Here is a 57,671-nt window from a genome sequence, read left to right on the forward strand (position 1 = left end):
CTGCAAGGCTTGACCCCGCACATCAGGATTGACTTTGCCATTGGCAAATACTACTTGACCACCAACAATCGTTGTTACTGCCCATCCTGTAAGCTCCCAGCCTGCAAAGGAACTCCAACCACATTTAGTCAACAAATCTTCATTTCTTACAGGTTTATAGTTATTCAAATCGACTAACACTAAGTCAGCATCCCAACCGATGCGAATCTCGCCTTTATTGGCAATTTTGTATGCTTTGGCAACATTGCGACTCATCCATTGGCTCACCTGATGGACAGTGCAACGTCCTTTCATCGCTTCTGTCAGCATCAATGGTAGCGAGGTTTCTACCCCCGGCATTCCCGATGGTACATTGGCTGGTTCTAGAAATACCGTGTCTTTTGAGGATTTTTCAGTCTGATTGATTTGGGCATCTTCACTTCCTGCCAGTCCTTTTTCCGCCAGAGTGTGGGGGGCATGGTCAGTGGCGATAAAGTCAATCACACCATCAAGCAAAGCTTGCCAAAGGATTTCTTGATCACGAGGTGATCGCAAAGGTGGGTTCATTTGCGCGAGGGAACCAATTTTGTCGTAAGCACTAATATTCATCAATAAATGCTGTGGGGTTACTTCGGCTGTCACCCATGCAGGTTTGTCTTGACGTAAAAATTCTGCTTCTTCCCCTGTAGACATATGGAGAATATGCAAACGTCGTTGATATTTCTTAGAAAGTTTGACGGCAAGTTGCGTGGCATTGAGCGCTGCTTGATTGTCTTGAATTAATGAATGCTTAGCAGGAATTTTGCTATCGGCAAATTCGATGCGTCGTTGAGCAATTCTTGCTTGATCTTCTGCATGAACGGCAATGAGGCGATCGCCTTGCGAAAAAATCCGATCCAATATTTCCTCTTGATCAACCAATAAAGCCCCATGCATCGATCCCATAAATATCTTGATGCCGCAGGTGGGATTCGCTGTTAATAAATCAGGCAAAATCTCTGCCGTTGCCCCAATAAAAAAGCCGTAATTCACTACACATTTACTAGCCGCCCGACTGAGTTTGTCATCTAGAGCAGCTTGGGTAATCGTGAGGGGACGAGTATTGGGCATTTCTAGGAAGCTAGTCACGCCCCCCTTCGCACAAGCATGACTCGCCGATCGCAAATCCTCTTTATGCTCTAGTCCCGGTTCCCGAAAATGCACTTGCGGATCAATCACGCCCGCCATTAGGGTTAAGCCTGTTGCTTCGATAATTTCTAATGGTTGATCATCAGCACTTAGATCATCGGGATTGAGGGTTGGGGCGATCGCTGCAATTTTGCCATACTGGACGTAAACATCCCCTAATAAGGTCTCACCATCAGGCAAAATAATCTGGCTTTGTCGAATTAATATGCTCAAAATAAAATCTCTATTCGGTAGTTATACAGTTAAGTGATATTTGAAAAAAAGAAGTCATTAAGACTAAACCCTGTAAGAACTACCTCTTTCATTAGCTCTTTGCAAAGGTTTATTTTTAGCTTTGCTTTCAATTAATTCCCAATCGGCATTTTCTAGCACAGCATCCAATACATCAGATAGATTACAACGCTGCTCATAGGCAATGCGCCTTAAAATATCGTGATGTTCTGGCAAAACATATACAGGCTTCCTCTGTGTTTGCGCCATTTTTAACTTAGCAATAAATTAATTATCTTCATCGTATCACGGCTAAGTATATAATTTAACAATTGGCTAATTAGCTATTCTTGAAGATATAAATATGAAAAAAACGTTTATAGATTTATTCTCTGGTGCAGGTGGGATGTCTTGCGGGTTGGAAATGGCTGGTTGGCATTGCTTACTAGGAATTGACCATGATCGCGCTGCCATTGAAACTTTTCAACATAATCATCCACAAGCGAAAGCGATCGCTGGCGATATTTGCGAGATATCTAACCAGCAAATTCAAGAAATAATCCATCATCAAAAAGTTGATTTAATTTGCGGTGGGCCACCTTGTCAAGGCTTTTCTACAATTGGACAAAATGATCATCTAGACGAACGTAACTTTCTATTTCTTGAGTTTCTCCGAATAGTAGAAGCCTTAGAACCTGATTACATTATTGTTGAAAATGTGACAGGTCTTTTATCCAAAAGAAATGAAAGTGTTTTAAAAGTAATAATTAAAAGCTTTACAGATTTGGGCTATACCATTGATGTCAAAGTTTTATCAGCACATCATTATGGAGTCCCAGAAAAAAGAAGACGGACAATATTTTTAGGCAATCGCTTTGGCGTAAAAAATATTTATCCAGATAAAATTTTTAAGGATTCAGATCAAGATCTTCAAGATTTACCTTTGCCTCGAACTGTTGGATGGGCTTTTGATAATTTATTAGAATCAAATGGTGAAATCTTGAATCATGATATCAAGCGATCGCAAATAGCCAATGATTTAGAAAGAGAAAGAATTAGCCATATACCTGAAGGAAAAAGCGTCAGATATGAAAAAGATCAGTTAGCATATTTACCTAAAAATCTATGGTTTGATGTTGACTGGTCAAGTATTCATGAAGAGCGCTTTAGGGAAGCTAAATTAAATCGTTTAGATCGCGATGATTGTGCGAATACAATTAACACTAGTCGCACCACTTACTATCATCCAGCTGAAAATCGCTATTTAACGGCTAGGGAAGCTGCCGCAATTCAATCCTTTCCAGCTAATTATTTTTTTTGTGGCACACTAACTCAACAATGGCGACAAATTGGCAATGCTGTCCCACCACTTCTTGCAAAAGCGATCGGTGAGTCCATACTTATGTTGGATTCCACTAAAAATAATATGGAAAAAACTACCTCAATTGCAGATATTCAATCAATTAGAGCCAAAGCATTTTCTTATAAAGAAAATGCTTTTAATAAATCTAAACAACTTGACAAAATAAAATCTACTCAGCTTGCATTATTTTGAATTGTAGAACACATTAAATTTAAATAATTGGGGGGAATATACGCCCATCTTTTTGTTCGAGATCATAATAAGACTTCTGTGGCTTGTCTTTTTTATCTACTTTCAAAACTGCATAGAATCCATATTTGTAAACTGGAATGCTATAGATAGTTTTAGCTCTTAATCTCAACTTCATTTTACAAGCAAACTGAGGTGTACCTAATGAGAGAATATCTTGTTTGAGATGATAAAATCCGTACCCACCAATCTGAATATAGTAACAATTCTTATCACCATAAAAATCGTACAAACTATTAATATCGATTTCTAGCTTGTCTTCAAAAGCTTTTTGATCTTGATTTTTCTGCTGCATAGTAATTTTATCTCTGGGTATGGAATATCGATTAGGAATGAAGTTTTTAGCATTAACGATATCCAAAACCCCAACAGATGTATAAAACGTAGTCACAGCATCATCAACACACCAACCCCAAATCCCATCATCCCATCGCAGCATTTTCTGTCCGTAATCAGCCTCAAGATCGAGTTTAACTTCTAGATTGTATTCCTGAGAATTGTATAGAAACTTGATATCCGTCGCATTTCCAGCCCCACCTCTAGTTGAGCCAGTGGCAATTAATCCTTTTGAAGACAATAAATCAAAAATATTTTGCTCATAGTTATCACCTTTGTTATATCCCATGATCCTTCTCGCAATAAATTAAGTTATGGCAAGATTACATGAGAGTGACGAAATAAATATCAAATGCGACTAAATCAATTTAGTTAAGTCATCGATTTCAAAATATTGATGAAACTTGGCAGTGACTTGCAAAATTGACGATCGCCCGCCATCTGCCTGTCTTTTCTTTTTCACAAATCCTTGCTCAACAAGTTCCTGCACATGCTGATAGGCTCCTGCCCCACGCAAATCGATCAATTCTGACTGCACAATATTTTTCTTTAGGGCAATCGCTGCCAAAGTCCTTAAAGCCCCACGTCCGATATCCACAGGAATGAGCTTATGAACTAAATCCTCAAACTCCGATCGCAATCGTAACGAAAAGCCGACATCGGTTTCCACAAGTTCTAACGCACTATCGCGATGGGCATATTCTGTAATCAGGTCGATTAGCCCCATTTCCGCATCCTCGACTTCGCAACCCAAAGCCGCCGCGATCGCTGCCAAATTCATCGGTTGTCCCTTGAGATATAAAACGGCTTCTACCTGTTGTTTGAGCGATCGGGCGATCGGCAATTCTGGTTGCTCATCTAGTTGAGCCAGATGCACCATTGATAAAGACAATGGTGCATCTGGCTCAATAGGCTCATCACTAGCAACTGCCCCTTCCATCTCAACATCTTCTTCCGTCTCTAATGCAGGCTCAGTTGGCTCTATGGGTTGTTCAAAAGGCACTTCATTCATCATGCTAAAATTTTAACCGAGTAAAGGCAGTGCGTTGCATTCCCTTGATTCAGTTAAACAAAAAGTTTTATGAGCTGAGAAACGATATGCCAAGCAGCATGATGTACTACGAAGACACTTATGTGGTGCTGCCTCCAGATATGCAGGAAAAGTTTGTCACTCAACCTGAATTAGAACAACTTTTGCATGATTTGCTTGTCGATATTCAAGACGCATTACCCCGTGATTTGGAAAATATCAAAACTATTCCTGAACAAGTACAGCGTTTAATTAAGACTGCCTGCGATTTAGATTGTGGCGATCGCGGTGTATGGCAATGGTACGTTGTCCGTCTTGACAAATAAAAAAGGGGTCGTGCAAAGCACGACCCCTTTTTTATTTGTCCGCTAGGCGTTTTCCGAGACTGCGGTAATAGATTGTGCCAACGATCGCGAAAAAGGCAACATAAGCGATCGCCTGTACTAAATAAAGCTTATCGGTGTAGCCAAATAGCGAATTTAAAATTACCCCCGGAAATTTTTCTGCGGGTAATACTTTGCTGGTGTTCCAAACCATATTGCCGAGGATGCAGGAATGCTCGCGGGCAAAATGCTCATAAAAGAAGCAGATAGACTCGGACTTGCGATCGCTTTGAGAAAGAATTCGTAACGCCGTATCGAAATGTCCAAGTGCGGAAATGACTAAACCTGAGACGATCGCTAGGAGCATAAAGCCCATAATTTTGAAGAAGGCACGGATATTAATTTGGATACCAAATTTAAATAGTCCGATCGCGATCGCGGTAGCTGCACCGATTCCACTAACGGCTCCGAGGGCGGGCATAAATCCTTCTTGGAATTTTGCCGAGATAAATAAAACTACTTCAAAACCTTCGCGCAAAATAGCAAATAGGATTAGCCCAAAAATTCCTAATCCTGCTTTCTTCCCTTTGCCTAAAACATTATTTAAAGAGCCTTCGATTTCTCCCTTCATGGCACGACTCTGTTTAGTCATCCAGATCAACATCCATGTCAACATAGCGATCGCTGCCACACTAAATAAACCTTCGAGTAATGGCTCAAATACTGCGGATAGTTCGGGATTACTAGTTCCGACAACTTGCATGAACCAATTAAAGACAATGCCAACTATCGCACTGATGACTAAGCCTGTACCAATCCCTGCAAATACCCAACGGTTTAGATGCGATCGCTTGGCACGTTTGAGGTATGCCATGACAATGCCAATTACTAGGGCGGCTTCGACCCCTTCGCGCAAAGTAATCACAAAAGTTGGGAGCGTTAAACTGAAGTCCATAAAAATCTTTAGGTGTTAAAAAGTTTTCTTATTTCCCTCTTTCCTATTGAGAGAGGGGCTAGGGGCTAAGACTTTGCGTAAACTTTAGTAGCAGCTTGTTCGTTGCCTTTAATGAGTTCAGACATATCCGCAACAGAAAGTACAGGTTGTTCTGGGGCGATCGCACTAGGATAAGCTGATTTGAGTTTTGCTAAACTTGCCGTGAATTGCTTGTGAACATCGGGATATTCCTTTTCCATAACTGGTGTGATGCTCTTATACAACTGCTCTACATAAATGGTGAAACCACGGGAGTCTTGATATTCAATGATTTCTTTAATCTTGTTATTCGCGATCGCTGCGCGATATTCTGTACCAGCCGTATCGAGAATGGTATTAATCACTTGCAACGCAAACTTTGGTGACTGACGTTGGGTTTCGGGAATTGCTGTGATTGCCGCATCGATACCTGCGATCGCATCATTATATTTCGCAGTAATACTGGGGTCGTTGGGCTTAGATTTCACCAACTGCTGCAAATCCATCAGCACTTGTTTAAATTCTTTGACATTACGCTCCTTTAGTTGACCTTCCACATCAGCATAAATTTCTTCAACGGGATGCTCGATATGGGGAAGTGCTTGGTCAGGTTTCTGAACATCAAGTAATTCCTTTGCCACAATCATATGCCCCTTCATCAGACCCAACTTAGTTAAATAGTCAACATCTTTGGCTTCACCCTTCAGCTCAACAGTTTCCGTGCCGACCATATCTTTAACTTGATCAAACTGTGCTGCTGTGATCACTTTCTTCGTAACTAAATCTTCAGCCTTAGTATAGGGACGTGCTGCCTGAATCTTATTTGATAGTCCTGCAATTCCTAGCTTCGCCTCAATCTTATCTAGCTCCGATAGGATCGCTTCGTTGATATTGATCTTATTTTTAGTATGACCGCTCATACCGTCTTTGTGAGACTCAGATTTAGACTCTACTTTGGACTCACTAGTCGCACTGCTGACAGATGGATTTGGGCTAGTTGCCGTTGGCGTATTCGTACATGCTGAGATGGTGATCGCGCCAACTAAGGACAGGATGAATAGCGTCAAAAATGTTTTTATCTTAGTTAAAGACTTAACTAACTTAGTGATGATTGCGAGCATGAAGATAAATACAGGGATGAATGGATAAATAATTGCTAGGTAATGCAATTAATTTGCAATAATTGATTTAAACCTATTAGAACATAAACTTGCTAGTAATTGTCAATAAAATATTTAGCTAACTAGCAATAACATCAAATAAGCCCATACATCCAGCCTCCGCGATCGTATCTTGATGGGGGTGAAACATATACTTACCCGTAAATCGATAGGTTAGTTCCAGAATGTGACGCTCGGCTGTCCCCATTGTGATTACATCGGTTTCTTCGCTAGGACTCATGCCACGTCCTGTGCGGTAAACCTGAAACATATTGGCATGGACATGAAATGTCGCTACAGGGTCAAACTCGATCATATTAAGAACATATAAACGCAATAACTGATTTTGCTGCACAGCGATCGGTTGCTGCATATAGAAATGTGGTAATCCGTTAAAGGCATACATCTCATTACGTCCATCCCCATCGATGTCATAGCCGCCCATGATTAGCACCAGCTCATCCGCAGGAGGTCGCGGCTTAGGTGGGTCGATAATAAACATGCCGTACAAGCCTTTGCCAATATGGCGTGCCACAGGTGCGACATGGCAATGATATAAATGCACCCCATAGGGCATGGCATCAAATTCATAAATTGTTGCAGCCCCATTCCGTATGGGTTTTACGCCATCCATTTCTGAAGGATGTTCACCATGAAAATGCAGTGAGTGGGCATGTCCGCCCTGATTGGCAAAGGCAATTCTGATGCGATCGCCTTCTGTTGCTCTCAAGGTTGGTCCTGGCACGCGATCATTTACGTTCCAAGTAATAAAGTCAGTTGAGGCATTGAGTTTAACTGTTTTACTTTGTGCCGTTAGCTGAAACTCGCGCACTGTCCGCCCATTTTCTTGAGTTACCTTGCCATAATCAAATTCTCGCAATGCAGAGATCGGATCGAGTCCACTAGTTTTAATGCGTTCCTGTGAGGCAGCACTGATATCTATCGGCGGAATCACAACTTTTTTGGGTGGATTGCCAGATTTATCGGATTCACTATTTCGATTTGTAGCGATCGGACTACAGGCGATCGCGCTACCAATTAACCCAATACCACCAAGACCCAATTCTAATATTTTTCTACGTTGCCGATCCATTAACTCTACTTGCAAATAGTTCCTATTTACCTTAACAAATTTCACTTAACTTTGAATATTTGTCATAAAGCGATCGCGCCATCCAAACAAGAACTCTAAAACCAGAATTTAACGATTTATTGCAAGCCTTATTTCAAGAATTCAAGACTAGATATTAGACTTAATATTAGACTTACTTGAATCATAGTTAGATTAAATATTTAGAAGAGAAATTGATGTCAATTTCTCTTCTAAATGCTTCTTAGATATTAAGAGTCATGCTGAGCTTATTGAGTGGAGTAGAAACTTTCTAGCAAATAACAAGAAAGGCGATCGCTAAATTAGCGATCGCCTTTATCTTTGGTTTAGTTGTACTCTCCGGGAATATCAGTTTTTCTAACAGTAATCTTGCCAACTTTTTTACCTGACATTCTCAATAATTCATCACCTGAAAATTCAAAACCAAGCTTTAGGGCTATTCGCGCCACATCATCTGCGGTTGATGCTGCGAGTACTTCGTTTTTAAGTTCGGGTTCAGACTGCATTTTCTTTAAAAATGCTTCAATTTGCTCAAAAGCCATATTTTAAATTCCTAATTTATTGATCGCCTTTCTTTTTTGGTCTATCAATCAATCCATTTAATAAAAAGGTCAGCGATTCTAGATTTTCTTTCATCTTTCATAGCTAATACCACTAGCTTACTTTATTATTTCTGACTAGTTGACCTTACCACTAGTATGATTCATGTTTAATTCACTGGTCAAAAATCAGCTATGGACATTCACCAGATACTCGACCCTGACCGACAAAGCTTACGAATTTGTGGAACCCCAGATATCGTAGCCTATGACACGCTCCGCTTACGATAATGGTTATTTACGTAAGCTTAAATAAATTCATAAGCAAAGCTATTTTGTAAATGTTTTAGCACTTATTTGTGTAAACTCTTTTAAAAGATTAAAGAATACTGTACAATATTCAAAGCTCGTAAAATTTCAATATCAGATAAATCGCGTTATATGATTAAAGCTAAATACTTCTAACGCTTGTTTTAATTAATAACTTGAATCAAAACACGAAGATTTTACGTGTAGCTGATAACCAGCTTGTCACTGCACTATTAACAAAAATCAACCAAAAACATCTGGATGATTTTGAAACATTTTGGAGATCTCGCATACAGTCCACTCAGGAGGAAGAAAATTATTGGAATTGGGATATACAGCCTATTGAGGGAAAGAGTAGTACAAGATAAGCTAGGATAGCAAAACCCAAAAGAGAGTAAAAAATGGCACCTTACTCACTAGATCTCAGAGAAAAGATCGTAGCAAACTACGAAGCAGGAAATACATCGATTCGGGAAGTAGCGAAGCAATTTCAAGTCGCGACGAAAACAGTGCAAAAACTACTGAATCAATACCGAGAGACAGGAGAACTAAACCACAAACCATTAGGTAGTCCAATCAAAAGTCCCCTCGAAGCGCATCAGGAGAAAATCCTCGAAATTGTCTCAGAGCATCCAGATTGGACACTATGGCAGTACTGTGAAGAAGTAGCAGAACAAACAGGAGTATCAGTGACCACAGGCAGCATGTGCCGATTTTTCCAGAGGCATAACATCACTCTAAAAAAAAGACCTATCGCCATGAAAAGGTAAAAAGTGAGGCAGTACAACAGCAAAGATGTGAATTTTGGGAAGCATTGAATGAAGTGAAAGCTGAAGATCTGATTTGTATTGATGAAACGGGAGTATGGCAGGGGATGGAACGCTCTGTGGCAAGAAGTGAATGTGGCAAAAGAGTATTCAGTCTTCGTCCCTTTTACAAAGGTCAGAAATACACAATAATTGGCGCTATTTCAGTTGATGGGATTGTTTGCCTGAAAACGATTCAGGGTTCTATGAAAGGAGCAGATTTTCTCACCTTTGTCCAAGATGACCTAGTACCTAAATTACGTCCTGAGCATAGGATCATCATGGATAACCTCAACTGCCATAAAGTTGAGGGGGTCGCAAAAGCAATTACAGCGACAGGTGCTAAGATTTTGTACTTACCCACCTATTCTCCTGATTTTAATCCAATTGAGATGATGTGGTCGGTTCTCAAATATTTTATTAGATTGCTTAGACCTCATTCTCAAAAACTACTTCAGCATTTAATCAACGTTTTCCCTTACTTGTTAGAAAAAGATTTCTTCAAAAATTGGTTTACTAAGTGTTGTTACTGTACTACTTAATCCCTCAATGGACTGTAAAAAACCGAATTTATCTATCAAGGGATAACTACGAAGGCTATGCAATTGAATGCGAGCAAATAACTCAAGGGCTAATACTTCTTGAAACACAAAATCATCGTTCGTGGTTTAAACGAGAAAATAAGCTTGTATACGTTCAGATACTTGAAACAGCACCTTGGAATCGGCGAAGTTTTCAGCCAGTCCCAACATATAAGTTAGTTGGTACAGTTTTATTAAAGTTTGCACAGTTACGAAGCGAGGAGTTGGGTTATAGAGGATTAGTTGGGCTACACTCATTGCCAAAATCAGAAAACTTTTATCGGCAGATGAAAATGATTGATTGTGGTAGAGATGAGGAAAAAGAGCAATTAACTTATTTTGAGTGGTATAAAACGGAGACTAGCTATGAACCTAGAAATTGATGATGCAGAGCTATTAAGACTTGCTCAAATTGAAGATGAAGCTGATTGTGATATCAGTGCAGGTTTTGATCACGGTGAAAATTTAGGTATCTATTTATCTCAATCACTCAACAGCATTAGCTATAACCAGTTGAGTGAAATATTGCATAATAGTTTTGGTAACGCTTTATCAGCAGAGGAAATTGATAAAGTCGTTTTAGGTATTCAGCAGGCATCAAAATCTCATCTAGTTCATAAATCAGCTAAGTCAGCCTAAATATAATATGTCTTCGTCGTTGGAACCAGAACAAGATAAGACCATTCCCCTAAGTCACGCTTATTCTAAGCGTAGAGAAATACGCATTGAAACTTCGCCTACTGAGTTAGAACAAATACTTACTAGAGTCGTTAACAAAGAAGTTACTAAAAAGATTGTGAGACTTGAAAAAAGTATTGACCGTATGGTATCTCAGTTTCAAGCTATTCAAAGTGGCGAATCTGAAGATGCAGCATTGAGAGTAACAACTGACCTAGAATCGGCAGATATTGCATTAGCTAGTGTTCAGATTAAATCAGAGGACTATTACACTCATACTTGTGGCATGATAGCTGAAAAATTTAGTATCAGTAAAAATCAGGTACTTAATTTGATTAAAAAACTAGAGCTTCGTGGGAATAGCTCTTATCACAAGCAATTTCAAACAGGAGCCAAAAGTTTTGTACACAAGTATTCTGAAGAAGCTTTAGCAAAGATTAAGAAAGAAATAGATTGCTAAAATCTTCCTAGAAATGTGGATTGTGTATAGTACTAGTTGGCTTAAGAAGTTTTAGTTATGCTTGCTTGTCCGGGAACGAGCTTATCAATAATTGTTTGAGTTGGTAGAGGAGTCTTAAAGCTGCGGAGTAATGTACTTGTTTTAGAAATTTCTTTCCACTCTTTGAGATCTAAGCGACGGACAACTGGTGGAGTTGGAGAATTTGGTTTTACAATGATTTCTTCGCCTGTTAGCAAAATAATCTCTTTAGGCTGATTGGGTAACTTAACCGCTACCGTTCCTTCCCAAGAGAAAAATCTAACGCCTTGATTGATATCCTTAGGAATTTCCACAAAAGCAGTTGTGCCACGAATAGCGGCAGTTCCATAATCAGTAGAGATTTCTGTTGGGACTTTTAATCCCGGTTTCACCCAAGTAATCATCTTGCCTGATTTGAGATGTAGCCGATTTTGGGGTTGAATCTGTAAGACAGCATTACCACCAATCCGAAAACCTACACCATTATTAAACTCAACCTGAGTTTTGCCATTTGCCTCTGTACGAACTGTGTCTGATACATATAAATCCATCCCGACTTGAGCATCTATTTCTTTGGGTTGTGGATTTTGTTGCGGTGTGACAAATACAGGCTTGTCTTCAATCATTGATACTTTGGCGATCGCTTGATTGATAGGTTGACTGACAGGAGCACTGCTTGCAGTGGTGCTAGAAGCAGATGGATTAGGGGGTGGACTAGAAGACTCACAGCCAAATAGGGCGATCGCAATAGTTGCTGTAAATAGTGCCGTAAACAGAGAACTTTTCATTACGGTATCTCAATGAAAGGCTAGACGAATAGTTTTGATGTTGGCATACCCCATAATCAGCAATCAAGAGATTTTATGCTTAATTTATGTTTTTATCGGTTTCTATTTCGATTTTCCCAGTGCCATTACAAAAAGAACAATTTTCTTCTCTCTGTATTTCCCCAGAACAGTCTCGCAATTCTAAATAGCCTTTACCTTCACAATGATGACAAGATTTAGTTGTTGGAATGGAATCTAAGTCTAAATTGCGATCACAATTGCGATCGCCTATTAATTTTTCTGGCATATTTTTAAAGTCTTGTTCTAAAAAGGTGTGTGTATATTAACCAATTTACCAAGGGTGAATTATTAAATGACTGAACCATTCTAAGACTCCCCAAATCAATTGCCAAAGAATGGTAGCCACTAGAATCACTTCTAATGCGAGGGCTAATACTGTTATGGTGAAGGCGAGTATAGCAATCGCTACATTCTGCTGCTTCCTAATTCCTTGCCATCCTAAAAACAATGCCATCGTAGCGATCGCACCACGAAATGCCCACAGAGTAACGATAACGGATTCTTCTACTTTGCCTTGAATCTTTACAGTGGTAATTGCGATTGCTATATCAACAATTGCTAAGGCTAAAGCAAGGAAGCTATAGCTATTACGGTTCAGAAATATAGCTAATCTATACATTGTCCAACACCGAATGTAAAAGTGTAGAAGTACAGTACTTATCGCCTGTAGTCATACTCTTCGGGCAATGGACGGATAAATATCTTATCTCTCCATTTTGATGGGGGAGTTTTATCGAGATCGCCACAGATTGCCCAATATAGGGTATGAATTTCTAGACTATTTGCTCCATCACTTACCCAAGTTTGGAATAATGCGCCATCAAGGTATTCATTGGAGAGGTGCGATCGCAATATTTCACAGGCTTCAGGATCGCATATTGGCAAATAAGAATCATCGTAGTAACTGTAAAGACGTGCTTCATGCTCATCTAGCCATAACAATCCATACACAAAAAATACTTCATTGGTCTTTATGTTTGCCTTAACCCGATTATTAAAATCTCTTACAGTTAAAGTGATTGTCATCGCAATCGCAACTAAATTATTCCAAATCAACCAAACTCAATCTTGAAGTTTGCTCCTTCATGCCGAGAGAGATATCTAACTTTTTCAAAAGTTCTGCGGATACTTCTGCGAAAGCCTTTGCACCACCTGAGTTGGGGTTAGATAATGACACAGGAACAAAATCATCCACAGCTTTGGCAATACTTACATCATTGGGAATTTTAGTTTTAAAAATCTTGGCACTACTAAAATCATTACTTACCCGATCCATGACTTTATTGTAATATCGGCTCAGGGTAAAGCCTGCGGACATACTAAATATGATGCCTAATAGTTGAATATTTACAGACTTGTCATCTCTATAGACTTCGCGGAGTTTCTCAATGCGTCTTTCTAATAGTTGAATCCCGACTACAGAAAGGGGTTCAGGTCTTGCAGGCATGAGGTAATAATCGCTTGCCACAATACTACTGCGCGTGATTAGGTTATATCCGGGGGCGCAGTCAAGAATGATGAAATCATAGTTTTTAATTGCAGGAGCGAGAATACCTCTGATTAAACCCTGCTCAAATTTGCTCCATGTCTGTTGGAAGGTTTGCTTTTCTTCGTAGAGGAGAGAACGGTTATAGAGCATCTCTGAGACTAGGAACTCATCGTATAGGTCAATATCGCCCACTAGAAGGTCTAAGCCTTGGACTTTACAAACATGGGGAATGACAATATCTCTAACTTGGTATATTTTCTCTTCAGGATCTTCAACATGCACACCATAACGAGTGATTGCTTGACTTACAAGATGTCTAAGTGTGCGATTTTCTTTGCGGCATTTGGCAAATTCGGCGGGTGAAATCATGCTCAGAGTTGCACTGATTTGAGTATCTAAATCAACAACTAAAACCTTTTTGCGGTGGATTTTGGCTAGGCATGTGGCAATATTTACGGTTAAGGTGGTTTTACCTACTCCACCTTTCATATTGACTGTTGCGATTACTTGACCCATATTTTTATACCCAGTTTAATATCCACCAAGATCCAATCTTTTAAATCAGACATTTTCAGACACTTTGCGCCGTTTATCCTAAATCACTTTGAGTGAGTTAACAATACATCAAAAGATAAAAGTGGCAGTATTAAGTTAAGTAGCTAGAACCAAAACCTGTGGCGCACGCACAGCGTGCGCCACAGGTTTTGGTTCTAGCTACGCGGAAAGTGGTAAAAATCGCTTACCACTTTCCGCCATTTGCGCTTCGCGCCGCGCAAATGGCGTTATCGAACTCACGTTTAGTTAAGGTTGGGATTAACAACATGACCTCTGGTGGGGTTGGGGATAAACAAGCCAAGACGTAGCGATCGCAGCATGGCTTCCCAAACTTCACGCATTTGTTCTTCGCCTTCTGTCCAATAGTCAAAGGTAAATAGGACTTGGACATTGCCACCGATACCAACCAAAATGCGGGAGGTGGCTTCTCTTTTTTCGGTAGCATCGATATAACGGATATCTGCCCAAACGAGTCTCATCCCATCGCGATTGGTGCTAGTAACCTTGCTTCTATGGAGGATTTCGCGATCGTCGTCATCGAGGATTTGTTGAAGAGTCTGTTTGAGAGGGAATGTACTCCAATCGTTTGGGGGGAGCCGATTGAAGGACATTTCTAATGCGCCTGTATCATCGGTTGGCTCAAAATCATGGAAGCTGACGGACTTTTCCTTAAATTTCACGATCCAATCTTTGGGGAAATCAAAGCGTACTGCGCCGCGATCGGCAACAAATATTTTGTATCCTTCTTCGGATTCCCAACTATGATCGTTGCGTAGAGTTAAGTCTTTCTTTCTCATGTTTCTATACAGGGGGAGCAACTAAAGCCCATTTTAATGGATTGCTCTCAGAGATTGAGCAATGTCTATCCTACTTGAGGTGCTGGAAATATGGCTGGCAAGATAAAGGCGATCGCAATACCACCAATAACCAATACTTCAAAAATGAAGAGAAATGTCGTGGAAGGCTTAATTTTAAACCCTCGCAACCAAAATTTAGGCATGTCCTCTGGGCGAATCTTCCAGTTGTAAATTGAGAGCAATAGGGGTAAGCCTCCAACCTTGGCACTCATTAATAGATGGATGGCTATGCTAACAATCATTAATAGCCATCCTATTAAATGCCCAATATACCAAACGTGATTAAGTTCTCCAGTGGGTAGCCATTCTTCCTGCATCATTCGTCCTGTAATAACGGCAAATGTTGCAGATAGTAGGAGCAAACTATTGGCAAATCGCTGTAATGAGATCCACCAAATCGGTTTTCCTACTTCTTGGAGTTGTTTGAGAGATTCCTTTTGGATCAGACGGCGATCGCCTATATGAAAGCAGTAAATGGCAAAGATCGGTAAAAGACATAAAAAGGCTAAAGCGATCGTGCCATGAATACCTTGGGTATCACGGATAATTGGTAAATTAAGCGTCCCAAATCTTTTGTCGTATCGGTCATAAACCATAAAGCCTGTAATCAATGAGCCAAATACTAATAGAGCGATCGCGCTATGTAGCAATCGTAAAAGGACAGGCTGGTACGGGGCAGTACGCGACATAGTCTTTTTGTTATGATTGTGGATGAATTACAGATAAAACAGGAATGAATAAAAACCTAATAAGCAAGGTTTTAGCCATTAGTCTTACCCATCTTGTATTTAATATTATGATGCGTTTTACTGAAAGTCCTGCTGGCAGTGGCGCATCCATCGCTCAATCTCTAAAATGGTTGAGCTTTGGTAATGGTGAGCAATATGGAGTAATCACACTGATCTGTATTGCATTTGGAATGGACTCATTTTTAAAGAGAATTCTCTAGGAAAGAAGAAAATGACAAAGATAGTGATGTATTTTGTAATGTTTGTTGGGGCTTTGGTAATCGCGGCATGGGTTTCCCGTGAAGCTAGTTACTTTTTTAATAATTTGCTTTATTGGATTCGCTATAACTGGTTGCCCTTCTTTGGTTTAGTGATTTTAGGGGCGATCGCTTACAAAGTTTTTAGCAGTAAATCATGATGTGTAATGACTAATGACCTTACAGAGCGACTTATCAGAGCGACTTCTGAGGGCTTGCGATCGCGATACATTGGCAGGTCAGCGTGATTATGCAATTTTGCGATTACTCATCGAGAATTCTCTAAAGCGCCAGCAGGTTGCCGCGATTAATATTAATGATGTCGATTGTGAGGGGCGATCGCTACAGGTTGATAAATGCTACAAGCGGCAAGGGCAATCACACCAGAAGGAAATTATTAGTCTCAGTTTAGACACAGCCGCCGCATTACAGGACTGGCTCAATTTAACGCATCTTCCTAGCGAGGATGAGGATACTCCAACACCGCTATTTATATCCCTAGATCGCGCTAAATATGGGCATAGGCTGACGGGAACCGCAATCTATAGCATTGTCAAACGGGCGGCGACTAATGCGGGGATTAACGATGCGATCGCTCCTGAACAGTTGCGATTTAGCCAAGAGAAATATGCCTTAAATCAAGATTTTGAGACACTTAATAAGACTATAATTGGGACTAGTGAGACTCAATCGAGACCAATAGCTGTATCTAAATTAGAAGCTGAGAATCAAAATAGGACTTATCTAGATACAGATGAGACTCAAATGAGCGCTGTTTCTAGTGGAATTCCCTATGCTTTGACGGGATTTAATCCAGACATTCTCACTTCTCTCCTCGCAGACAAACGGAGTCTCAATACTAGACGCGCCTATGAGAAGGATTTACGTTACTTTTTTCTGGCTGCCTATGGACAAAAGCCAACGGAGACAGTGATTGCCCAATTTTTGCAGTTAAATCGTTTTGAGGCGATCGCGATCGCGCTGCGTTACAAGTCAGATCTGATTACTCAAGGTTTAAAAGAATCGACAATTAACCGTCGTCTATCGGCTCTCAAATCCTTAGTAAATTTCGCTGCCAAACTAGGCAAATGCAATTGGAATCTCAATGATGTCCAAACTGAGATAGTCCAAACCTATCGCGATACAACAGGCATTAAGCCCGATGGTATCCGCACAATGCTTTTAAAAATAGATCGAACTACCATCAAGGGAAAACGTGATTTCGCAATTTTGAGACTACTGTGGGACAATGCCCTGCGTCGCAATGAAGTAGTTAGCGCGAATATCGGTGATTTTGACTATGAAGCGCGATCGCTACAAATCTTGGGCAAGGGACGTGGCTCTCAAAAGAGTCTCATTAGTCTTAGTATGGGAACTGCTAACGCAATTCAAGACTGGTTATCTCAACTTAAGACGAAAAATAGTGATCGCCCATTATTTCAATCCCTCGATCCCGTCAATCACGGACATAGACTGACTGGCACGGCAATTTACCAAATTGTCGATCAACTTGCGCGAGACTCAGGCATTACCAAAAAAATGTCTCCCCACCGTATTCGCCACTCTGCGATTACAGCCGCCCTTGATGCCACCAATGGTAATGTCCGCAAGGTGCAAAAACTCTCGCGTCATAAAAAGCTAGATACATTAATGCTCTACGACGATAACCGCACTAATATGCAAGGTGAAGTATCGAGTTTATTAGGTGATCTGATTTAGAAGATGCTTATAGTTCACATGTTTTTGAACCCAGATGCTTCAGTACTTGTAATACGCTGTAAAGTTCATTTTCGCGATTGGAAGCCTGCACTTAATCGCTTTGCCATCCTCTTTGAGGATCGTCTCCATATCTAGCTTCTAGACTTTACACAATTTACTTGACAGTCTCTGACAGTCTCCATTTCCAAGTTATTCGAGTCACCCATCCCCATTGCTCTGGTTTGTGGTTAGCTTGGGTGGGTGAGCAAATGCCATCTTTAGAACAGATTTGGCACTTGTACTTACGCCGTTTTGCTATCGACCACTGGAATCGGTTTGCCAAACAACGTTTACATTGGACTCTGCCCCATTTGTTGACTCCTCAGCAAGCTTTGCGTTGGAGTGACCTCATGCCTCTACTTTCTTGGCAATTGTGGCTAGCTCGGCAACTAGTTATTGATACTCCTTTACCTTGGCAGAAACCTCAAGCCAATCTCACCTTTGGTCGGGTCGCTCAGGGCTTTGCCGCACTTTTAGTCAGGATTGGCTCTCCTGCTTGTTCTCCTAAACCTCGCGGTAAGTCTCTTGGTTGGAAATCTGGACGTAAGCGTTCTCTTCATCTTCGGTTTCCCATCATCAAAAAACGGGCTTCTCGTCCAAAAAAGGACAACAAAGACAACCCTAATTCCTAGTCCTGAATATTCTCCTTTGCATTCTCTTGGATTTGCTCAGTTCTTTATTCTCTGAGTTACTTATGTCTAGCTACTTAGCTACCACCAAAAGTATATCAGGACATAAAATCCCAAAGAGAATTGCGGTGCAGAGCACCGCAACTCTCTTTGGGCAATTAGAAAATGCCTGCGGATTCATAGAGGCGGCGGATGAGGGCGAGGATTTTGCGATCATAGAGAGGATCGATCGCCCAGCGTCCTGTGAGTTGATTTAAGACTAGGGCAACGCCTCGCGCTACCAAATGGAATCTCGGCGCAACGACAGGTTGAAATAGAGGGGCATTACTGGCATAGGCTTTAAGATGTTGGATATGCGCTCTCACACCTGTACGTTGATCGACAAAACTCGCTCCTGACACTTTAGCCATTGCACTTGCCGAAGGTGCAGCACCAAGACTGGCAAAGTTATTTTGTTCAGGTTCAATACCTCTGCCAAATCTGAGAAATCCTGTTTCAATGCACATTTGACAAAAGGCAATATCATGATTTACGCCTTCGATTTCTGCTTCCTCACGATATATATGTGGTAAATCGCCATAGTTGGTGAGGGCAGTCTCATTATTATTTTTGAGGAACATCAATAATTGCACTTCTGAGGCATTACCCACACCCATGATCTGATCAATTTGCCCCGTGAATACCTTAAAAATCGTTTTTAGATAGAGGGTGCGGGTGGTGCTATCCCAAGATACAGAAGTATTCAGTTCACGTAGAGCGATCGCCTGTACATAGACAATACTTTGATAGCGCAGACGACAGGTTAAAGGAATTTGATTCAGATCGAAGCCGAGGCGATCAACCAAATCGGCTGGGACTAAGACATTCCCTGCGACTAAAATTCCCTTTTCTTCATAACTCTGCCCATTGAGATTGATATTAATTTCTGGATAGGTAACAGGCCTGGTGACGGGGATACGGTTCGCGGGAGTGAATACAGGAATCGTAGTTGCTGTTTCATTAATCCATGCCTGTACGCCATCGGCAATACCGATCGCATAGTCCCGCCGCCTTGTTTGCATCAGTAGGCGATCCTGTGAAGTATTTGCAAAAACTAATTCCAACAAAATTGAAGGAATGACAATTTGGCGACAAAAGCTCAAATTGCCAATACTAGCGATCGTGTCCGCTTTCGCGCCTCGATTAGTAATTTCAGGAACACGCTTTGTTAAGGCATTGGTAATAATTTCCGCTTGACGTTTGCGAATCGTATTATTGGCGATGTAATAGGTTGTAGCTCCTCGTAATTCTGGTGAAGTAACTGTATCGAGATTAAGTGATAGAGCCACATCTTGACTAGTTGCCCTTGAATTAATCCATGCGATCGTCTCTTCTAAGGTCAGGTCATCACTAGGTACAGCGATCGCAATCCCCCGCGATCGTAATTCAGCAATTACTAGATCTCTAGTGGCTACCAATTCAGCCATTTCGATTATTCCACCAACTCCTTCACTGAGATCGCGGAACGAACCTTCAAAAACGCTATGACCTGCGGAAATAAATATTTTGCCCATATCCCTATCTGCTAGTCCATTTCAGCAAGCAAAAAAGTCTCCGTGAGTTTATCAGCTTTTGTCCTGTTTGACTATTTATTTATCAAATAGAGAGGCGGCGCTTTGCGCCGTCTCTCTATTTGATAAATCATGAACAAGGGGCTTAAGCCCCTTGCCTGTCATCGAAAGTATTTGTTTCTCGACGAAGATCGAGAAACAAATACTTTCGATGATAAAAATCTCTGTATTAGTTTCATAATGAGTATTGCTGATTGATTAGGGCGGGTAATACCCCAAAAATACCAACTATGAAAAAAAGAGTTAATCTCACCTTCCCTAAACGGGCGATCAACATTCCCCTCACCTATCGGCTTGCCAAAGATTTTAATATTGCCGCAAATATCATCCGTGCTCAAGTTGCCCCCAATAAAGTCGGCAAGATGGTACTAGAGCTATCAGGGGATATCGACCAACTCGAAGAAGCCGTCGAATGGATGCGATCGCAAGATATCGAGGTTTCATTACATGGGCGCGAAATTGTAATTGACGATACTGCCTGTGTTGACTGTGGCTTATGCACTGGTGTATGCCCCACTGAAGCTCTAACCCTCGATCCTAAGAGCTTTCAACTCACCTTTACGCGATCGCGATGTGTAGTTTGCGAACAATGTATAGCGGCTTGTCCTGTAAACGCCATCTCGATTAATCTATAGTTAGTAGTATCTTTACCCGCGCTAGCTGAAAATCCAGTCTAAGGGCTGACTTATAGGTCTGTTTTTTGACGGACAAGCGCCTATAATGATACAAAAAGTAACAATTTTTTATATACAAATTTAGCCCACTAGACTTTGAGTTACAACTCATGCATTTTGAGTTTTTTTCGCTAGAAATTATTCAAGAATGGACGCAACAGTATGGATACTGGATCGTTTTCTTGGGCATTATGCTTGAGAATGCTGGCATCCCATTACCGGGGGAAACGATTACGCTGGTAGGCGGCTTCCTAGCTGGAAATGGTGAATTGCGCTATCCATTAGTTTTGCTATGTACCGTAGCAGGAGCAATCCTTGGAGATAGTGCAGGCTATTGGTTAGGTCGTTGGGGTGGTTTACCTGTCCTAGAAAAAATTGGTAAATTATTTCGGATGCCCACCGATGAAATTGCGATCGCCCGTGAGAAATTCCGTGGTAGTGCCGATCGCGCAGTTTTTTTTGGAAGGTTTATCGCCATCTTGCGAATTTTTGCAGGACCAATGGCAGGGCTATCGGGGATGTCCTACTCAAGGTTCCTCTTTTTTAACGCTACAGGTGCTTTGGTTTGGGGTGTAGTTACTACAGGTGTTGCCTACTATGCAGGCACGCTAATTCCTCTTGAAACCTTGGTATCTGGAGTTGTGAAAATCAGCTCAATCATTTTAAGTGCAGTTGTCCTATGGTTTGGCGCACCACCTACATTTCGGTTCCTAAAAGCCAAGTTCATTGATTGGCGCACTTCCCGTAAGCCTCAAAATGCTAATCCTAGTCATCCACATCTACAAGCGGGGCAAGAGTCACCTGTATTATTACCGATCGCTGAAGATAAGGTAATGGTTAAACAGGCGATCGAAAATGACTAAAACAAAAGGACATTCCTAGCAATACTTCATTACAAAGAAAGCTACCTGACGGTAGCTTTCTTTGTTTATTTACGGAGAGAGAGGGATTCGAACCCTCGGTTGCTTTCACAACATTCGATTTCAAGTCGAACGCATTCGACCACTCTGCCATCTCTCCCGTTGGATATTCTAAAGCATCAATACGCACAATACAAGCAAAAAAGCTCTCTTTGTGAGCTTTTTTATAATTAACGCAAGTTCGGGATAACTTGAAACTAACTTTGAGAGAGGATTTGCGTAACAAATTCTCTCTCAAAATGCAGAATTAGAAGCCTTACTAAGCAAAGCTCCTGATTCTGCACTTATAAAATTTGCAAGCTTAACCCGAACTAGCGTTAGTCAAGAGTTGCGGTGCAAAGCACCGCAACTCTTGACTGAATCTGTAAGCAACCTAAAAGAACGCGAGTTCGGGATAATTTAAAACGGGCTTTGAGAGAGGGTTTGCTACGCAAACCCTCTCTCAAAGCCTAAAAGTAAAAGCCTTGCTTAGTAAGGCTTTTACTTTTGGGCTTTTACAATTTGCCAGCTTAACCAGAACTAGCGTTAAAAGAATAGATTCCAATAAATAAAGGCAACGTATCACGTTGCCTTTATTGGGGTTTAAGCAAAATTTATATTGCTATCTCTGGATAAAGGGTTTATGCCTTAACCGCAGACATCGACAAGGTGTAATAACCTAGCTGATTAGGAACTCTTTCCCACTTACCATCTAGCTTGCCCTTAGACAGGTTTTTGGTGACGCGATCCTTGGCTTGACGGAAATTCTCAACGGAGAGATCGCCGTATAGAGCTTTGACAACGCTATCAGCATTAACAAACTCACCCTTACGCTCTTGTAATACTTTCTCGATCGCATCGGTTAAAGTATTACCCTGATAAAGAGGACGGAAAGCTAGAGAACTCAGGCGACCAGACTTCTTAGCTTGAGGAGCTTTAGATGCGGTGGCTTCAGCCTTCTTAGAGGCTTTAGGTGCTGCCTTTGCCGCAACGGTAGTTGCTTTAGCAGCAGCTTTAGGAGCTTTGGTTGCTTTAGCAGCAGCTTTAGGAGCTTTGGTTGCTTTAGCAGCAGCTTTAGGAGCTTTGGTTGCTTTAGCAGCAGCTTTAGGAGCTTTAGTTGCTGCTTTCTCAGCCTTAGCAGTAGTGGTTGCCTTAGCAGCGCCACGACCTCTCTTAATAGTTGAGGTAGGAACTGTTTTCAGACTTTCGAGGGATAGAGTGTAGTAACCAAGTTGATTAGGAACGCGCTTCCATCTATTTTCACCTTTACCCTTCGATAGGTTCTTGGTGACACGTTCTTTGGCTACACGGAAAACCGTTTCAGGGAGATCTCCGTAAAGGATATTTACTACATCATCAGCATTAACTGCTTGACCTTGGCGTTCGTTCAAAATCTTTTCGATTGATTCTGTCAGGGTTAGTCCTTCGTATGCAGGACGAGTTGTCAATGAACCCCGACGATGTCCTCTTCCTTTTCCTTTTGCAGCAGGTGTGGCGACAGGAGCTGCTTCAGGCTTAGCGGCGACGGCTTTGGGCTTACGACCTTTGGTAGGGGCTTTAGGAACTTCAGCAATTACTGGAGCAACAACAACAGGAGCAACTACAGCTTCTTTCTTTTTGCCTTTGGCTTTAGGTGCTTCAGCAGGGAGGCTGCCGAGGAGTGCTTCAACGTGAGCGAGTTGAGCGCGGGCTTGAGCGACTTTATCTTCATATTCTGCGAGGAATCCTTGCAAATGGGATTGCAAAGCTTGTAAAGACGCGCCAAAACCATCTGGCTGTAGATTTACAGGTAGATCTATACTCATATTATGGGAACCAAAGAGATAATAATGATTGATTGATTTGATTAGTTTGTTTCCTCATACTTTTTCTTATGATGGAATAAACTCATCATTTCGTTCTATCACGTTTTGAGAGAACTCGCAATAGTTTAGAAAGAATTCTCACCATTATCTATCTTTTTTAGAGATAATGCTGTTTATGTCTCTATGTACAACGGCATCAGCTATTTAGGATTAGCCTGTTTTCTAGAAGAGAAAGAGGGTATTTAGCCCCTCCTCTCTTTATTTCTTTAGGTCTAACAGAAATTTTGCTTCAGCCGCACGATCGCTATTTGGATATCTTTCCAACAGCCTTTGCAAATAGTACGGTTGCTCACTGAGAAAGAAACTAGAAAATAGCAAATCATCAATATAGTTACTCTGAGGGAACTTTACCTGTAATTCAGTGATAATGCTATCAATTCGTCGTTGATAGTCAGAGAGCATACTCTTTTCCCGTTGTTCGTAATCTTGGTAAGAATAGCTGCGTCTACTACTGAGTTGGAGATATTTTCCACTAGCACTCAATCCTGCGGGGGGATGGATACGTTGGGTTTCTGCGAAAGTGTGGTTTTCCCACTGGGCAAGTAGGGTCATGGCAACCATATACAAAGATTTTTCACGAATCGCAGGAGAGAGATTTTTGTCGTCGAGTACATTTTGATAGAGGGAAAGGGCGATCGCATTTTGACTACCGCCTTGATATTTAGTCAAAATCTCAGAGCTACTGCGTTTGGATTCATCGCATACCCACCACTTATCACATTCCCAGTCCATAGGGATGCGATAGGCGCGAAATCCATCCCAGATGGGCAGATAGCCATTTTTCCATCCGCCCATTCCTGCCCAATCTGAAGCGATTTGGTAGCGAGATTCGGGAGTATTTTCGATTTGCCATTGCCGCAGTTTTTGCCAGCGTATTTTTTGTTCGCTCAGGAGTGATTGCGCTTCTTTCTTAAAATCAACCACTCGATTATCCTCACGCCACCAGCGACCTTGAGGGTAATAGTATTCTTCGAGGATACGGTCGGGAATTGTATCTAAATTTAAGTTGGCAGTGGTTTCTAAAGCCTTCGCATAATTGTGCGATCGCGCATATTGAATGGCGATCGCATATTGCAGGAGTGGTGCAAGGGGTTGACTATCTGGTTCTTGCAAGAGGGTTTGCATTTGTTCGATGGAAAGTCCCACATCGAGGAGAGTCCGCACATGGGGGAAAGCGAGATAGAGGGCATCGCGATCGCCCATGGGTTGCACCATGATTTTGATCCACAGTCTCATTGCTCCCACAATGTCATTGTTGTTTTGGAGACTGAGGGCAAGGAAATAGTTAGCATCATCGGCTCCAGAATGATCAGGATATTTCTTGAGCCAGTCCTGCCATGCCTTGAGGCGTTCTTTCTCAGTGCGGTTAGCATTACGAGAGAGGATGTCTTGACTACGCGGCTCACCATCAAAATAGGAGCGCCCTGTTAAATCTCCATACTCACGACAGGCGATCGCAAATTTGGATTGCGGATATTTTGTCACCATCCCTAAGAGTAGGTAATAAGCATAATCACCTTTACTCGCGAAATTCTCATAACTAACGATCTTGGAGAGGGAATGAAGCTGGGATAGGTCATTGTTCAAAATATTTTGAAGGAGTTCTGTCCCTTGAGCATCCCCATGACGATCTAGTTCAGCGATCGCCCAAATCCGATCATTAGAATTTGGTTCATTAATCAAAGAATGGAAGAAGGCACGACCAAAGGGAGTGATTTCTCCCGCTTTAATCACTCCAAGTCGCTCGACCAAGATATATTCCTGAGCATCGCTAGGTAATTTTTGATAGAGTGCGATCGCAGACTTGATTTGACTATCTGTCGGTTTTGATAACTGCTCATAGTTCACCCATTCCGATAAACCTGCGAAGTTCTTATCTTTTTCGTATGGAGATTTACCATATACGGCTTCATAGCCTAGGAGTCTCGTCAAAAATTCCAAGTTGAATTGACTATAATATTGCGGAGAATTTTTGGGTTCGAGATTAGCTTTGGCGAGACTGATTAGCTCTTTGCGGACTTGAGGATCATCTAATCCGAAATCTTTCTCCCAGTCTTTACTTTTAGCCTCGGAGACATAGGGAGCGATTTCGTACAAACTAGGATAGGTCAATCGGCGTTGAATTTGTCCACGAAGCCATATGGTTGTATAGGGTTTACCGAGATTGCGAATACCTTCAATACCATACTTCTGTCTAGTTTCATCACGGGAACGCGCATAATAGCTCAGCAATGGATATGCTTTAGCTCCGTACTTTTTCCATGCGGGATTGGCGACTGGATCTTTTCCCCATTTGGCAACAATAATATCTTGGCGGATAGCTTGAACGATTTCTTGCCACTGTGGATCGAAGCGGAGGCGATCGCGAAGGACATCATCGATTTCCAGTTGGGAAATTTCTTGGGCACTGAAGGAGTCCGCTAGTTTTGACATTTCCGCAGGACTAGATATTTTGACGGTGCGTGATTGAAATACTTCTGCTGCTTTGATGGCTGCACCACAGGAGGCGATCGTGATGACTATCGTTAATATATATAGATGTCGCTTTTTCATTTTGCTCTCCAAACTCCAAGCTATAGGACTGGTTTCCCCAGAAAAAGTGGCTATCTATCATTAAATGTGATTTAGGCGAGATAGAAATACTTCTCAGCAATTTGCAACAAATATCCCCTTAAGAAAGAATCGGCGCAATGCGCCGATTCTTTCTTAAGGGGATTTCGCAAAACAGAATAGAGAGGGTTGGCTACGCCAACCCTCTCATAAAGAAAAGCCTTGCTTAATAAGGCTTTTCTTTATGGGATTGTAAAATTTACAAGCTTAAGAACTGACGTTTTTAAAAGAATAAATGACTTTCAGGTTGAATATTGATTTCCATCGGTACAGCTTGAGGATCTGCCGAGAGGGCAAACATAATTGCATTTGCAGCAGTTTCGGGAGTCAGCATTTTGCTGCGATCGACTTTGAGACTGACATTATCCCAAAATGGCGAATCAATTCCCCCAAAATAAAACAGAGTTACCTTAACTCCAAAGCGGCGTAACTCATCCGCCATACATTTGCTAAAGCCAACGGCTCCAAATTTAGAAGCACAATAGGCGGCTGCCATTGCCATCGGATGCTTACCCAAGATGCCAATCACATTACAGATATGTCCAATCTTGCGCTCCTTCATCGCATTAGCGACTAACTGACTCGTATAGAAATTCCCTTTGAGATTGAGATCGAGCAGGTAATCGATTTCCTGTGGCTCAATGCGATTGAATTGTTTGAGAATACCTGCACCTGCGGCATTAACTAAGACATCAATCTGTCCAAACTGCGCGATCGCCTGTTGCACCATTCCTTCAACTTGAGCATATTTCGTAATATCTGTAGGAATAGCGATCGCTTCAGCATCGTAATCATCTTCGAGATTGTTAACGAGTTCCTCTAATTTATGTATATCTCTCGCTACGAGAACTAATTTTGCACCTGCTTCTGCTAATTTCGGTACAAGCGCTGAACCAATCCCACCTGTTGCACCGACAACGACAACAACTTTGTTTTGCATCTTGTTTTGCTTTTTAAAAGTAAAGTATTTATGCTTGAATTTCTTTACAATACTTTACTTTTGTTTACATAGCTATAAGCCTCTATAGAGATCTGACGCTCAAAGCGTCGCGACTCTCTATAGAGGCTTATAGCTATTTTGTGTGGTCATTGATATTTATGTTAGCCTGAAGATTAAAGTGCATTCTAATCAGGTGATATATGTCTAAAATCACACTAGATAAAGGTCAAGAGCAGTACATTGTGGATGCTAACGGTAATAAAACAGCCGTGATTTTAGATATTGAGCTATATGAACAAATGTTAGAAGATATTCACGATTTAGCGGTTGTTGCTGAGAGGCGATCGCAACAGTCGATAAGTTTAGCTGAAATGAAAGAAAGGCTAAGTCTCAATGGAACCCTATCAAATTAGTATTCTGATTCATTATGTGCGTCATCGCCGTGAAGTTTATCGAGATCTTTGACTAGGGAAATAAATAGTCAGGATCGCGGATTAGACGGATTATTGGATTTCACGGATTTTGAGTAGCTGTGCAGAATCAAACTGAAAACGCAAGGATTGAGATCTCCGACTTTTTCTAGACAAGCGAAGGGGATTTGCAAGTTCACAAAAAAGTCGGAGATCTGGGCATATCTAAAAATCCGTGTCATCCCTAAATCCGTCTAATCCGTGTTCTCACTTATTTATCCCCCAATGAGAACCTTGACTAACAACCCAACTCCCAAAGCCGCCAAACCAGTCGCAAAAAGTATCATTGTTGCTTTCCATTTTCCAACAGATTCAAGTAATTCTACGCTAGCCACACTCCCAGCCACAGCCACATTCACAGCCATGACCCAACCCCAAGCCCAACCCATAGACCAAACCCAACCCCAAGCCCAACCCCAAGCCCCAGACATAGCCCCAATACCACACCAAACCCAAGTCCAAGCCCCAGCCCCAGACATAGCCCAAGTACCAGCCCAAGTACCAGCCCAAGTACCGACACTTAAAAATTCTATGAAAGAAAGAGATTTGTCATAAGCGATGGCGATTTGAACAATCAGTAAAATTGAAAGTATGGCATTTATTCCTCCAATAGCAAATGCTAGTAGAAAATTTCTCCAGAATCTTTTCAGTTTACTTTCTTTCTCTAATTTATTGAGCCAACCACCGACTAAAGGAGAGATAGAAATCATTACAATTGGCTCAAGCAGAAGTAGCCAAACCGACAATTTTACTTGAGTAACAGCAAAAGTTATCCCAATAATAGCGTAAATAGTGAAACTTGTTTCTAATGCAATCCATGTGGATTTTTTGATGAGAGAAGATGGGGATGTTTGTCTGAATGAGGGCTTAGGCGGTTTGGGTATCAGTGTCGGTGGAATTAGTTCATCAATCCATTTTTGTACCGATTTCGGACGATCGCTTGCCTTCAACTTCATCCCATGCAAAATCGCCTTCTCCACCCGACCATCAATATTTGGCTGAATCTGTCTCGGTGGAACTAGCGCCGCCCCCGCCACGATATTAAAAGAAGGAGTAGGACGTTCCGCAGTCAATGCAAAATAGAGCGCTGCCGCCAACCCATAGACATCTGTATACGCCCCACGCTTAGCATTCTCGTCATACTGCTCAATCGGTGCAAACCCATCACACGCCATCGCCGTATGTTTACCCGTCTTATCCTGTACAAACTCCCGCGCCAAACCAAAATCAATTAGCACCGCATTGTTTGTCCGCCGTCGAATCATGATGTTGTTAGGATTGAGATCGCGATGTAAAAGAGGCTCATCGAGATTGTGCATATATTCCAACGCACTACCAATTTGCTGGATATAGCCCAAAGCCTCCGACTCAGGCAAAGCCCCCTTTCTCTTGACTCTTTCCCCCAGAGTTTCACCATCGATCCACTCCATCACCATGCACCACAGATCTTCACGAATATCTTTGTGTTGAAAGATATCCAAAATTTTTACAATGTGTCGATGCTTGCAACCTCTTAGTAAAAATGCCTCTTTATGGAATTTTCTTTGTAAGTTAGCAAACTTACGATCACTCTCATTTTGTTCTTTATCAGTGGGTGTCTTTATTACCACCTTTAAACCGTCTTCACGAATTGCCAAATAAGCAATACCAAAACCTCCCTCACCGATCGCCTTTTTGATTTTGTATTGGTAATTCGTGCCATCAATCAGCCAGCCTTCTGCAAAAGCCATAAACCCATACTCACGGTGAGGTTATTTGAAAAAGTTCACGATTCTAATCATATAGCAATGCCAGTTTTGCTTGGGACACAAAGCACAAGGGAGTAATGGCGCAAAGTACCGCCATTACTCCCTTGTGCTTTATATGAATGGCTCCTATTCGTAGGAATCATATCTGTATAAGAAAGAGCGCTATGCGCTCTTTTTGATTAAACTCCGTTTTTCTTAAACCAAGCTTTCAATCGTTTCCAGCCATCTTCAGCTTCTTTTTGGCGGTAGGAGGGGCGATAATCAGCATTAAAAGCATGGGGAGCTTCAGGATAGACAACAATTTCGGAGTTAACACTGCAACCCTTAAGTTGCTCGCGCATTTGCTCAACTGTCTCTAGGGGAATACCCGTATCTTTGCCGCCGTAAAGTCCTAAAACTGGCACTTGTAAATTTTTAGCGATATCAATGGGATGCTTCGGTGTGAGTTCTGTCGATTCACCCACCAGTCTGCCATACCAAGCTACACCAGCCTTGACCTTAGGATTATGGGCTGCATAGAGCCATGTAATCCTGCCGCCCCAGCAGAATCCTGTAATCCCCAACTTTTGAATATCGCCCTGTGCAGATTTGGCTGCCCATTCTACGGTTGCGTCAAGATCAGCAAATACCTGAGCATCAGGAACCTTGTTCACAATCGGTCTAATTTGAGCAATATCGGCTAGTTTTGATACATCACCTTGGCGATAAAACAATTCGGGGGCGATCGCTAAATATCCTAATTTGGCTAGGCGACGACATACATCTTGAATATGGGCATGAACGCCAAAAATTTCTTGGATTACTAAAATTACGGGGAAATTTTTTCCTCTGGCGGGTTGTGCTCGATAGGCGGGAATCGTGCCATCGCTGACAGGAATTTTTACTTCTCCTGCAATTAGTCCCTTACTAGTGGTGGTAATTACTTTCGCGGAAATGGGCTGAACAGCGATCGCAAATCCAGCAGTTAGGCTACTAACGGCGATAAACTCGCGCCTTGTAAGTCTTGACATTAATATAATCTCTCAAAATCTCTTAAAAATCAATAAGACGATAAGCACAGCTCATCGCCTCATCATATTTATTCTGCATCCTAAAAATGAAAATTGATGTATTGCAGATTTCGTCTTCTCAACAATGAATCACCCCGCCGCAAGCGGACGGGGTATCAAATTCTTTTTTACTAGAATATACTCACACCGCAGAACGGTGGGGTATTTACCCTCTTAGTTCAAATAAAGTGGCACTGCGTGCCACTTTATTGCTGTTTATGACTATTTAACGCGAGTTCGGGATAATTTTAAACGGGCTTTGAGAGAGAGTTTGCGTAACAAACCCTCTCTCAAAGCCCAAAAGTAAAAGCCTTGCTACGCAAGGCTTTTACTTTTGGGCTGTTAAAATTTGCTAGCCTAACCCGAACTGACGTTATTTACCAATTTTTACTGGTGTTTTGAGTTTTTTGACTTCATAGTTGGCTGGTTCCAACAGAGAAACACCTGTCATTTCTGCGGGCTGGGGAATTTGCAGAATTTCTAAAATTGTGGGAGCAATGTCTGCGAGACGACCACCTGTGGGCTTTAGTTTGACATCTGCACCATGACCATGGATCTTGCGCCCCTCACCCTCTACCAAAATAAATGGCACGGGGTTACTAGAATGGGCTGTCCAAGGATTACCATCGTCATCCCACATATACTCTGCATTACCATGATCGGCAGTAATTAATGCCGTACCACCTGCATTGGCAATGCTAGCCAATAGATTACCTAAACATCGATCAACATGTTCCAGAGCCTTGATCGTAGCTTCAAAGTTACCAGTATGTCCGACCATATCAGGGTTGGCATAGTTAATTACGATCAACGAATAAATCCGCTTGGCGATCGCCTCTGAAGCAATTCTAGTTACCTCAGTTGCTGACATTGCTGGCTCTTGGTCATAGGTTGATACCCTTGGACTATTAACCAAAACGCGATCGTCACCTTCACTAGCCTCTTCCATACCACCATCAAAGAAATAGGTGACATGGGCATACTTTTCAGTTTCGGCTAGGCGTAGTTGTTTCAGTCCATGACTTGCGACAACTGGCCCAAGCAGGTTGGTCAAGTTTTGAGGCAAAAAGGCGACAGGTACTGGCAATGAACTGTCGTACTGAGTAAATGTAGCAAAGGCTAACGACTCAATGCGATCGCGTTCAAATCCTGTAAAGTTTTCGGCGACGAGAGCTTGGGTAATTTCACGGGAGCGATCGGGACGGAAGTTAAAGCAAATAACACCATCACCTGCGGCGATCGCACCATGGGCAAGCCTTGTGGGGGGTAAAAATTCGTCAGTGATTTTTTCCTTATAAGCTGCTTCCAACACCTCAGCCGCCGACGTTAATTCTGTCGTGATTTGGTCATTAGTCAGCACTTCATAGGCTTTTTGGACACGATCCCAGCGCTTGTCGCGATCCATAACGTAGTAGCGACCACTGATTGTGACGATGCGCCCAGTACCAATCTTATTAAGATGTGCTTGCAATAGCTTAATAAAGTTAATGCCAGATTGTGGCAAGGTGTCGCGACCGTCGGTAATAGCGTGGATACAGACATCTTGAATACCCTGTACCTTCGCTAAATCGATCAATCCTAATAAATGATCGATGTGGGAATGCACACCTCCATCGGAGCAAAGCCCAATCAAGTGCAATTTGCTATTGTTAGCTTTGACCTTGTCACAAACTCCAACTAGTGCAGGATTTGACAACAACGAGCCGTCATCTACAGCATCAGAAATTCTAACTAATTCTTGGGGGACGACTCGACCTGCACCAATATTCAAATGACCAACTTCTGAGTTGCCCATTTGTCCTTTGGGTAAGCCGACATCCTTGCCAGAGGCTTGGAGGAGAGTTTTGGGGTAAGTACTCCACAGACTATCTATGACGGGAGTATTTGCTGCGGCGATCGCATTGCCCTCGGTTTCTTCTCTATATCCCCAGCCGTCCAAAATGATCAGAACCAGTGGAGAAACAGACCCCGTTTGCATAAAAGACAGTTCCTTGTTAAGTACACGTTCACTCCTTACTTGGCAATAATACCATTAGAGCAAATTTACGGATTATCTTAACAATACTTGGCAATTAGCGCGATCGCAATGTATCGCAGAAAACTTTTAACAAAACCGAAGATATAGCAGTCCTAAATCATTTGTAGATTTTGGGGTTTGTGGAAGCGCACCCCAGCGGGGTGCGCTTCCACAAACCATTTAGGATAGCTATATATGGCAGTGTGCCAGCTATAGCCAAAACCCAGAAGAGAGAGTGGGGCACTAAGCGCCCCCACTCTCTTCATGATGGAGCAAAGCCTTGTATGGCGATCGTCTAGATGAAATGTATGATAGATAAGCTGTAATGCTTTGACTTGAATTAGTTAACTTGAGTGAGTTGACTGGACTTAGGTTATTGGGCAGAACATCTTCAGAAATTCTCTCAGGTTTACAAAATTTCCCCACGAATGGCGCTAATAGTTCAGAAATATGGTGGCTCCTCCGTAGCCGATGCCGATCGCATTAAAGCAGTGCGCGATCGTATTAAGCAGACAGTTGATGCTGGTAATCAAGTCGTCGTTGTTGTTTCCGCAATGGGCAAAACCACCGATGGTTTAGTTGCCCTTGCGGAGTCCGTATCCACAACCCATGCCCAGACCCTTGAAGAAATTGCCGCTAAAGAGCGTGAGACAGATCTGCTTTTGGCTACGGGAGAACAGGTGACGATCGCGTTGCTAAGTATGGCGTTACAGGCAGTGGGACAACCTGCGATCGCAATGAATGGCTCACAGGTGCGTGTCGTTACGGAGCCAAATCATACTCGTGCCAGAATTTTATATGTAGAGCCAGAGCAAATTAAAGCAGCATTAGCACTGGGTAAAGTGGTCATCGTTGCAGGTTTCCAAGGTGTTGCTATTGATGATGCAACGGGCTTACCAAGTACAGAAATTACAACCCTAGGTCGCGGTGGCTCTGACACCTCGGCTGTGGCAATCGCGGCGGCGATTGAGGCGGATGTTTGCGAAATTTATACCGATGTCCCCGGGATTCTCACCACTGATCCCCGCATTGTGCCGAAGGCGCAGATGCTTGATGAAATTACCTGTGATGAAATGCTAGAGCTAGCCAGCTTAGGTGCTAAGGTCTTGCATCCGCGATCTGTGGAAATTGCGCGAAATTTCGGTGTAAAAATGTGCGTGCGATCGAGTTGGCTCGATGACGCTGGTACTGTAATCACTTCACCCCGCATAGGTACTGGCAATCTCAAAACCCTAGAAGTAAATCGTTTCGTGGAAAATGTTGCCATTGACTACGATCAAGTCAAAATTGCCCTACTACAAATTCCTGATCGCCCGGGGATTGCCGCACAATTATTTAAACCACTTGCTGAGCAGGGTATAAATGTCGATTTGATCATCCAAGCGGTGCAAGAGACTGAAGGCGTAAATGACATTGCCTTTACGATCCCCCAAGATCAGTTACAGCTAGCTGAGTTAGTAACCCGTAGTCTAGAGATTGGAGCAAGTTCTGTCACCATTGATTCTAATGTTGCCAAAATCAGCATAATTGGTGTGGGTATGATCGGTCGTCCGGGGGTAGCAGCGAAGATGTTCTCTGCCCTTGCCGAAGCGGGGATCAATATCCAGATGATCTCGACATCAGAAATAAAAATCAGTTGTGTAATTGCGGCAACCGATGGTGAAGCTGCTATCGCTGCTCTCCAAAAAGCCTTTGATGTGCCTGTACAGACAGGAACATCCCAAGAAAAGAACATCGGTAATGCCAATAATCCACCAGTGCGAGGCGTTGCCCTCGATCGCAATCGCGCCAGAATCGCTGTCCAAAAAGTACCCGATCGTCCGGGGATGGCGGCGCAGATCCTTGAGCAATTAGCTGAACAAAATATTAGTTTGGATATGATCGTGCAGTCCCAGTCCGATCGCGATGTAAACGAAATTGCCTTTACGGTAGCAATTACAGATCTGGCTAAAGCAGAAACTGCACTGAAGCAGGTCGCGACCGATCTCGGTTATGGCGAAGTATCCTGTGATGACGATATTAGTAAAGTTAGCATCGTGGGATCAGGGATGATCAATCAATCTGGTATTGCGGCACGGATGTTTGGAGCATTAGCAGATGCAGGCATTAATATTGAGATGATCGCTACATCTGAAATTAAAGTTAGCTGTGTAGTACGCGATAATCAAGCGGAACAAGCGCTAAAACTAATTCATCAAGAATTTAATCTTTCTGGTGATCGCGCGATCGAAGTTCCTAGTGTTTTGAAAAAGTAGTAAGTGGGCGCTTCGCGCCACACTTACTAAAGACGCTTTAAGATAAGTACATATTCCGCGAGCATTCCTATGTCATCTGATAATTCTAGCGATCGCACTGATAAGTCTCCAGTCACACCGCCTTCTGATCCCAAGCAAATTCCACCTGTTCAAGAACGTTCGTTTAAAACGATCTTGGCTGATAATTTGCCAACTGTGGCAGTAGCGATCCTCTTAGCAGTTGGGGTACGGATATTTGTGGCAGAACCACGGTTTATCCCCTCTAGCTCTATGGAGCCCACCTTATTAATTGACGATCGCCTAATTATTGATAAATTGTCCTTTCGTTGGCGCAAACCCGAACGTGGCGAAATAGTGGTATTTAATCCACCCAATAATCCTGTAGTTCCCGATGCTACTAAGGTCTATATCAAGCGCGTGATTGGTTTACCTGGCGATCGCATTAGTATCCATGATGGCAAGGTATTTATTAATGATGCTCCTTTAAATGAGCCATACATCGCTGCCCCACCAAACTATACTTTGCCCACCCAAGACGATGCGCTGTGTCCCAACTGCTTTCGTCCCGATAATGTCCAAGCTGGTAAGGATCATCCCTTTTTCACAGTTCCTAATGGTAAGTATTGGGTAATGGGTGATAACCGCAACAACAGTTTGGATTCCCACGCATGGGGATTTATGCCAGAAGAAAATCTTGTCGGACGTGCGATGTTCCGCTATTGGCCCCTTGATAGCCGTGCTGGTAACTTAAGCGTTCCTAAATATTAAAATTATGGGCGCTAAGCGCCCATAATTTTAATTAACTCAAAATATATATAGATAGTGATTCATGTCCACAGAAAATAAGCTCGATTCGCAAGTGACCGTCAAACCTTGGTGGCAACAACATGGTGAAACGATTCGGATTTTTGCTGTTGCCCTTGTGATCGCTATTTTCCTACGCACGTTTATTGTGGAGCCACGCTTCATTCCCTCTGGCTCGATGGAGCCTACTTTGCAAGTGGGCGATCGCATTTTAGTAGACAAAATTTCCCAGCGTTGGCAAGAACCTCAATACGGCGATATTTTAATTTTCTATCCGCCTGCTACGCCTGCAACCAGTGATACGAGTAAGGCTTATATTAAGCGATTGATTGGTGTAGAAGGAGATCGCATTGCAGTTAAAAATGGCAAGGTCTATCGCAATGATCAAGCACTTGATGAATCCTATATTGCAGAAACTCCAAAATATACAATGCGCGAAGTGGTCGTTCCCAAAGGTCATTACTGGATGATGGGCGACAATCGCAATCATAGTAATGATTCGCATATTTGGGGATTTCTGCCAAAAGAGAATGTCATCGGTAAAGCAACTATTAGGTTTTTCCCTTTTGGCGATCGTTTAGGCGTTATTACAACTGCTAAATAATATCTAAAAGTTTATCTATATTTCAATGATAAGCAATTTGACTAAAATTCATCTCCTCTATATTGATTATAAAAATTACTTTGTAGTTACAATGTAAGTATGAGTGAGTTAGCATTCGACTGGGATGATCTAAAAGCCAGAGTCAACGAACAAAAACATGGAGTTTCGTTTGAAGAAGCACAAACTGTGTTTTATGACGAAAATGCGCGTTTACGATATGACTCAGAGCATTCTCTAAATGAAGAAAGATACATCCTCTTAGGTATTAGCAGTTCACTGCATCTTGTGGTTGTATGTCATGTTTATAGAGAAGAAGATGGCATCATTAGGATTATTTCAGCTCGTAAAGCAACTAAGCAAGAGGTTCAACAATATCGTAGGTTTTCCTTATGAAAGATGAATACGATTTCTCTGATTCTGTGCAGAATCCATACTTTAAGAAACTGAAGAAGCAGATGACAATTCGGCTTGAAGAGGAAGTGGTAGATTATTTTAAGGATCTATCTGAAGAAGTGGGAATTCCTTATCAGAGTCTCATCAATCTGTACCTTCGTGACTGTATGCGATCGCAGAAAAAGTTATCGCTAGAATGGGTCTAATACAAATCAGTCGCTTTACTTCAATAAATAATACCTAATTGTGAAATTTCATCGTCAGCCAAGGAGCATCCAACGTTGACAGAATCCCAAGAGAAGTACAGTCTTACTTCTAACAGAATTCAGTGTGGGCATTGTGCTATCAAGTCACTAATGAGGATTATTTGTGAAGGCGAAGAATCCTACATTGTTGGTGATGAAGAATATGGTGGAGATGATATTTATTATAAGTGGCAAATCTTGAAATGCCTTGCTTGTTCACGAATAAATATTCTTCAGTACTCATCATCATCTCTGTGGGAATATACGCTAGACGGTGAAACATTTATACGTCCTACCAATACTGATATTTTGTATCCTCATCAGATTAGTGAAAAGCCGCTTGAACTGAAAATTAGTAACGAAGTAATAGAGCGAGCAATTGCTGACGTAGAAGTTCTAATTTTATCTAGAGGTGCAGTTAGTGGAGTTGATCGAATACATACTGCTCTTCATGGTTATCTACGTGCAATATGTATTAGAGAAAATCTTGTGTATAACAAAGATGACAGCATAGTTAAGCTATTCAAGTTACTGCGTCAGCAACATCCAAAACTGCAAAGTACTCGCACACAAGACATTGATCGTCTCCTTCAATCATTTGCTGGTATTTTAGATTCACTCAATCCAATAAGAAATCATGCAAGCATGGCACATCCCAACGAAAATGTTCTAGAGAAAGATGAAGCTTTGTTTTTCATCAATGTAGTTCGTACATTACTCCGTTACATTGATGGGAAGTTGATATAGAAAGATACCCAGTCTCATAAAATATATTATTTCAAGAGATAAATATTTAACAAATTCGATGCAACCTCATGACTATTAAAAAACAACGTTTTTCACAGATTGATTTGCGTAGTGCGTTGCAAATTATCGGGATTAATGAATTAAAAGAATGGCAAATAAACTTTACGCCTAAACAAGCTTCAGAATATTATTTGACAAGCACCCAAAAACTAAAAGCACACTTTGATTTATCCTTATCTGAATCAGCCAAGTCATTATTAATTGATGCTATTTTACTCGAAGCAATTGATAGTTATGCTGCTTTAAAAATCTGGAAAGAAGCAAAATTACAAACTGAACAATTAACAGGAGTAGTTGATTATTTAATTGCTGGACAGGGGAAAGTATACCAATCGCCTTTATTATGTATTGTCGAAGCTAAAAAAGATGATTTTGAACAGGGATTAGCACAATGTTTAACAGAAATGTATGCTTGTCGCACATTAAATCAACCGCAATATTCATTTCCCGTATATGGCATTGTTACTAATGCAACGACATGGCGATTTTATCAATTAAGCAAACAAGAATGCTATGAAAGTCTTGCCTATTCAGAGACACAATTAGCCGATATTCTCGGAATTTTAAATTATTTATTTGCGGATTGTCAGGCGAAACTTTTAAATCATTGTCAATCTTGAAATGTAAATTTAGCGAGATAGCCATGCGATCGCTTCTTTAATCCATGCTTCGATATCTTGTGTTCTCGCAAGAATTGGTAAACTGGCGATCGCCTTGAGCGCATTGCTAATTTCCGTAGGCGTATAACCGAGAGCTAGCAAAGTCATCTCTAATTCTTCTTGGAGCGCCACACTTAAAATACTGCTTGGCGATCGCGTTGAGCCAACCTGAGCTAGGCGACCATCCGCAAGTTTCGTTTTTAGTTCTAATGCAAGTCTTTCCGCAGTCTTAGTCCCCACTCCCGGAGTTAAACTTAACACTCTGGTATTGCCCGAAACGATCGCTTTAACCAGATCTTGAATTCCTAAACTATTTAATAGAGCTAAGCCCACTTGTGTGCCAATCCCTGAAACACTGATTAATTGGCGAAATAGCTCACGCTCGGCGAGAGTGGGAAATCCAAACAGAATCATTTGATCCTCTCGGACAAGCAAATGGGTGAATACCTGTGTTTCTTCGCCTACAGGCGGTAACTTACCCGCCGCACTAGCCGTAATTTGAATATCGTAACCAACACCCTGCACATCGAGGGTTAGCCAATAGGTAGGCGTATTTTTTCGAGAACTGTCAGCAGCTTTGCAGGCAGCGATCGCACCACGTAAAAAACCAATCATCGGCGCGGCAATGGTGGGAACTGGGGAAGCTGCACTGCGGCTAACGATGTCACGGCTTTACGAGGAGCAGAATTGGCGATCGCTAATTGAGTAGGCTCTTCGATTTCTTGATTAGCATTACCGTATAAAGCTTGGATAAACTTAGGCGCAACTACGGTAGACATCATTGGCGAACTTTTTACTACCGACCCTGAAGAGATTGCCGACTCATTAGATGGTAAATCATTAGTGACAGTAGGATTGCTTTCATGGAAAGAGAGAACTTTCTGCTCTACTTGTGAGGCAATTTCTATTGAGCATTCTTCTCTCTCTTCCTTCTGTTCAGATACAAAGCTCGGTTTCCACTTCGGTAAATTAGGTGCAATTGGTGAACCTTGTGAAGCTTTGTGAGGTCTAATAATCAGAGGTGAGATTGGTTGATTCTTAGCAGGGATGGATAAGCTGATGGGTTCTTCAATAGTTTCAGGTTCTGGGGATGCTTGACTGGAAGCGGTGATTTCTTGAGTTTCAGTTATTTCGATGGGCTGAGGAGCAGGGTTGATTTTGACTACATTCTGTAAAGGTGAGTCATTAATTGCTTCGACAGGAGTAATTTTTTCGTCAGAGAGTTTGGCGATCGACCAAGATTCCAAAGCCGAAAGCGCCATATCCTTGGGGGCAGGTGTGGCTGTGTCAAGGCAGCGTTCGAGGGCAGCTTTTAGTTGAGATGTGTGATGTTGTTGACGCTTGAGGCGATCGCGCAACTCGTCACAGTTGGTATGCACATCTTGCAATTCACGCTCTAGTTGATCAATCCTTGCTTGCAGGGTCAGAGTTAGTGTTTCCTGTCGTTGGATCACTAATTGTGAAAGCTGCAATTGTTCTTGAGCCTGACGCAACAAAACTTGCGCCTGTTGACTGCGCTCATTGCAAAACTGTAGCTCTTGCTCTAAAACTTGTCGGGGCAAAGTATTAAGCAGAGTAGATGGCTCTCCCAGTACGTTGGATGATGAACTCTGAGATTGGGATTGCGGTTCCGAGATCAATGGATTGATGCTCTCTTGTGGTGATGAATCGCCAAATCCTGCCTGACTCATGACTTACCCTTCACACAAAGAATTTTACCTAGTGTCAAATCTTATCTCAAAAATTTGTTTTTTGTATCATTAATTTTCATGAATTGATAAAAAGTTATGACAATATCCACCAGAATCCATCAGAATCAAGACAAATTCCGCCATTTATCCACCAGTTATAGCCATAGAAGACTTGCTTCGTAACGCTCTTGGTGCTCCACGCCAATGCGAAACCCGCAATATTTCTTAGATTAATTAGAAGCAGTTTGTTAACTCTACTTAAAAATATCAATTGCTATAACATGAAAGCATTCCATTCCAGATATATAGGATAAATGCCGCTTAGCGTCACCTATCCTGCTCATCACTACATCCCAATTTGAGAGGCATTCGTGAAGATTCGTAAAGCAATAATCGCCTATAAGTCGGGTAGTCAAATTGGCAAAATGTGGGCAGAGCGATGTAGCTGTGAGCTAGAAGAACTTGGAGTCAAAGTCTTAATTGGTCCAACGGGAGCTACCGATAATCCCTATCCTGTGTTTCTAGAATCCATGCACCAAGAAATTGATCTAGCCGTTGTCTTAGGTGGCGATGGGGCAACTTTGGGGGCGGCGAGATATTTGGCAAGATTGCAAGTACCAATTTTAGCGATTAATGTCGGTGGACATCTAGGCTTTCTGACCCACTCGATCGAGGAATGTGGCAATACTAAGGAAATCTGGGAAAGGCTATTATCAGATCGCTTTGCGATCGAGCGGCGGATGATGCTCGAAGCGCGGGTCATCAATGTTGATGAAGGTTTAGGGAGCAGAATGGGGCAGCCCTGCGGTCCTTTTTTGTGTCTCAATGAAATGTGTGTTAAGCCTGCCTCTCCCGATCGCATGGTGACAGCATCTTTAGAACTAGAGATCGATGGTGAAGTGGTCGATCAATATCATGGTGATGGGCTGATTGTGGCAACACCCACAGGCTCGACCTCCTACACGGTGGCGGCAAATGGTCCCATTGTGCATTCAGGAATGCACGCGATCGCGATTACACCAATTTGTCCCTTGAGCCTATCGAGTCGGGCGATCGTGATTCCGCCAAAACTAACGGTGAGCATTTGGTCACTGACTACCGATGACTTTAGTTTGAAATTATGGACAGACGGAGTGATCGCTACTTCAGTGTTCCCCGGGCAGAGAGTTGATATTCGGATGTCAGATTGTCAGGCGCAGTTTATCGTTTTACGTGAAGAATATTCCTATTATCAAGCGCTACGTCAAAAGCTTTTATGGACAGGGGCAAGGGTTCGTTATCCCAATCAATATAGACCATAAGAAAAGCCTCGCAATGCGAGGCTTTTCTTATCAAGAAATGTGGTAAATCGCTACCTTTCTTTGCAGTCTGTTAAAGCTTAAAACCGAGAGAAATTTTTGAAAGTGCGGCAAAGCCGCACTTTCAAAAATTTAAGTCAGCGAAAAAGCGCTGTAGTACAAATTAGTCACGAAATGCGATTCTGCCTGTTTTGGGCAGACTAAAGGCGAGAAAGGAGAATAGGTATAGACCATAAACAATGCCCCCAACTGCTCCAAAAAATGCCAAGTTTTCTACAGGCATTCCATGATGAAATGTAGCGCTAAAACTTAGAGGTGGCTCGAACCAAATTTTGCAAGTATCGCTAAGTTTATCAATTGAGGTAAAGGCACAGTTAGCAAATAATGCCCTTAATACAATACTTACACCACAATAAATAGTGGTTGCCCAACGCCATCCTAAATAAACTGGTCTCAGACTTTGGCGAGAAGCTTCAATATCTTCATTAAGATCTTGCCAAAACCACAGTGCTAAGACAATGAGAATCTCGGCAACGATACCTGAAATAAAGGATATTGGTAAACTACCGATCGCTAAGTAGATCGTAATGAGAAAGAGGCTAGCCACACGCCAATATAAAAGTAGCGATCGCTTTACTGCCTCACTGTCACTGCGAAAAGCCCAACATAACAATCCAAAAGGGACAAAAACAACAAATAGCAGAGCTAATCGATAGTCTAGCCATACAAGTTGACGAATAAGGGTTGCATCCATAAAAGCAAAAAATTTCTGACCAGATCTCTCAACTTATGTTACTATATTGACTTGCAATAAATTATCTTAAAAACTAGTAGGGCGCTAGTAATCAGTTTATTGATGTTGATTGCAAACTGATATTTCTAAAACAAAACACAAAAATAGCGAGAATCAAACCTTTCAGTCTAAATCTCGCTGCAAATGGGCTTAACGAAACATCTATGTTGCTGTGTTTAGTTTCTCAAAAAAATCTGATTATTGCATCAGCAAAATAGCTTATCTAAGTAGCTGGGCGTAATTAAAACCCAAAATCAAACCCAGTAGCTCACGCGCAGCGTGAGCTACTGGGTTTGGGGCTTTATATTTAATTGCACCCAGCTACTTAAGAACAGGGGGTGTAATACATCCCCTGTTTGATTTAGAGCCATTCTCCTCCATGAAATCGCCAACGGGGAAAGATGACTCGCATGATCGTTTGAGAGGCAGTAAAGACAGCTAGCCATATACATATGTAATGTAATAAAAATTTGTCGAAGGGAAGGTCTGAGTTGAGCCAAGGTAATTTCAAGACATTACCGAGTAGAAATTTAAAGGGAACATAAAAGAAAAAAGCTTCCCAAATCCCTGCGGATAATTGCCACAATGCTGACCAATCATGATCCCAACGTATTTGCTGGAGTAGATTGTAGACAATATCCCAAATACATCCTAGAACTGCAATACATAGTAAAACTTGAAAGTAAATCGAATCACCATTGATCAGAGAAAAGGGAATGGTAATGAGTACTCCCAATGTTGCCAAAAGTAAAAGGCGAGTTTGCCATCGTCCAAGTAATGTCGGAGTCATGGAAATTAATGTTCGGTCTTTCCGATAAGATGTTTGTATTCTCGCCTTCGGCGAGAATACAAACATCTTATCGGAAAGACAGGAAAACGCTATATTTAGGATCAAGCATTAAGGGCAATTATGTCTGAATTAACACTGGCTTGGGTGGAAGCTGGCCTTACTAAAAAATATAAAATTGGTCTCACGATGGTGCGGGTTGGGCGTGACCCTGCAAGGTGTGATTTAGTTTTATCAGATCCCACAGTGTCAGGCTTGCATGTGGTGATTTATTTTGACCCGCAGAAGCGAAAATTTTGGCTTAGGAATATGCGTGAATCCAATCCGCCAGTCGTTGACGGTAAGCGGTTAGTGCAGGGAGAAATCGAACTTCAGCAAAATAGTGCGATCGCATTGGGACATCAAATTTTGCAAATTACGGAAATCGTCACTCAATCTCCCCAAAAATCTGTACCAACTCCTCATAACAATCCCGAGCAAGCCTATGGATTGCAATGTCCAAATCTCAAATGCGCTAAGATTTCGAGCTATGACAAGATAACCCTCGTATGTCCTTGGTGTGGTACTTCCTTAGCTGGCGCTGCCAGTAGTATTTTGCCTCTTGCTTAGGGACATACAGGGAAATAAGGAACCGATTTTTTGTGGCGCGGCGAAGCCGCGCCACAAAAAATCTGGTTCCTTATTAAATTGCAGAACCCTTAGGTAAAGAATTGCGATGTAAATCTCTTAACACATCATTTTGAATAACATGCAAATTTTTGTTCAGTTAAGTTGGCTGGAAATCAATACGAATCAGCAGCAGAGCTTACAGTTGAGTTTACCGATCGCGATTGGCAAGGAGCAAACTTCTTTACCAAATGACCTTGATGGAAATCAGGTATCGCCATTAGTGCTAAGCGATCGCTCGGTGTCGCGATATCATGCTTTGCTGGTATTCGAGCAGGGTAACGTAGTAGTAATTGATCAAAATAGTACCAATGGGATTTTGGTAAATGGGGCATTAATTGAACAGGGGATGGGATTACGGAGAGTGCTAGCGAGTGGAGATCGCTTAACGATTGGACGCTATGAAATTGCGATCGCCTTTGATTTGCCATCAACGAGTCAAACGATTATTACGGGATCGCCCCATAATTCATCAAGTAATACCGTTAAGCTCTCTTCTTCTGTTCCGACAATTCTCTTTCATCCTGAAACGGGATTGCTCCAGTCCGAGGCAAGTCCAGCTAGTTCACAGCCTGTTAATACTGGACAAAGCCTAGAATCTACTCAAACATTCCCTCCCGATTTCTTTCAATTACCGAATGTAGAAGTTCAATCTTTGTATAGTTTGGGGCTACCAGTACATGAGACAACCTACGGAGCGCTCGGTGGCGGATTAGGAAGTTATATCTGGACTGACTATTTGCGGATTTTTGGTGTGGGGGCGGATCAGATTGTTGCCCTTGGTTTGGAGCCACAACCCTATGCTCGATATAAGAGACTCTGCCTTAATTCGCAAATTCCTTTACATGAAAGACTGCGCTCTAATTCCGATTCCTGTCCCGATAATATTTGGGGATTTCCTAGTTACGCATGGAGAGAGGCATGGCATGACTTCACTCACTGTAAGGTTGACACAGCTTTGAGATATCTCTGGCAAGTCTTTGCTGAGCCTGATTTAGCCGAAACCTATACACCGCGATCAGGCAATGTGTTTGATTCCATCGATCGCGAAGCGAGCCGTATTGGGTGGGACAAAATCTATCGCTATGGAAGAGTACGTTCCCTTCGCAAAACTACCGATGGACGCTATGCGATCGCCTATTCTCTAGGACGTGGGAATCATGCTTTTTTAGTCGCCAAATATCTCCATTTGGCGATGGGCTATGCGGCGATTCAGTTTTTGCCAGATTTACAAGCCTATCGCAGTGAAACCGAGGATTTCCGAGCGGTGGTAAATGGCTATGAGGAACATGAGCATATTTACGAGCATTTACAAAATCATGGTGGTACGGTGTTGATTCGTGGACGTGGCATAGTCGCTTCGCGGATTGTGCAGCGTATTTATGAAGTACGACAGCGATCACCACAGCAAAAAATTAATCTCTTACATTTAATGCGATCGCCCAAAGCCCAAGGCAATAGCTACGGACGCGCCCGCCGCACCGTGGAAAATCATTACGAATTTCAGCCCTTCAACTGGCCCAAAGCTTGTTGGGGTGGAGATTTACGCGCAGTGTTGGAAGAAGCTGATCCACAGACAAGGCAAGCTTTGCTCAAGGATTGGGGTGGAACGACGACAGCCGATCGCCATGACTGGAAAAGGATCGTGCAAACAGGGCTGAATGAGGGTTGGTATCAGATTACCTTTGGTGATGTGGAGAAGGTGGAACAACTGAGCGATCGCCGTACAGCCACCTACATTCGTCCGCGTCAAATGGAAGGAGTCTTGCAATTAACGGCAGATTTTATTATTGATGCGACGGGTTTAGATGCGAAGGTGCAGACTAATCCTCTATTCGCTGATTTACTCGATTGCTATAACATTCCTATCAATGCTTTGGGACGATTGAGTGTGACTAATGATTTTGAAATTGCGGAATTGCGGAATAACGAAGGAAGGGTATATGCCGCAGGAGCCGCAACTTTAGGAGGTCCCTATGCGGCTGTTGATAGCTTCTTGGGTTTACAGTTTGCAGCTTTGCGATCGGTTGATAGTTTGGTAAAAGCTCACGCTCCCCAGTTACAGCATCTCAATGGATGGAGTTCTGTGGCGCAGTGGTTTAAATGGGTGAGAAATCAGTCACCCTAATAAATTGCGAGCGATTGATTTAGGTAATGATAGGCGGCGCTTCGCGCCGCCTATCATTACCTAAATTTGGATCATGTCGGTGTACTCGGTGAGTAGCTCGTCGTAGGTGAGACTATCGGAATCTGCTTGGGGAGACCAGAGCAGCTCAAATACTAATAAATGACTTGCAGGCATAGAAGCGATCGCTTCTAAAGCGGTGCGTAGCTCTTGAGTATTTCTAATTTCGCCAAAGAGTGGCTTGTCATGCTCTGTGCCGATCAGCAAAGTGACCACAATATATGCCGATGGGTCTTTATCAGGTGAAGCGATCGGTGCTTGGCGTTGAGAAACTCTACCACCGACATTGACTAAAGATTCGTGACTAAATTTACTACGTTCGGCGAGGGAAAGTTTTTGAAAAATCCCTTCAGCCTGATCACGCTTTACCGATTGAGAACTACTGCAAACATGAGTCCAATTTTCGGGAGTGCGAATCAATGCGAGGGCAGATTCTTGTAATAGAGTCAGTAAGCCTTCGGAAGTATCCGTATCCACTTCTAGGCTTAACTCAGTTAACCGAGATTGGACTTCACGCGCTTGAGACAGGAGCGCCACTTGGAGCTTAGTAACGGTAACAGTGTCATTCTCTAACTCTTTGGCAACATTAGGCTTAGATCCAAAAAATAGCGCTCGAATAATAAAGTAAGTAATCGTACCGCCAATTAGTAACAGAATTAGCCAGACATACCAAGGCGTGCCAGATGAACTAGAGTTATATGACGAGTAGGAATTAGAGTTGGAATAGTTAGGACGAGAATAACCATTATCAATAATTACAGGAGCAACGATGGTATTACCTGATGATGGTCGCTGATTGGAGCTAAAGGAATCTTTATCAGGTGAACTGCTGGGGCTTGATGGCGATGATGAACTAGATGAATTGTTGGGACTGGAAGTTTTAGATGTGCTGCTAGAACTGGAAGGTTTGCTACTAGAACTTGAGGGTGCTGAACGAGTAAAAGATCCGCCACTGCTGCGTCCCGCACTACTTCTAGCGTAGGCTTGTTGATCTTGCTGAAGCAATGTATTTAGCTGGCGATCGCTATACCCCAGAGCGATCGCCTGAATTGTCGCAAATGTCAGTAATGTAGTAGCTAAAAAATGGAAGCTGGGCTTACGCATAGTAATTGCATAAATAATGGTAAACAGTAAAAATAATTAGGACTATCTCAAATTTCTCTATTGCAAAGATTGGACTCATACTGCGCCTCTAGAATTCCATCATAGCAAATTAAATCTTAGTCCCACATACCTTGCAAAACTGAGCGTCGGCATCATGTAAAGATAAGCCACAACCAGAGCAGGTAATATCCTTCATTTCACCAATACGATCACTTTGATTAGCAGTTTTAATCAAGCGCTTAAACAGTTCCCCTAACTGTACAGGAATGAGGGCAATCCCCGTAAGCACCATGATTACAGTTGTCAATTTTCCTGCATCAGATTTGGGCATCACATCGCTATAGCCCACGGTTGTCATTGTAAAAATGGAAAAATAGAAGGCATCAAGGAAATTATGAAATTTGGGATTAGTCGGATGTTCGATCTGGTAAATCAATCCTGAAAAGACAAAGACGATCGCAAATAGCGTAAACAGTATTCTCAATAAAATCGCGATATCTTCGGTCTTGTTGACAAATAGCGATCGCGATTCCACTAAGCGAATGAGACGCAAAATCCGAAACCACCGCAGAAGCCGAATGAATGCTACATCGATCGCGCCTAAAAAGAATGGCAAAATCGCTAAAAGATCGACAATTGCATAGAGGCTAAATAAATATTTCAGCTTTTCCTCAGCGCACCATAGACGCAGAAAATATTCAAATACAAATATCCCCAGAATGATGTCATCTAGTAAATTGAGGTGATAGCGCGTAACATCAGGAATTGGGTAAGTTTGAGCGACAAAGCTGGTGGCGGAGGCAAGAACGAGGAAAGCGATCGCAATATTAATTAATTTGCCAATCGGTGTGGCAAGGTCATCAAGATAAAAGCTGATTTTCTGTCTTAGCATGAATCTCCTATGATTATGTCGATGTACTTAGAATGAAAACAATAAACTTTGTGCTACTACTAAGTAGCTAGGCATAATTAAAAAATAGAACCAAAAGCTGTGGCGCACGCTGCGCGTGCACCACAGCTTTTAGGGTTTTATTTAATTGCGCCCAGCTACTTATTTGAGATGACATAGGAAAATTAGGGCATGGGAAATTTTGGTAGCTGGCTAATTAAAGTGGGGCAAAGTTGTCTCCTGATCGGACAAATCATTACCCATATTTTGATCTATCGACGTTTCCATTGGCGCAATACAATTGAGCAAATGTCCATAGTTGGCACAGAATCACTGCTGATTACCTTGATTACGGCTTCCTTTGTTGGTGCTGTATTTACGATTCAAGTAGCGCGAGAATTTATTAACTTTGGCGCTCAACAGGCGATCGGAGGAATTTTGGCGATCGCTTTAGCCCGTGAGTTAATTCCTGTATTAACAGCCGTAATTATTGCAGGTCGGATTGGTTCAGCTTTTGCAGCGGAAATTGGCACGATGCAGGTAACTGAGCAAATTGATGCGCTCTATATGCTACGCACCAATCCCATTGATTATTTGGCGACTCCCCGTGCGATCGCCTGTTTGCTAATGCTGCCAATCTTGACAATTTTAGGCTTTTTAACAGGTATGGCGGGCGGATTGTTTCTCTCGCAAGCGATGTATGCCATTTCCCCAACGATGTTTCTCAATTCTGTTCAGAACTTACTCAAGCCTTGGGACTTAATCGCTGCCCTCATCAAATCCAGTATCTTTGGTGTCCTAATTGCTACGATTGGTACAACATGGGGATTAACGACTACAGGTGGGGCAAAGGGTGTCGGTGAGTCTACCACCACTGCTGTCGTTACGGCTCTACTTTCTATCTTTATTAGTAACTTCTTTCTATCATGGTTATTTTTCCAAGGTATTGGCTCTAGCTTAACCGCAAGATAGTCATAGAGAAGGGGCGCAATGCGCCCCTTCTCTTTTAAGAAACAGTGATTAGATCTCCAGAAAGTCGTCTGAAGGCAAGACGCTCATTTTCGATATCGACAAAAATTGTGTCGCCATCAGTATAGTCACCACGCAAGATTCCCTTCGCAATTTGAGTTTCTAGTTGACGCTGAATGATCCGTTTGAGTGGACGCGCACCGTATACAGGGTCATAGCCAACTTCCGCAATAAAGTCTAGGGCAGCATCGGCAAGTTTGAGGGTCATGCGGCGATCGCCTAAACGTTGTTCTAAACGCTTGACTTGCAGCTTAACGATACGGCGCAATTCGTCACGGCGGAGAGCATGGAAGATTACAATTTCATCAATACGGTTAAGGAATTCGGGACGGAAGCTAGAGCGCATCGACTCCATCACGCGATCACGCATTTCTTCATACTTAGAGTCATCCCCCGCAATATCGAGAATGAATTGCGAACCAACGTTGCTGGTCATGATGATAATCGAATTCTTAAAGTCAACGGTGCGACCTTGAGAATCAGTAACACGACCATCATCGAGGATTTGCAGCATGATGTTAAATACATCGGGGTGGGCTTTCTCAATTTCATCAAAGAGAATTACGGCATAGGGACGACGACGCACGGCTTCAGTCAATTGTCCGCCTTCCTCGTAACCGACATATCCGGGAGGTGCGCCGACTAAACGGGAAACGCTGTGTTTCTCCATATATTCAGACATATCAATCCGCACCATCGAGTCTTCGGTATCGAAGAGATAGGCAGCAAGGGCTTTAGCAAGTTCAGTTTTACCGACACCCGTGGGACCTAAAAAGATGAAGCTGGCGATCGGACGGTTCGGATCGGCGAGTCCTGCCCGCGATCGCTGAATGGCATCGGCGATCGCTGTTACTGCTTCCTCTTGTCCAACGACGCGATCATGGAGAACATTTTCCAATTGCAAGAGTTTTTCTTTTTCCGATTCCACCAGCTTGCTAACGGGTATACCCGACCATTTAGAAATGATTTCAGCAATGTCTTCTTCGGTGACTTCTTGGCGCAATAGCGATCGCCCTGACGTTTTGGCTTCTTCGAGATTGACCTCAGCAATTTCTAATTGACGTTGTAAATCGGTAAGCTTGCCATACTTGAGTTCGGCAGCTTTATTCAGATCATAGTCACGTTCCGATTGCTGAATTTCGACATTGACATGCTCGATTGCTTCCTTCAGTTTGCGGATATTATCGATTACCTGTTTTTCAGCTTCCCACTGAGCCTTGAGGGTGGTTTGTTCTTCCTTTAAGTCGCCCAGTTCCTTGTTCAGTTTTTCGAGACGATCTAGGGACTCACGATCAGTTTCCTTTTTTAGAGAGAGGCACTCCATCTCTAGCTGAATCACCTTACGATTGATTTCATCAAGGGCTTCAGGTTGAGAGGTGATTTCCATTTTTAACTTCGCCGCAGCTTCATCGACGAGATCGATCGCCTTGTCTGGCAAAAAGCGATCGCTAATATAGCGATTAGAAAGGGTTGCCGCCGCTACCAGCGCCGTATCCGAGATTTTTACGCCATGATGCAACTCGTAGCGATCGCGCAGACCACGCAGGATTGAGATTGTATCTTCAACATTTGGTTGATCGACATATACCTGTTGGAAGCGACGCTCAAGGGCAGCATCTTTCTCAATATATTTGCGATATTCATCGAGGGTAGTTGCACCAATACAACGCAACTCACCACGAGCTAGCATTGGCTTCAGCAAGTTACCTGCATCCATTGCACCCTGTGTTGCACCCGCACCGACTACGGTATGGATTTCATCGATAAAGAGAATAAATTGTCCACTTGATTCAGTCACTTCCTTGAGGACAGCTTTTAGTCTTTCCTCAAATTCACCGCGATATTTTGCACCAGCAATTAGTCCACCCATATCGAGGGCAATCAACTTACGCCCCTGTAAAGATTCAGGAACATCACCACTGAGGATGCGTTGGGCTAAACCTTCAGCGATCGCTGTTTTACCCACACCCGGTTCACCAATTAGGACAGGATTGTTTTTGGTGCGGCGCGACAAAATTTGGATCGTGCGGCGAATTTCATCATCACGACCAATTACGGGATCAAGCTTGCCCTCACGGGCTAATTCGGTGAGATCACGACCATATTTGGTTAATGCTTCGTATTTGTTCTCAGGATTTTGGTCTGTCACTTTTTGATTGCCTCGGACTTGCTGAATAATATTACGGAGCTTGGCTTCATCGAGTCCCATTTCTTGATATAGGGTTTTTCCGAAGCGATCATCTTTGCAATAGGGCAGCAAAATATGTTCGATGGAAATAAACTCATCGCCAAAACTTTTACGTTCCTTGTCGGCACGATCTAGTAATACATCTAAGTTTTTGCCTAGATAAACTGCACTATTTGAGCTAGATACTTTAGGCTGACGATTAATAAACTCATCAGTGCGATCGCGTAAACGCTGAATATTGATCCCCGCTTTGCTAAAAATACTTGATGCTAGCCCTTCTTCCTCTAGCAAGGATTTTAGTAAATGCTCTGGCTCTATTTGTTGTTGTTGGGCTGCTTTCACCACGTCGGGTGTCCTTGCGATCGCCGCCCATGCTTTTTCGGTAAATTGATTTGGATTAGTTGGTTGCATCGCGAGTTACCTCCTGTGGTGTTTAGACAAATTGAAAATTACAACTCAAGTACGACTTGAATGATGATTTATCGGTTATTTGCTTATCTGGGAATATCTTAGAGTGTCTAGATTTTTAGCGGGATCGGTTCTACCTTGCTAAAGAGTGCGTGTTTCCGTACCTATGGGGCTTTTAAAAAACTTTGTTACGCAAATGATATGTATTGATATAAAAAGAGATAAATCTATATAAAAATCAATATTAAAGAATCAGTAAATTTAATAAACAAACCAGCAATAAATAAGTGTCCAAATTAATAAATATGTTAATTAATATCGCCCAAAACAAATTGAGAATCACTTAAAGACTAAGTACAAATACTTAAGCTTTAAGTTTAGAGAATTAACTGTAAAGAAAATATTAAGTGATCCTGCAAGTGTCAAATTTTCGATCAAAATAGGATCATTCAAACGGAGCCAGCTTATATATAGGCTCTGAATTTAAATACAAACTTAATAAACTACTAACCAAATAAGTGGTTTCTCAGAGCAAATGGTTATTTATACCTAGCTTCAAGAAACCACTTATTTTTATGCAAATTCTTGATAATTTCATTTTAACTGGTATTAATTTTGTCAATTAGGGATAACCACACCAAAAATCCCAGTATTTTTACTCACTTATATGGGGATCTAGGGCTATCAAGATTTTGAATGTGGGTATTTAAACTTAGGTAAAATAGCTGGCTGGAATTATAAAGAAAACATTAAGCGATCCCAGTTTTTGATCAAGATCTTGCAGAATATAAACATTCAAACGGAATCGGCTAATTTAAAGATTCTGAACTTCAATACCAAATTTAAGAACAATTTATAGAAATAAATGGTTCACTCTAGATAAGTAATTCTACTTAAATTGAGTGAGCCATTTATTTTTTTGACCGTTTTCGCTTTGGTAAAAGTCTTATATTTTTTATGCGCTAATTGATGTAAATACTGAGTAGTTTTTCAGCTAATTGTCTGCTTTCGCAGATGAGGATTAGACAAAAAACTATGTTGATTTGTAAAGAGACTTTAAAATAGATTGCAATATTAAATTCTTTACTTGCGAGCTGGAAATCTATTTGTGGAAAGATTTGATATCCGCAGCGTTATTGACGGTTATAGCCAAGGCTACTTTTTGATGGCCGAAGGTGATGGGCAGCCGATTGAGTGGTATTACACGAATGAACGCACCTTGATCCCCCTTGACGATCGCTTTCGATATCCCAAATCTTTGCAGCGGGCAATCAATCAAAATCGCTTTGAGGTCAAAATTGATAGTGCCTTTGAGCAGGTTGTAGAAGGCTGTGCTGATCGCGAAACGACATGGATCTCCAACGAACTGCGATCGCTATATTTTAATTTGCACCAAGCAGGTTGGGCGCATAGTTTTGAGACATGGCAAGGAGACAAGTTAGCAGGCGGAATTCTGGGGATCGCCATTCGTGGCGTATTTATTGGTGAGTCGATGTTTTTTAAAATTCCTGAAGGCTCGAAGGTGGCAATGGTGAAGTTAGTAGAGCATTTGCGATCGCGGGGTTATGGTTTATTTGATGCTCAGTTAATGAATCCGCATTTAGCAAGATTTGGAGCCTATGAAATTGACGATCAAAGTTATCAAAATCTATTACAAAAAGCATTAACTAAATCTTGTGTTTTTGTATGAATAAACTATTGGGCATCCCGCTTAGCGGGATGCCCAATAGTTTGGGTTTAATTAGTCGCGATCAATCTGAATCTCTCTATAATTAAAGTTAAGTTCCTCCCCGTGAGACCTATGGTAGCTATCACCGATCAGCGATCGCAACCTCAAATCACCAACCAAGTACAGGCTGTCATCCCCACAACCTCAGAAATTGTCTATCCCAGTTCCGATAGAGAACCCTTGGCAGAAACCCAACAACATGTTTTAGCAATTCTGATGACCCTTGCTCTCTTGAGACTGTATTTACAGGATCAGCAAGCGGTGGTCTTTGCCGATCAATTTCTCTATTACATTGAGGGCAATCCCAGAGCTAGAGTTGCACCTGATGTGATGGTAGTTTTCGATATTGAGAAACGACTCTATGATAATTATAAAATTTGGGAGGGAAAGCAAACTCCTGCAATTATCTTTGAGGTAACATCCGCAGGGACAAAAGAAGTAGATTGGAACTTTAAGAAGACGCTATATGAGCAATTAGGGGTTACGGAATATTGGCTATTCGATCCCTATGGTGAATGGGTTGCCGAAAAGTTGCAAGGTTTTCGACTGAATGAGGATGATATATATAAGCCCATCAGCGACAATTGCAGCCAAGTTTTGCAACTAAGAGTACAAGCTGAAGAATATCTGATCGTTTTTTACCGTCTCGATAATGGAGAGAAGTTGCTCACTCCTGAAGAGTTATACATCGCCGCGCAGGAGGCTAATCAAAGAGCAGAAACGGCTAATCAAAGGGTAGAAGTAGCTAATAAGCAGGCGTTACAGGAAAAAGCACGGGCTGATCGGCTTGCAGAGAAGCTACGGCAGTTGGGTGTTGATTTAGATGATGAGATCTAACTACAACACAACATCTGAATAATATTGATTTAGGGAAATTTTGTGACAGAACTACATCAAACTGGGGAAATAGTTCAAGAACGTTATCGTATTTCTCATGTTTTGGGACAGGGGGGAATTGGTATCACTTATGCTGCTGAGGATTTGCAAACGGGCGATCTCGTTGCACTTAAGGCTTTATCGCTGCGGCGGATGAATGAATGGAAAGTATTAGAGCTATTTGAACGGGAAGCCAAGGTCTTAGCCCAACTTGATCATCCTGCTATTCCCCGTTACCTAGACTATTTTCAGATCGATCATCAAAGCGATCGCGATTTTTACATCGTGCAGCAATTAGTAGAGGGGCGATCGCTTGCACAGGAAATTGCCAATGGATGGCATGGCGGCGAATCTGACATTAAACAAATTGCAGAACAAGTTCTTGATGTATTGATCTATCTCCATGAACTGAAGCCACCCGTAGTACATCGCGATATCAAACCCCAAAATCTAATTCGGCAACCCAATGGCAAAATTGCCCTTGTTGATTTTGGTGCAGTGCAAGATACCTATCGCAATACCCAAATAGGCGGTAGTACGATCGTTGGGACTTATGGCTATATGCCGCCCGAACAATTTCGTGGAAAGTCATTACCTGCCACCGATCTCTATGCACTCGGTGCAACAATTTTATTTTTACTGACAGGGCGATCGCCTGCGGACTTGCCTGAGGTCAGATTCAAAATTAACTTCCGTGATTCTGTGGATATTTCACCGCACTTTGCCGATTGGCTCGAAAAAATGATCGAACCTGCGATCGAGGATCGTTTTAGTACTGCCAGACAAGCTCTTAGAGCTTTACAAACCCCTAAAAATTTACCACCCATCGAGCAACGCATTAAGGCTCTTGATATTCAGCATTTACTCAATCAAACAGGCGATCGCCCAGTTTCTCAACGTCGCTATGAAAAGCCCCTCGGTAGTCGGATCGAACTGAAAAAGACTGACTATTTTTTAGAAATTGATATACCACCAACAGGAGGGCGAGGTGAAGGTGTCAGTTTATTAATATTTGCAATTTGCTGGAATGGCTTTCTGGTGTTTTGGACATCCTTGGCTTCGAGAGCAGGATTTTTTGCCCTATTCTCGATACCATTTTGGCTTGTGGGTATTGGCATGGCTTATACGGCTTTATCAACGGTATTTGGTAAAGTGCATCTTCTGATCGGCGATCGCAATTTCAGTCTTGAATGGGATATTCTCGGTGCAAAGCGACGTATACAGGGTAAAACTCAAGATTTGCGCCCCCTAGAGCTAAAGAGTTTTTATGAAGTCAACAATCAACCTGTCATGCAGTTATGCCTAAATCAAGGTGTCTATTCCCACAAATTTGGGTCGGGTTTGAGTCGAGTGGAAAAAGAATGGCTAATGCAAGAAATTAATGACTTTTTAGAAATATGGCGATCGCAGCATTGATAACCCATAGACAAAAGCAGCGCTTTGCGCTGCCTTTGTCTAAATAAGACTATAAATTTAACGCAGTGCGGGGCTTTTAGAGAGGGTTTGCTACGCAAACCCTCTCTAAAAGCCCAAAAGTAAAAGCCTTGCTTAGCAAGGCTTTTACTTTTGGGCTTTTAACATTTGCCAGCTTAACCCGAACTGACGTTAAATTTATTTCTTTAGAGGGACGATTTTTGTTAGACTAGAAAAAGTGTTTGAAGCCAATTGACAATAAACCTTACAAACCAACTTTCACTCTACACTTATTTAATTCTTGTCTCGGAGATAACCACACTATGGCTCGGATGTACTACGACACGGACGCAAATCTTGAATTTTTAGCGGGTAAGACGGTCGCAATTATTGGCTACGGTTCTCAGGGTCACGCCCATGCCCTCAACCTCAAAGATAGCGGCGTGAATGTCATCGTGGGGTTATATCAAGGCAGTCCCTCATGGCAAAAAGCAGAAGCTGATGGTTTGACCGTTAAGACCGTAGCTGATGCGTCGGCAGCGGCTGACCTCATTATGATTCTATTGCCTGATGAAACTCAAAAAGCAATTTATGCTACCGAAATTGCACCAAACCTGAAAGCAGGGGACACCCTAGCCTTTGCTCATGGTTTCAATATCCACTTCGCACAGGTTGTACCTCCTGCTGATGTTGATGTGATCATGGTTGCCCCTAAAGGTCCTGGACACTTGGTACGCCGCACCTATACCCAAGGTCAAGGCGTTCCTGCATTGTTCGCAGTCTACCAAGATGCTTCTGGTCAAGCACGCGATCGCGCTATGGCATATGCCAAGGGTATCGGCGGCACTCGCGGCGGTGTTCTCGAAACCACCTTCCGTGAAGAAACCGAAACCGACCTCTTCGGCGAACAAGCAGTACTTTGCGGCGGTTTATGCGCTTTGATCAAGGCTGGTTTTGAAACCCTCGTTGAAGCTGGCTATCAACCCGAACTCGCTTACTTTGAGTGCTTACACGAAGTTAAGCTGATCGTTGACTTGGTGGTTGAAGGCGGTATGTCCAATATGCGCTATAGCATCTCCAACACCGCAGAATATGGCGACTACACCCGTGGACCTCGCGTCGTTAATGCCGAAACCAAGGCAGAAATGAAGAAGATCCTTTCGGAAATTCAATCTGGTCAATTTGCGCGTGAGTTCGTTCTTGAAAACCAAGCTGGTAAGCCCGGATTTACCGCAATGCGTCGTCAAGAAGCTGAGCATCAAATCGAGTCCGTTGGTAAAGAGCTACGCTCCATGTTTAGCTGGTTGAAGAAAATCTAGTTTAAACCAATTAAAAAAGGGCGGCACTGAGTGCCGCCCTTTTTTAATTGGTTACTTTTGGAACTGGGGGATTATTTGGTGAATTGCCTTGCTTTTTGATTTGCATATAGGCTTCTACCGTCTGAACTGCGAGAGGAGCAGCGATCGCGCTACCACCACCACCACCAGCATTTTCTGCAAATACTGTCACCACAATTTCAGGTTTCTCGAAGGGGGCATACACAGTAAACCAAGCATGGTTAGGACGTGGTGGATCTTGTGCCGTACCAGATTTACCAGCCATCGCAATTTCCGCAGAACTTAGAGATGAAGCCGTTCCAAACTCAAATACTGATTTGAGAGCTTTTTGTAAGGCTGCTAAATTGGTTGGAGATATATTTAGGGACTGTTTCCATTCCTTAGCATCATTATCTTCAAGGAGCAAATGCGGTCTGATCTTAAAGCCGCCATTGGCGACCCCAGAGGTCATCATCGAAACCTGCAAAAGATTGGCTTGGACATCACCCTGACCAATCGACATATTTAGGGTATTGCCCACATACCAAGGTTCGCCCACCACTTTCTGCTTCCACTCTGGATCGGGAACTGTACCTTTAGTCTCTTCCTCTTTAATTTCAATGCCCGAATATTCGCCATAGCCATACTTATGTGACCATTCAGCAAGAGTCCTTTCACCCACTCGCATGCCGACCTGACCAAAGAAGGTATTACTGCTATAGGCCATCGCCTCATAGAAACCAATCGTGCCAAAGCCTGCCTTGTTATGATCCCAAAACTGGAAGCCTCCCACATCAAGGTATGGATAGGTTGGTAAGACATCATTTGTTCCAAAAGCTTTACTCTCTAAAGCCGCAGTCATCGTCACAACCTTAAAGGTACTTGCGGGGGGATATACCTGTAGAGTGCGATTGACAAAGGGGTGATCTTTTTCTTGGAGTCGTTTCCATGTTGCTTCAGAGATTTTGCCAGAGAATAAATTGGGATCAAAAGCTGGATGACTGACCATTGCCAAGATTTCGCCATTGTTAGGATTCATCGCCACGATGCCGCCCTGCTGCTCCCCTAAAATCTTCTCAACGGCTTTTTCTAAATCGAGATCGATGGTTAATTTGACAGCATTTCCTGCTTTGGGTGGCTTTTGACCTAAAATTCGCAATACCTTACCAAAGGCATCAACTTCTACCTGTTGACCACCCCATTCACCACGCAACAT

56 protein-coding genes, 1 tRNA gene and 2 pseudogenes (2 of these 59 only partly in view) are annotated in these 57,671 nt (G+C 42.3%); 28 read left to right on the forward strand and 31 right to left on the reverse strand.

Annotation, left to right across the window (positions count from 1 at the left end; all coding sequences use genetic code 11):
- Positions 1 to 1,380, reverse strand: the 5' portion of a protein-coding gene (locus NMG48_RS20235; protein WP_271253204.1) for a dihydroorotase. It extends 9 nt beyond the left edge of the window; the window shows 1,380 of its 1,389 coding nt (coding positions 1-1,380); the start codon lies at positions 1,378 to 1,380; the stop codon falls past the left edge of the window.
- 63 nt (positions 1,381 to 1,443) lie between these two features.
- The gene (locus NMG48_RS20240) at positions 1,444 to 1,647 is read right to left on the reverse strand and encodes a hypothetical protein (RefSeq protein ID WP_271253205.1); all 204 of its coding nucleotides are present in this window, start codon (positions 1,645 to 1,647) and stop codon (positions 1,444 to 1,446) included.
- Between the two features lie 94 nt (positions 1,648 to 1,741).
- Between NMG48_RS20240 and NMG48_RS20245 the strand changes: the two genes are divergently transcribed.
- A complete protein-coding gene (locus tag NMG48_RS20245) occupies positions 1,742 to 2,932 on the forward strand; it encodes a DNA cytosine methyltransferase (RefSeq protein ID WP_271253206.1) in 1,191 nt (396 codons plus the stop codon).
- A gap of 19 nt (positions 2,933 to 2,951) precedes the next feature.
- On the opposite strand, the gene NMG48_RS20250 is transcribed toward NMG48_RS20245, so the two are convergent.
- Together NMG48_RS20250 and scpB are read right to left on the reverse strand one after the other, a co-directional pair.
- Positions 2,952 to 3,614, reverse strand: a complete 663-nt coding sequence (locus NMG48_RS20250) for a hypothetical protein (RefSeq protein ID WP_271253207.1) — start codon at positions 3,612 to 3,614, stop codon at positions 2,952 to 2,954.
- A 69-nt stretch (positions 3,615 to 3,683) separates the two neighbouring features.
- A complete protein-coding gene (gene scpB, locus NMG48_RS20255) occupies positions 3,684 to 4,340 on the reverse strand; it encodes an SMC-Scp complex subunit ScpB (protein ID WP_271253208.1) in 657 nt (218 codons plus the stop codon).
- Between the two features lie 83 nt (positions 4,341 to 4,423).
- Here scpB and NMG48_RS20260 point away from each other — a divergent pair, with 83 nt between their 5' ends.
- Positions 4,424 to 4,681: a chlororespiratory reduction protein 7 gene (locus NMG48_RS20260; RefSeq protein WP_271253209.1), complete on the forward strand. Its 258-nt coding sequence runs from the start codon at positions 4,424 to 4,426 to the stop codon at positions 4,679 to 4,681.
- 31 nt (positions 4,682 to 4,712) lie between these two features.
- Here NMG48_RS20260 and NMG48_RS20265 read toward each other — a convergent pair whose 3' ends face one another.
- The 4 genes from NMG48_RS20265 to NMG48_RS20280 all read right to left on the reverse strand — a co-directional run bounded on the left by NMG48_RS20265 (position 4,713) and on the right by NMG48_RS20280 (position 8,464).
- Positions 4,713 to 5,633 (reverse strand): FTR1 family iron permease, encoded by a 921-nt coding sequence (locus NMG48_RS20265; RefSeq protein ID WP_271253210.1) that lies wholly within the window; start codon positions 5,631 to 5,633, stop codon positions 4,713 to 4,715.
- A gap of 65 nt (positions 5,634 to 5,698) precedes the next feature.
- Complete coding sequence (locus NMG48_RS20270; RefSeq protein WP_271253211.1) at positions 5,699 to 6,718, reverse strand: helix-hairpin-helix domain-containing protein; 1,020 nt, start codon at positions 6,716 to 6,718, stop codon at positions 5,699 to 5,701.
- A gap of 172 nt (positions 6,719 to 6,890) precedes the next feature.
- Entirely contained in the window at positions 6,891 to 7,904 is a 1,014-nt protein-coding gene (locus NMG48_RS20275) for a multicopper oxidase domain-containing protein (RefSeq protein WP_271253212.1), read from the reverse strand.
- Positions 7,905 to 8,248: 344 nt separating this feature from the next.
- Positions 8,249 to 8,464, reverse strand: coding sequence for a Nif11-like leader peptide family natural product precursor (locus tag NMG48_RS20280; protein ID WP_190400346.1), 216 nt, complete (start codon positions 8,462 to 8,464; stop codon positions 8,249 to 8,251).
- A gap of 707 nt (positions 8,465 to 9,171) precedes the next feature.
- On the opposite strand from NMG48_RS20280, the gene NMG48_RS20285 reads away from it, so the two are divergent.
- From NMG48_RS20285 to NMG48_RS20300, 4 genes and pseudogenes are all read left to right on the forward strand, one after another.
- Positions 9,172 to 9,540 carry a helix-turn-helix domain-containing protein gene (locus NMG48_RS20285; RefSeq protein ID WP_271251623.1) on the forward strand — a complete coding sequence of 123 codons (369 nt, stop codon included), beginning with the start codon at positions 9,172 to 9,174 and terminating at the stop codon, positions 9,538 to 9,540.
- Positions 9,541 to 9,569: 29 nt separating this feature from the next.
- Positions 9,570 to 10,118: pseudogene (locus NMG48_RS20290) on the forward strand (transposase); the annotation flags it as partial.
- Positions 10,119 to 10,523: 405 nt separating this feature from the next.
- Positions 10,524 to 10,796, forward strand: a complete 273-nt coding sequence (locus NMG48_RS20295; protein ID WP_271253213.1) for a hypothetical protein — start codon at positions 10,524 to 10,526, stop codon at positions 10,794 to 10,796.
- Positions 10,797 to 10,815: 19 nt separating this feature from the next.
- Complete coding sequence (locus tag NMG48_RS20300; protein WP_271253214.1) at positions 10,816 to 11,295, forward strand: hypothetical protein; 480 nt, start codon at positions 10,816 to 10,818, stop codon at positions 11,293 to 11,295.
- A 41-nt stretch (positions 11,296 to 11,336) separates the two neighbouring features.
- Here NMG48_RS20300 and NMG48_RS20305 read toward each other — a convergent pair whose 3' ends face one another.
- From NMG48_RS20305 to NMG48_RS20335, 7 genes are all read right to left on the reverse strand, one after another.
- Positions 11,337 to 12,101 (reverse strand): FecR family protein, encoded by a 765-nt coding sequence (locus tag NMG48_RS20305; protein WP_271253215.1) that lies wholly within the window; start codon positions 12,099 to 12,101, stop codon positions 11,337 to 11,339.
- A 79-nt stretch (positions 12,102 to 12,180) separates the two neighbouring features.
- Entirely contained in the window at positions 12,181 to 12,387 is a 207-nt protein-coding gene (locus tag NMG48_RS20310; RefSeq protein ID WP_271253216.1) for a hypothetical protein, read from the reverse strand.
- A gap of 45 nt (positions 12,388 to 12,432) precedes the next feature.
- Complete coding sequence (locus NMG48_RS20315) at positions 12,433 to 12,780, reverse strand: hypothetical protein (RefSeq protein WP_271253217.1); 348 nt, start codon at positions 12,778 to 12,780, stop codon at positions 12,433 to 12,435.
- Positions 12,781 to 12,818: 38 nt separating this feature from the next.
- Entirely contained in the window at positions 12,819 to 13,187 is a 369-nt protein-coding gene (locus NMG48_RS20320) for a hypothetical protein (protein WP_271253218.1), read from the reverse strand.
- 16 nt (positions 13,188 to 13,203) lie between these two features.
- The gene (locus NMG48_RS20325; RefSeq protein ID WP_271253219.1) at positions 13,204 to 14,166 is read right to left on the reverse strand and encodes a ParA family protein; all 963 of its coding nucleotides are present in this window, start codon (positions 14,164 to 14,166) and stop codon (positions 13,204 to 13,206) included.
- Between the two features lie 281 nt (positions 14,167 to 14,447).
- A complete protein-coding gene (locus NMG48_RS20330) occupies positions 14,448 to 15,002 on the reverse strand; it encodes a hypothetical protein (protein ID WP_271253220.1) in 555 nt (184 codons plus the stop codon).
- 65 nt (positions 15,003 to 15,067) lie between these two features.
- Positions 15,068 to 15,751: a cytochrome b/b6 domain-containing protein gene (locus tag NMG48_RS20335; protein ID WP_271253221.1), complete on the reverse strand. Its 684-nt coding sequence runs from the start codon at positions 15,749 to 15,751 to the stop codon at positions 15,068 to 15,070.
- A gap of 107 nt (positions 15,752 to 15,858) precedes the next feature.
- On the opposite strand from NMG48_RS20335, the gene NMG48_RS20340 reads away from it, so the two are divergent.
- The 4 genes and pseudogenes from NMG48_RS20340 to NMG48_RS20355 all read left to right on the forward strand — a co-directional run.
- Positions 15,859 to 16,011 carry a hypothetical protein gene (locus tag NMG48_RS20340; RefSeq protein WP_271253222.1) on the forward strand — a complete coding sequence of 51 codons (153 nt, stop codon included), beginning with the start codon at positions 15,859 to 15,861 and terminating at the stop codon, positions 16,009 to 16,011.
- Positions 16,012 to 16,022: 11 nt separating this feature from the next.
- Positions 16,023 to 16,208, forward strand: coding sequence for a hypothetical protein (locus NMG48_RS20345; RefSeq protein WP_169365121.1), 186 nt, complete (start codon positions 16,023 to 16,025; stop codon positions 16,206 to 16,208).
- A gap of 13 nt (positions 16,209 to 16,221) precedes the next feature.
- Positions 16,222 to 17,766 carry a tyrosine-type recombinase/integrase gene (locus tag NMG48_RS20350; protein ID WP_271253223.1) on the forward strand — a complete coding sequence of 515 codons (1,545 nt, stop codon included), beginning with the start codon at positions 16,222 to 16,224 and terminating at the stop codon, positions 17,764 to 17,766.
- A 221-nt stretch (positions 17,767 to 17,987) separates the two neighbouring features.
- Positions 17,988 to 18,437: pseudogene (locus tag NMG48_RS20355) on the forward strand (NF041680 family putative transposase); the annotation flags it as partial.
- Positions 18,438 to 18,592: 155 nt separating this feature from the next.
- On the opposite strand, the gene tftA reads toward NMG48_RS20355, so the two are convergent.
- Positions 18,593 to 19,987 (reverse strand): hormogonium tapered terminus morphoprotein TftA, encoded by a 1,395-nt coding sequence (tftA, locus tag NMG48_RS20360; RefSeq protein WP_271253225.1) that lies wholly within the window; start codon positions 19,985 to 19,987, stop codon positions 18,593 to 18,595.
- A 287-nt stretch (positions 19,988 to 20,274) separates the two neighbouring features.
- Between tftA and NMG48_RS20365 the strand changes: the two genes are divergently transcribed.
- Entirely contained in the window at positions 20,275 to 20,679 is a 405-nt protein-coding gene (locus NMG48_RS20365; RefSeq protein ID WP_126385975.1) for an NIL domain-containing protein, read from the forward strand.
- Positions 20,680 to 20,828: 149 nt separating this feature from the next.
- Positions 20,829 to 21,581, forward strand: coding sequence for a DedA family protein (locus tag NMG48_RS20370; RefSeq protein WP_271253226.1), 753 nt, complete (start codon positions 20,829 to 20,831; stop codon positions 21,579 to 21,581).
- Between the two features lie 72 nt (positions 21,582 to 21,653).
- On the opposite strand, the gene NMG48_RS20375 is transcribed toward NMG48_RS20370, so the two are convergent.
- The 4 genes from NMG48_RS20375 to NMG48_RS20390 form a co-directional block, all read right to left on the reverse strand.
- Positions 21,654 to 21,738: transfer RNA gene (locus NMG48_RS20375), tRNA-Ser, on the reverse strand.
- A 520-nt stretch (positions 21,739 to 22,258) separates the two neighbouring features.
- Positions 22,259 to 23,422 (reverse strand): hypothetical protein, encoded by a 1,164-nt coding sequence (locus NMG48_RS20380; protein WP_271253227.1) that lies wholly within the window; start codon positions 23,420 to 23,422, stop codon positions 22,259 to 22,261.
- 258 nt (positions 23,423 to 23,680) lie between these two features.
- Positions 23,681 to 26,035: a hypothetical protein gene (locus NMG48_RS20385; RefSeq protein ID WP_271253228.1), complete on the reverse strand. Its 2,355-nt coding sequence runs from the start codon at positions 26,033 to 26,035 to the stop codon at positions 23,681 to 23,683.
- A gap of 280 nt (positions 26,036 to 26,315) precedes the next feature.
- Positions 26,316 to 27,032 carry an SDR family oxidoreductase gene (locus NMG48_RS20390; RefSeq protein ID WP_271253229.1) on the reverse strand — a complete coding sequence of 239 codons (717 nt, stop codon included), beginning with the start codon at positions 27,030 to 27,032 and terminating at the stop codon, positions 26,316 to 26,318.
- Between the two features lie 200 nt (positions 27,033 to 27,232).
- On the opposite strand from NMG48_RS20390, the gene NMG48_RS20395 reads away from it, so the two are divergent.
- A complete protein-coding gene (locus NMG48_RS20395; protein ID WP_271253230.1) occupies positions 27,233 to 27,445 on the forward strand; it encodes a hypothetical protein in 213 nt (70 codons plus the stop codon).
- A 272-nt stretch (positions 27,446 to 27,717) separates the two neighbouring features.
- Here the strand turns inward: NMG48_RS20395 and NMG48_RS20400 are convergent, their stop codons facing one another.
- The 3 genes from NMG48_RS20400 to gpmI form a co-directional block, all read right to left on the reverse strand.
- Complete coding sequence (locus tag NMG48_RS20400; protein WP_271253231.1) at positions 27,718 to 29,232, reverse strand: serine/threonine protein kinase; 1,515 nt, start codon at positions 29,230 to 29,232, stop codon at positions 27,718 to 27,720.
- A gap of 197 nt (positions 29,233 to 29,429) precedes the next feature.
- Entirely contained in the window at positions 29,430 to 30,260 is an 831-nt protein-coding gene (locus NMG48_RS20405) for a dienelactone hydrolase family protein (protein ID WP_271253232.1), read from the reverse strand.
- A 412-nt stretch (positions 30,261 to 30,672) separates the two neighbouring features.
- The gene (gene gpmI / locus NMG48_RS20410; RefSeq protein WP_271253233.1) at positions 30,673 to 32,277 is read right to left on the reverse strand and encodes a 2,3-bisphosphoglycerate-independent phosphoglycerate mutase; all 1,605 of its coding nucleotides are present in this window, start codon (positions 32,275 to 32,277) and stop codon (positions 30,673 to 30,675) included.
- A gap of 467 nt (positions 32,278 to 32,744) precedes the next feature.
- On the opposite strand from gpmI, the gene NMG48_RS20415 reads away from it, so the two are divergent.
- From NMG48_RS20415 to NMG48_RS20445, 7 genes are all read left to right on the forward strand, one after another.
- Entirely contained in the window at positions 32,745 to 34,571 is a 1,827-nt protein-coding gene (locus tag NMG48_RS20415) for an aspartate kinase (protein WP_271253234.1), read from the forward strand.
- Positions 34,572 to 34,640: 69 nt separating this feature from the next.
- A complete protein-coding gene (gene lepB, locus NMG48_RS20420) occupies positions 34,641 to 35,339 on the forward strand; it encodes a signal peptidase I (RefSeq protein ID WP_271253235.1) in 699 nt (232 codons plus the stop codon).
- Positions 35,340 to 35,400: 61 nt separating this feature from the next.
- Positions 35,401 to 35,979, forward strand: coding sequence for a signal peptidase I (gene lepB / locus NMG48_RS20425; protein ID WP_271253236.1), 579 nt, complete (start codon positions 35,401 to 35,403; stop codon positions 35,977 to 35,979).
- 99 nt (positions 35,980 to 36,078) lie between these two features.
- Positions 36,079 to 36,372, forward strand: coding sequence for a BrnT family toxin (locus NMG48_RS20430; RefSeq protein ID WP_271253237.1), 294 nt, complete (start codon positions 36,079 to 36,081; stop codon positions 36,370 to 36,372).
- The gene (locus NMG48_RS20435) at positions 36,369 to 36,578 is read left to right on the forward strand and encodes a BrnA antitoxin family protein (protein ID WP_271253238.1); all 210 of its coding nucleotides are present in this window, start codon (positions 36,369 to 36,371) and stop codon (positions 36,576 to 36,578) included. Before NMG48_RS20430 ends, NMG48_RS20435 begins: the two co-directional genes overlap by 4 nt.
- A gap of 75 nt (positions 36,579 to 36,653) precedes the next feature.
- Positions 36,654 to 37,364, forward strand: coding sequence for an abortive infection family protein (locus NMG48_RS20440; protein WP_271253239.1), 711 nt, complete (start codon positions 36,654 to 36,656; stop codon positions 37,362 to 37,364).
- A gap of 68 nt (positions 37,365 to 37,432) precedes the next feature.
- The gene (locus tag NMG48_RS20445) at positions 37,433 to 38,044 is read left to right on the forward strand and encodes a hypothetical protein (RefSeq protein ID WP_271253240.1); all 612 of its coding nucleotides are present in this window, start codon (positions 37,433 to 37,435) and stop codon (positions 38,042 to 38,044) included.
- Positions 38,045 to 38,053: 9 nt separating this feature from the next.
- Here the strand turns inward: NMG48_RS20445 and ruvA are convergent, their stop codons facing one another.
- Entirely contained in the window at positions 38,054 to 38,698 is a 645-nt protein-coding gene (gene ruvA, locus NMG48_RS20450) for a Holliday junction branch migration protein RuvA (protein ID WP_271253241.1), read from the reverse strand.
- Positions 38,695 to 39,774 carry a hypothetical protein gene (locus tag NMG48_RS20455; protein WP_271253242.1) on the reverse strand — a complete coding sequence of 360 codons (1,080 nt, stop codon included), beginning with the start codon at positions 39,772 to 39,774 and terminating at the stop codon, positions 38,695 to 38,697. Before NMG48_RS20455 ends, ruvA begins: the two co-directional genes overlap by 4 nt.
- Before the next feature lie 371 nt (positions 39,775 to 40,145).
- Here NMG48_RS20455 and NMG48_RS20460 point away from each other — a divergent pair, with 371 nt between their 5' ends.
- The gene (locus NMG48_RS20460; protein WP_271253243.1) at positions 40,146 to 41,075 is read left to right on the forward strand and encodes an NAD(+) kinase; all 930 of its coding nucleotides are present in this window, start codon (positions 40,146 to 40,148) and stop codon (positions 41,073 to 41,075) included.
- 160 nt (positions 41,076 to 41,235) lie between these two features.
- On the opposite strand, the gene NMG48_RS20465 is transcribed toward NMG48_RS20460, so the two are convergent.
- Both NMG48_RS20465 and NMG48_RS20470 read right to left on the reverse strand, forming a co-directional pair.
- Positions 41,236 to 41,826: a DUF3177 family protein gene (locus NMG48_RS20465; RefSeq protein ID WP_271253244.1), complete on the reverse strand. Its 591-nt coding sequence runs from the start codon at positions 41,824 to 41,826 to the stop codon at positions 41,236 to 41,238.
- Positions 41,827 to 42,226: 400 nt separating this feature from the next.
- A complete protein-coding gene (locus NMG48_RS20470; RefSeq protein ID WP_271253245.1) occupies positions 42,227 to 42,655 on the reverse strand; it encodes a hypothetical protein in 429 nt (142 codons plus the stop codon).
- A gap of 120 nt (positions 42,656 to 42,775) precedes the next feature.
- On the opposite strand from NMG48_RS20470, the gene NMG48_RS20475 reads away from it, so the two are divergent.
- A complete protein-coding gene (locus NMG48_RS20475) occupies positions 42,776 to 43,261 on the forward strand; it encodes an FHA domain-containing protein (RefSeq protein WP_271253246.1) in 486 nt (161 codons plus the stop codon).
- 139 nt (positions 43,262 to 43,400) lie between these two features.
- The gene (locus NMG48_RS20480; RefSeq protein ID WP_271253247.1) at positions 43,401 to 45,446 is read left to right on the forward strand and encodes an FHA domain-containing protein; all 2,046 of its coding nucleotides are present in this window, start codon (positions 43,401 to 43,403) and stop codon (positions 45,444 to 45,446) included.
- A gap of 60 nt (positions 45,447 to 45,506) precedes the next feature.
- Here NMG48_RS20480 and NMG48_RS20485 read toward each other — a convergent pair whose 3' ends face one another.
- On the reverse strand, positions 45,507 to 46,607 hold the full coding sequence (locus NMG48_RS20485; protein ID WP_271253248.1) for a DUF1517 domain-containing protein: 1,101 nt from the start codon (positions 46,605 to 46,607) through the stop codon (positions 45,507 to 45,509).
- 109 nt (positions 46,608 to 46,716) lie between these two features.
- Positions 46,717 to 47,499: an ion transporter gene (locus NMG48_RS20490; RefSeq protein ID WP_271253249.1), complete on the reverse strand. Its 783-nt coding sequence runs from the start codon at positions 47,497 to 47,499 to the stop codon at positions 46,717 to 46,719.
- A gap of 189 nt (positions 47,500 to 47,688) precedes the next feature.
- Here NMG48_RS20490 and NMG48_RS20495 point away from each other — a divergent pair, with 189 nt between their 5' ends.
- Positions 47,689 to 48,468 carry an MlaE family lipid ABC transporter permease subunit gene (locus tag NMG48_RS20495; protein ID WP_271253250.1) on the forward strand — a complete coding sequence of 260 codons (780 nt, stop codon included), beginning with the start codon at positions 47,689 to 47,691 and terminating at the stop codon, positions 48,466 to 48,468.
- Positions 48,469 to 48,502: 34 nt separating this feature from the next.
- On the opposite strand, the gene clpB is transcribed toward NMG48_RS20495, so the two are convergent.
- The gene (clpB, locus tag NMG48_RS20500) at positions 48,503 to 51,124 is read right to left on the reverse strand and encodes an ATP-dependent chaperone ClpB (RefSeq protein ID WP_271253251.1); all 2,622 of its coding nucleotides are present in this window, start codon (positions 51,122 to 51,124) and stop codon (positions 48,503 to 48,505) included.
- A gap of 1,105 nt (positions 51,125 to 52,229) precedes the next feature.
- Here clpB and aat point away from each other — a divergent pair.
- The 4 genes from aat (at position 52,230) to ilvC (ending at position 56,458) form a co-directional block, all read left to right on the forward strand.
- On the forward strand, positions 52,230 to 52,811 hold the full coding sequence (aat, locus tag NMG48_RS20505) for a leucyl/phenylalanyl-tRNA--protein transferase (RefSeq protein ID WP_271253252.1): 582 nt from the start codon (positions 52,230 to 52,232) through the stop codon (positions 52,809 to 52,811).
- Between the two features lie 111 nt (positions 52,812 to 52,922).
- A complete protein-coding gene (locus tag NMG48_RS20510) occupies positions 52,923 to 53,687 on the forward strand; it encodes a Uma2 family endonuclease (RefSeq protein ID WP_271253253.1) in 765 nt (254 codons plus the stop codon).
- A gap of 42 nt (positions 53,688 to 53,729) precedes the next feature.
- Positions 53,730 to 55,142, forward strand: coding sequence for a serine/threonine protein kinase (locus NMG48_RS20515; RefSeq protein ID WP_271253254.1), 1,413 nt, complete (start codon positions 53,730 to 53,732; stop codon positions 55,140 to 55,142).
- Positions 55,143 to 55,462: 320 nt separating this feature from the next.
- Positions 55,463 to 56,458 carry a ketol-acid reductoisomerase gene (ilvC, locus tag NMG48_RS20520; RefSeq protein WP_169365266.1) on the forward strand — a complete coding sequence of 332 codons (996 nt, stop codon included), beginning with the start codon at positions 55,463 to 55,465 and terminating at the stop codon, positions 56,456 to 56,458.
- A gap of 43 nt (positions 56,459 to 56,501) precedes the next feature.
- Here the strand turns inward: ilvC and mrdA are convergent, their stop codons facing one another.
- On the reverse strand, positions 56,502 to 57,671 hold the 3' portion of the coding sequence (mrdA, locus tag NMG48_RS20525) for a penicillin-binding protein 2 (RefSeq protein ID WP_271253255.1). The gene runs 657 nt beyond the window's last position; only the last 1,170 of its 1,827 coding nucleotides appear in the window; its start codon lies off the right edge, out of view; it ends in the stop codon at positions 56,502 to 56,504.

The sequence above is a fragment of the Pseudanabaena sp. Chao 1811 genome (assembly GCF_027942295.1).
Lineage (GTDB): Bacteria > Cyanobacteriota > Cyanobacteriia > Pseudanabaenales > Pseudanabaenaceae > Pseudanabaena.

Excerpts from the sequence above, each read along its gene's own strand:
- NMG48_RS20480 (WP_271253247.1), top strand. The coding sequence starts at position 43,401 with ATGCAAATTTTTGTTCAGTTAAGTTGGCTGGAAATCAATACGAATCAG.
- NMG48_RS20465 (WP_271253244.1), bottom strand. The coding sequence starts at position 41,826 with ATGGATGCAACCCTTATTCGTCAACTTGTATGGCTAGACTATCGATTA.
- ilvC (WP_169365266.1), top strand. The coding sequence starts at position 55,463 with ATGGCTCGGATGTACTACGACACGGACGCAAATCTTGAATTTTTAGCG.
- NMG48_RS20330 (WP_271253220.1), bottom strand. The coding sequence starts at position 15,002 with ATGAGAAAGAAAGACTTAACTCTACGCAACGATCATAGTTGGGAATCC.
- NMG48_RS20475 (WP_271253246.1), top strand. The coding sequence starts at position 42,776 with ATGTCTGAATTAACACTGGCTTGGGTGGAAGCTGGCCTTACTAAAAAA.
- NMG48_RS20370 (WP_271253226.1), top strand. The coding sequence starts at position 20,829 with ATGCATTTTGAGTTTTTTTCGCTAGAAATTATTCAAGAATGGACGCAA.
- NMG48_RS20345 (WP_169365121.1), top strand. The coding sequence starts at position 16,023 with ATGACAAAGATAGTGATGTATTTTGTAATGTTTGTTGGGGCTTTGGTA.
- ruvA (WP_271253241.1), bottom strand. The coding sequence starts at position 38,698 with ATGATTGGTTTTTTACGTGGTGCGATCGCTGCCTGCAAAGCTGCTGAC.
- NMG48_RS20365 (WP_126385975.1), top strand. The coding sequence starts at position 20,275 with ATGAAAAAAAGAGTTAATCTCACCTTCCCTAAACGGGCGATCAACATT.
- tftA (WP_271253225.1), bottom strand. The coding sequence starts at position 19,987 with ATGGGCAAAATATTTATTTCCGCAGGTCATAGCGTTTTTGAAGGTTCG.
- NMG48_RS20260 (WP_271253209.1), top strand. The coding sequence starts at position 4,424 with ATGCCAAGCAGCATGATGTACTACGAAGACACTTATGTGGTGCTGCCT.
- NMG48_RS20350 (WP_271253223.1), top strand. The coding sequence starts at position 16,222 with ATGACCTTACAGAGCGACTTATCAGAGCGACTTCTGAGGGCTTGCGAT.
- scpB (WP_271253208.1), bottom strand. The coding sequence starts at position 4,340 with ATGATGAATGAAGTGCCTTTTGAACAACCCATAGAGCCAACTGAGCCT.
- NMG48_RS20340 (WP_271253222.1), top strand. The coding sequence starts at position 15,859 with ATGATGCGTTTTACTGAAAGTCCTGCTGGCAGTGGCGCATCCATCGCT.
- NMG48_RS20310 (WP_271253216.1), bottom strand. The coding sequence starts at position 12,387 with ATGCCAGAAAAATTAATAGGCGATCGCAATTGTGATCGCAATTTAGAC.
- NMG48_RS20495 (WP_271253250.1), top strand. The coding sequence starts at position 47,689 with ATGGGAAATTTTGGTAGCTGGCTAATTAAAGTGGGGCAAAGTTGTCTC.
- NMG48_RS20470 (WP_271253245.1), bottom strand. The coding sequence starts at position 42,655 with ATGACTCCGACATTACTTGGACGATGGCAAACTCGCCTTTTACTTTTG.
- NMG48_RS20240 (WP_271253205.1), bottom strand. The coding sequence starts at position 1,647 with ATGGCGCAAACACAGAGGAAGCCTGTATATGTTTTGCCAGAACATCAC.
- NMG48_RS20400 (WP_271253231.1), bottom strand. The coding sequence starts at position 29,232 with ATGGCTTTTGCAGAAGGCTGGCTGATTGATGGCACGAATTACCAATAC.
- NMG48_RS20385 (WP_271253228.1), bottom strand. The coding sequence starts at position 26,035 with ATGAAAAAGCGACATCTATATATATTAACGATAGTCATCACGATCGCC.
- lepB (WP_271253236.1), top strand. The coding sequence starts at position 35,401 with ATGTCCACAGAAAATAAGCTCGATTCGCAAGTGACCGTCAAACCTTGG.
- lepB (WP_271253235.1), top strand. The coding sequence starts at position 34,641 with ATGTCATCTGATAATTCTAGCGATCGCACTGATAAGTCTCCAGTCACA.
- NMG48_RS20265 (WP_271253210.1), bottom strand. The coding sequence starts at position 5,633 with ATGGACTTCAGTTTAACGCTCCCAACTTTTGTGATTACTTTGCGCGAA.
- NMG48_RS20435 (WP_271253238.1), top strand. The coding sequence starts at position 36,369 with ATGAAAGATGAATACGATTTCTCTGATTCTGTGCAGAATCCATACTTT.
- NMG48_RS20295 (WP_271253213.1), top strand. The coding sequence starts at position 10,524 with ATGAACCTAGAAATTGATGATGCAGAGCTATTAAGACTTGCTCAAATT.
- NMG48_RS20390 (WP_271253229.1), bottom strand. The coding sequence starts at position 27,032 with ATGCAAAACAAAGTTGTTGTCGTTGTCGGTGCAACAGGTGGGATTGGT.
- NMG48_RS20395 (WP_271253230.1), top strand. The coding sequence starts at position 27,233 with ATGTCTAAAATCACACTAGATAAAGGTCAAGAGCAGTACATTGTGGAT.
- clpB (WP_271253251.1), bottom strand. The coding sequence starts at position 51,124 with ATGCAACCAACTAATCCAAATCAATTTACCGAAAAAGCATGGGCGGCG.
- NMG48_RS20325 (WP_271253219.1), bottom strand. The coding sequence starts at position 14,166 with ATGGGTCAAGTAATCGCAACAGTCAATATGAAAGGTGGAGTAGGTAAA.
- NMG48_RS20380 (WP_271253227.1), bottom strand. The coding sequence starts at position 23,422 with ATGAGTATAGATCTACCTGTAAATCTACAGCCAGATGGTTTTGGCGCG.
- NMG48_RS20445 (WP_271253240.1), top strand. The coding sequence starts at position 37,433 with ATGACTATTAAAAAACAACGTTTTTCACAGATTGATTTGCGTAGTGCG.
- gpmI (WP_271253233.1), bottom strand. The coding sequence starts at position 32,277 with ATGCAAACGGGGTCTGTTTCTCCACTGGTTCTGATCATTTTGGACGGC.
- NMG48_RS20510 (WP_271253253.1), top strand. The coding sequence starts at position 52,923 with ATGGTAGCTATCACCGATCAGCGATCGCAACCTCAAATCACCAACCAA.
- NMG48_RS20305 (WP_271253215.1), bottom strand. The coding sequence starts at position 12,101 with ATGAAAAGTTCTCTGTTTACGGCACTATTTACAGCAACTATTGCGATC.
- NMG48_RS20335 (WP_271253221.1), bottom strand. The coding sequence starts at position 15,751 with ATGTCGCGTACTGCCCCGTACCAGCCTGTCCTTTTACGATTGCTACAT.
- NMG48_RS20415 (WP_271253234.1), top strand. The coding sequence starts at position 32,745 with ATGGCGCTAATAGTTCAGAAATATGGTGGCTCCTCCGTAGCCGATGCC.
- NMG48_RS20285 (WP_271251623.1), top strand. The coding sequence starts at position 9,172 with ATGGCACCTTACTCACTAGATCTCAGAGAAAAGATCGTAGCAAACTAC.
- NMG48_RS20405 (WP_271253232.1), bottom strand. The coding sequence starts at position 30,260 with ATGTCAAGACTTACAAGGCGCGAGTTTATCGCCGTTAGTAGCCTAACT.
- NMG48_RS20430 (WP_271253237.1), top strand. The coding sequence starts at position 36,079 with ATGAGTGAGTTAGCATTCGACTGGGATGATCTAAAAGCCAGAGTCAAC.
- NMG48_RS20245 (WP_271253206.1), top strand. The coding sequence starts at position 1,742 with ATGAAAAAAACGTTTATAGATTTATTCTCTGGTGCAGGTGGGATGTCT.
- NMG48_RS20275 (WP_271253212.1), bottom strand. The coding sequence starts at position 7,904 with ATGGATCGGCAACGTAGAAAAATATTAGAATTGGGTCTTGGTGGTATT.
- NMG48_RS20320 (WP_271253218.1), bottom strand. The coding sequence starts at position 13,187 with ATGACAATCACTTTAACTGTAAGAGATTTTAATAATCGGGTTAAGGCA.
- NMG48_RS20280 (WP_190400346.1), bottom strand. The coding sequence starts at position 8,464 with ATGGCTTTTGAGCAAATTGAAGCATTTTTAAAGAAAATGCAGTCTGAA.
- NMG48_RS20455 (WP_271253242.1), bottom strand. The coding sequence starts at position 39,774 with ATGAGTCAGGCAGGATTTGGCGATTCATCACCACAAGAGAGCATCAAT.
- NMG48_RS20485 (WP_271253248.1), bottom strand. The coding sequence starts at position 46,607 with ATGCGTAAGCCCAGCTTCCATTTTTTAGCTACTACATTACTGACATTT.
- NMG48_RS20250 (WP_271253207.1), bottom strand. The coding sequence starts at position 3,614 with ATGGGATATAACAAAGGTGATAACTATGAGCAAAATATTTTTGATTTA.
- NMG48_RS20315 (WP_271253217.1), bottom strand. The coding sequence starts at position 12,780 with ATGTATAGATTAGCTATATTTCTGAACCGTAATAGCTATAGCTTCCTT.
- NMG48_RS20490 (WP_271253249.1), bottom strand. The coding sequence starts at position 47,499 with ATGCTAAGACAGAAAATCAGCTTTTATCTTGATGACCTTGCCACACCG.